This is a genomic window from Desulfomonile tiedjei DSM 6799 (assembly GCF_000266945.1).
Classification (GTDB): Bacteria; Desulfobacterota; Desulfomonilia; order Desulfomonilales; family Desulfomonilaceae; genus Desulfomonile; species Desulfomonile tiedjei.
Map to the genome: position 1 here is coordinate 6,231,241 of NC_018025.1, position 57,671 is coordinate 6,288,911.

Sequence of the window (57,671 nt, forward strand, 5' to 3'; positions counted from 1 at the left end):
CGACCTGGGAGCCGATGACATGGGATTCATAGAAATAGATAGACCGGCTCTTTCTTCCCAAAAGGCCGATCTCCTGGAACTCATGCCGGAAGTCAAAACAATTGTAAGCCTGGCGTTCCGATTGAATCGGCAGAATCTAAGGACTACCGTTCACTCAGTAGCAAACCTGGAATTTCGGCACATTTGGACGAAAGCCAACAGTACCGCCCACAGGATAACCGCCAAACTGGAAGGCATGGGGATACGGGCACTCAATGTTCCAGCCGGATTCCCTTTCGAGACGGAACGATGGCCGGGAAAGATGTGGTTCACTTCAGACAAGTTACTGGCGATCGAAGCCGGGCTGGGACAGATGGGATGGAACCGGCTCGTGCTTCATCCCAGGTTCGGCGCTTTCACTGTACTCGGGACCCTTCTCCTGGATGCCGAGCTGACGTCTTACAGCGCTCCACTCGATTACAATCCCTGTATTGAATGCAAGTTGTGCGTTGCTGTGTGCCCCACCGGCGCAGTGGGCTCCGACGGCTATTTTGCGTTTCCCTCTTGTTACACTCACAACTATAGAGAACGATTGGGAGGCTTTATAAACTGGGTTGAGACCGTTGCGCAGGCACAAAGCGCAATTGACTATCGGAAGAAGGTGACGGATTCGGAAACCATATCCATGTGGCAGAACCTCTCTATCGGAGCCCAGACAAAATGTGACCGATGTGTGGCAGTATGTCCTGCTGGTAAAGAAGTCATCGGAGAATTTCTCCAGGATCGTCCAGGCTACACGAAAGGAACTGTGAAGAAATTCCGGGAAAAGCCAGAGACAATTTATGTCCTGCGGGGTTCGGATGCAGAAGCCCACGTGAAAGAACATTTTCCCAACAAGACCATGAAATACGTTGGGAACGGGACCAGGCCGTCATCGGTTCAGGCCTTTCTGTTCGTCCTTCCAAGAGTATTTGAGAGGAACCGTTCCGAAGGTCTCAACGCCACGTTTCACTTTACCTTCACCGGTAGTGAATCGGTTCAAGCAACGGTAGTCATTCGTGACAAAACCATCGAAGTCCGTCCGAGTCATGTTGGGGAAGCGGATTTCAAGCTTAACGCCGACTCCAAAACTTGGCTTGAGTTTCTCAGAGGAGAAAAGAATCTCATGTGGGCGCTATTAACTCGAAAAATCAAAGTGAAGGGTCCGATTGGTCTGATGAAAGCCTTTGCAACCTGCTTTCCTTCATGACACGAGGTGAATCTTGAGGAATATAACCTGATTTCAGAAGCCAAGTTGTCCTCAGTTGCAAGGCCGAAGAGGACGAGCGGAAGGATGGTTGAAATGGCTACATTGGGTATCATTACCTGTCAAATTCTGGAGTTGGAATTCGCCCATCTTCTGGTGAATGACCCGGAGGTCTCGGCAGTCAACATTCTGGACGATGAGTTCTCGAAGGAATTGAGCGAAACTCTATCGCGAAGGACCAAGGTCAGATCAAAACCAATAGCCTCCATTGCCGAATACACATCCACGGCTTCAGACGGACTGGAAATAGTCATTCGTGTCATGAAAGTGGGGCTTCATAGCGTGATAAAGGATCTGCGAAGTGGAGTCAGACAGGCGGCAATAGAGATGGAACCGTACGTGGATGCTATCTTGCTTGGGTACGGTTTGTGCGGAAACGCATTGAAAGACTATGACGAACTGTTGCCTCCTTCTGTGGTTCCGGTACTCCTTCCAATGGACGGTGACCATCCAGTCGATGATTGTGTCGGCCTCTTAATCGGGGGACGAGAGAATTACTATGAGGAACAATGTAGAGTCGCCGGGACAATGTTTATCAACTCGGGATTTTCGCGACACTGGGCAACCATCCTGCATAAAGGACGTGGCGCGGAAAAACTGGACCTTGCAATGATGAAGAGGCTGATGGCAAGTTACGAAAGAAGCTTGCTTTTGCCGACCCCTGTGGCATCGGAACAAGACCTGGCATCGGGCATTCATGAATTTAATAGGATTTACGGTCTCCGCACGGAGGTCCGGCCCGGCACTTTGGACATCCTTGAGAAGGCTTGGAGTTCTGCCAAGCAATTGGTGCGACATGGGCATACCTTTCCCTGATTCGAATTTCCGATCCCGCACGACTGCTGCGTCTCCCGCGGGAGATTACCAGTTTTGAGTAAGCCCTGTCCGGTGGCTGGGCCGTGACTACTGGCTTCCGAGATTAGGCAGGTTATGGAGAATTCTGCGCCTCTTTCTGTCCCGTGGGTGGTGACCTTCGACTGAACATGGCATCCTCTGGGTGTTTCTTTGAAAGAGTTCGACAAACATCCGCGTCCCAGTACTCTCGGTGCCGATTTTTTAGTGGCCAAGCCCACTCTTACTTCTGTCTTCCGATGAGAAACCGGTCTGTTTGTCGATGAGTCTACCGATGGTGAAGCGAAAGAAGCCAAGCGGTGTGTTGCCGGATCTCAATCTCGCAGCTCACCCGCTGGAACAGGTGTCGGCGATCGTCACCGCAGCGCATAGGAGTTCCACAAGGCCCTTAACTTCGCCCATTTTGTCAAAGTTCTTCTCGTCGAAGATGATCCAGCGCAGAGCCATATGAGTAAATGCCCCGAGAAACATGTTTTTGAAGACACGAGTATTAACATCGTGGCGAAACGCGCCACAGGCCTTGCCTTCTTCCACTATATCCTCAAGAGTCTTTATATATTTTTTGAACTCGTCGAAGGCCTTAGATGCGTAGAATTTTTGGCTTAACAAGTTATCCATTACGAATATCTTCAGAAAATTCCGATTCTGCATATAAAGATCAAAGTGGTACCGGATGAACCGTCGAAGCTTTCGAATCGGCGTCTTGATGTGAAACGTCTCGGGAAGTAGAGCCATATGTCCTTGCAGTCGCATTTCCGTGATTGACAGCAGCAGAACCTCTTTGCTCTCGAAAAAATCGTAGATGGAACTCTCGGCAATACCCACCAGACTTGCGATGTCTGCCAGCTTGGCCTTAGCAAACCCAAATTCTGCAAACACCTCCTCAGCAGCCACGAGAATCCGCTCCCTTTTTCCTGGTTCTTCACATTGCCCTTTTTCTTCGATCATGTTGAGAATGAGCGACATCAAGTCTTGCCAATCAGTGCTGCTTTCGGAGATATCCCTGGTGATCGCACAATCAACTGCTTCAAAGTCTTGCGTCCCATATATGATTTCACGGACCAGTCTCATATCGACGTCATTTCTAAAAACTCCCTGATCGACACCCCGGTGCAGGATCTGGAGGGTCAACTGAGAGTGATTTCGGATGAAAGCGTACGCAGGACTTTTGTAGAAATCCTTGTTGGACCGGTATTCGAACATGAGATTTCGGACGTAGTCCTGGTGGAGTTCATTGTACCGAAGCCCGAACCATATAACCCTGCCGAGCTCGGATCGAGGGTCGATAATTCCCTGAAGCTGTTCTTGAAGCTCCTTCCAGGTATCCTCTAGCCTCTGATAGGCCACAGAAAAAACCAAATCCTCTTTGTCTTTGAAGTACTGGTAGGCCAGGGAATCAGACACGCCCGCCTTCCTTGCAATCTGGGCTATCGTGGTACGGGCAACCCCCTTTTCCGATATGAGCTCCTCGGCTGCCTGCAATATTTTGGCTTTACTGTCATTCACGTGAGTGCTGCTCCTCCCGGTCCAGTGTCATAAGCTTTCGCCATACCGTCTATGTATCACATCGGAGGAGAACGTGAAAACTGCCGCTGCCTCAGCTTGATCTGGAGGTGCGGATTCCCCACAACAATTGTTTGCTCAGTCTACCCGGTAGCCCACTCTGGCTGAAGCAGTCCCTGCGGCTCTGGGCATCGGGCTAGTCGAGAATCGAAACGATTGTGCTCCAACACGAGCTATCTTTTCAGCTCCGAGAGATTTCTGAAGTAATCAAGGGCATTCGGATTGGCTAATGCGTCTTTGTTCGTCACGGGTTTGCCTTCGATGATGTTGCGCACCGCGAGTTCCACCTTCTTGCCGTTCAGGGTACACGGAATATCATCTACAGGCAGGATGAGAGCCGGCACGTGTCGCGGGGTCGCGTTTTCACGGATGGTCTTCTTGATCCTGTTCACCAGCGCGTCGTTGAACTCGACGTTCGGAGCGGTTTTGACAAAAAGGAGCACCCGCACGTCGTTGTCCCAGTCCTGACCCACCACTATACTGTCTGAAATCTCCTCCATGGCTTCCACCTGTCGATAGATTTCAGCAGTGCCGATGCGCACCCCACCGGGATTCAACGTGGCATCCGAGCGGCCGAAGATTTTCACGCCGCCGTGAGCAGTGATTTCAATGAAGTCTCCGTGATGCCAACGGTTGGGGAAACGGCCGAAATACGCTGCACGGTACTTAGTCCCCTCCGGATCGTGCCAGAAATAGATTGGCTGCGACGGGAAGCTTGCCGAGCAGACCAGCTCACCCTGCTGCCCGACTACGGATTGCCCCTGAAAATTGTATGCCTCGACTTTCATACCCAGCCCGCGGCATTGCAGCTCTCCCTCGTACACAGGCAGGATCGGGCAACCGAGTGCGAAACAGGATATCAGGTCGGTGCCGCCCGATATAGACGCAAGGTCGATGTCCTCTTTCACGTCTCGATACACGAACCGGAAGCTCTCTTCCGAAAGCGGGGAACCGGTGGAGCATATGGTCCTGAGGGACGACAGATCGTACTGCTCCTTGGGCTTGAGCCCCACCTTCTCCACGGAAGCTATGTACCGGGCGCTGGTCCCCAAAATGGTCATCTTCTCATCCTGGGCAAGCTGAAAGATGGCACCCGGATCGGGATAGAACGGGGAGCCGTCGAAGAGGATCAATGTTGCGCCCACGGCAAGCCCGCTGACGAGCCAGTTCCACATCATCCATCCACAGGTGGTGAAATAGTAAATCTTGTCTTCGCGCTTGAGATCCACATGGAGCAGGTGTTCTTTAAGATACTGGATAAGCGTGCCGCCCGCGCCGTGAACCATACACTTGGGCAGGCCCGTGGTGCCCGACGAGTACATGATGTACAGCGGATGGTCGAAAGGAAGCCGCTCGAACGCAATCTTAAGGCCCTGTTCCTTTGCAATAAAGTCGTTGTAGTGCACCGCGTTGGTAATGGCACCTATGTCCTCCCTGGAGCGAGTGTACGGGATAACGACCACTTTCTCGATGTTGGGCAACTGTTGAAGGATTCCGCTGATGCGTTCCAGAGAATCGTGTGACTTGCCGTTGTAGAAATAGCCGTCCGCGGTGAACAGGATTTTCGGCGCTATCTGTCCGAAGCGGTCCAATACTCCCTTGATGTCAAAATCCGGCGAACAAGACGACCATACTGCTCCCATGCTCGTTGCTGCAAGCATTGCCACGACGGTCTGAATCATGTTCGGGACATATCCGGCCACACGATCTCCCGGGACAACCCCAGCTTCGCGTAGGGCCTTTGCCATACGAGCAACCTCGTCATAGAGCTGCGCATAGCTCATGCGCACGGTCTCCTGATCCTCTCCTTTGAACACCAGAGCGATCCGATCGTCCCGAAACCGGAGGAGGTTTTCCGCGAAGTTCAGCCTGGATCCGACAAACCATTTCGCTCCTATCATCGTCGGTGATTCTTCGAGCACCTTTTCATAGGGCTGGGAAGCCAGCACCTGTCCGAATTCCCACACTGCGGCCCAGAAGTCCTGTCTGTCGTCTATGGACCACTGATACAGGGACTGAAATCCTTCAAGATTCAACGAGTACTTCTTGTTCACGAACTGGATAAAAGCGGTTATATTTGCGTTTCTGATGCGCTCCTCGGACGGCATCCACAGCGGTTCCATATCTGTGCCTCCCTTACGAAACCTCTAGAACAATTGGCTAAGCAGTCTCACCAGAGTCCTGCGCACAGCCTCACGTACCATTCGATTTAGCTGGCTGCCTTTCGAGGGGGAGATACCACCGCCGAACCTTCAGCTACTGTCTCGCCTCGTTGATTGGTCCAAGCTAGTGCGACTCTGACCCATTTTTTCTTGGAGATCTTCTCTACCACTTCGCCGATGACCGTTATGGTGTCGCCGAAATAGACCGGGGCCTTGAATCTTGTTGTCAGTTCCACGGCTATGGTTCCCAGTCCCGGCAGCTTCATCCCCAAAACGGGAGCGGCCAAAGACATGGTCAATGGACCATGAGCGACGCGAGCCCCAAAAGGAGTGGTTCGCGCATACTCTTCATTGACATGCATGGGGTTAAGATCCCCACTGATTCCAGCAAAGAGATATACGTCCGTTTCGGTTATAGTTTTTGAGAAGGATGCTTTCTCTCCGATTTCCAGCTCCTCATACGATTTGCCACAGTCCAAGCTCATCGAAATCTCCTAGAGTGCATCCGACGTCTCGCCATAGCCTCTCATGGGCGATCATGGTCGAAAGCTTTGCAGTGCTTTGAGCGCAGCCTAGAAAGCCACCTTCTCAATCCCTTTGAGCTTCAAGATTGTCCTCGCTTCCTCGGAGCTGGCAGGAATTTTCCCCAAATCTTCGCAAATACGCCTCATCTTGTGCACCAACTCAGCATTGCTCTTAGCGAGCTCGCCTTTGGCAATGAGAAGGTTGTCTTCCAGTCCCACGCGGACATGGCCTCCCAGTGTTAAGGCGATGGCTCCCATACGGAACTCATGAGGCCATCCGGTTCCTATGACGGACCACGTATATCGATCACCGAACAGACGGTCAGCAGTGGTCTTGAGATGAATCAAGTCATAGCCTGTTGCCTGAGATCCACCCATAACCCCAAGCACAAACTGCATATGCAGGGGATACTCGAGATACCCTTCCTGTGCGAGATACTGTGCATTGTACAGATGGCTTGTATCGTAAATTTCTAGTTCCGGCTTCGTATTATGATGCTTCATGATCGTTGTAATGGTTTCAAGGGAGGCAAATGTATTGGGAAATATGAAATCCCGGCTGCCTTCAACAGCAGGTTTTTCCCAGTCGAACTTCCATTCCTTGATCCGCTTGAGCAAGGGATGCATGGAGAAATTCATAGAGCCCATATTCAAGGAAGCGAGTTCAGGTTCGAACGTAGAAATAGTATCTGTTCTTTGTTCAATGCTCATGCCCGCGCCTGCTCCGGTCGTTATGCCAATAATGACATCGCAGCGGCTTTTGATTGAAGTAACAATCTGTCTATACAGATCGATACTCGCCGACGGCCGACCGTCTTGGGGATCACGAGCATGGATATGCACTACCGCCGCACCCGCTCCCCAGGCTTCCACTGCTTCATCAGCTATGTGTTCCGGCGTTATCGGAATGTACGGGCTCTGGCTGGGAAATGTCGCAGAACCGGTAATAGCTGCAGTCAAAATGATCTTTCCCATCGTATTCCTCGCTCAAACTTCGTGGCACTATGTTTACGTTGATTGTGTCAACGTGCTCAGTATGAGGTCTGCACAAAGCATGGCGCTCTTGGCAGCTCCGTTGGCAGCGAGTCCTCTCCCCACATAGGTGTCGCCGGCAAAAAAGAGATTGGTGACCCCTGGAGCCCTCAGACCTGGCTTGAAATTCCCAACAAGTCCCGGTTTTCTTGCCAGGCCGTCGCAGCCGTCCACATAGTAAGGAATGCGCCACTCGAGCTTGTCTTCAATTCCCGGAAACATTTCTTTGATGTCTTCCCACATGAGCTTGAGCAGTCGCTCGCGCTTGAACTTGTCCGAGGCTTCCGCATGTTCGCATACGATGTCAGTGTGCCAGAGTTGTTTTCCTTGCGGTGCGACCCCCGGTGAATAATTGGAAGCGGGAAATGCTTGGAAAGGCAGTTTTGCGTGATTGGTCTGAAGAGCAGTGAAGAAGCACAACTTGTCCGTAGGGACGACAGGTTCCTTGAGACCGATCATATACCCGACCAGGCCAGTGATCTCGTTCTGGATGTCTTGAATGCGTTTCACCCACCAATGGGGCAGAGGTGAGCGTTTCGTGGAAAAATCGATCACTTTGCCAAGTTGATAGATCGGCAGAGCGCAGACGACTCGATCCGCATACACTGCCCGAGTTTCAGGCATGCAATATTCAGCCTGATACGGATGAGATCCGATAGGAACACGCACCCCTAGTGCCCTACCATTCTTGATCAGTATCTCCTGCACCTCGCAAGCGACTTTTATTTCACTGCCACATTCCCGTATGACTTCTTCCAGTCCGCTGGTAAGTCCTTGCATCCCCGCCAGAGGATAACTCGCGGCTAGCAGCTGCTTGGCCTTTCTCAGGTTGTCTCTTGCGATATAGAGAACTTCTCCTGCCGCCATGTCAATTGCTGCCGGGATGGTAGTCATGATCATGCCGATGTCGGTAATGAGCTCCTTGAGTGGTTTCTGAGAAACATTTTCGGAGAGCCATTCTTCCAGCGATCGGTTGTCCCATGCTTCGATCTGAGTGTCACTCATGGAGGCTATGGTCTGAAGCAACGATTTGAAAGCAGTCTTGTCTTCCCTATTCATCGGAACCAGATCGGCGAGATTTTGGAATCTATTTCCATTCCAGAATTCAACGGTTTGGCTTAAGGAAGCCCATGAAACTTCTTTTCCTGCTCGTCTGTTGAGCTCGTGCGAGGAAGAGAGAGGACCCAACTCTATGAAATGCAACCCCGTGTCGACGGTCCACCCGTGACCGGGGTAGTCCGCGAAACAACTTAACCTCCCGCCTGGTGTCGGGAAACGGTCGAGAACAAGCACATGCTGACGTGCCTCTTTGGCTAGAATCGCTGCCACGCCAAGCCCGGCAATTCCTGCGCCTACGACGATCACATCATATTTTTCCTTCATGATTTTCTTGCCTCCTTTGCCGGACAACGGCTCATTCGTTTCAGAACACATGATCTATCCGCGATGAAGTTTCGGTGACACAGACGTAGGAGTCCAACGGGTACGTGGATCGACACCGTTCCGCATATGCCTTTTCTTCATAAGCGGTTGTGCCTCCCATGATTATCCTGGCATTGACATACTGCAAGCCACGCGTAGCAAGGGCTATTACTGCTGCATCATCTCGGAATCCTTGAGCTGTGCTGTCCGTATGCATGATCCTGTCGGGTATGTCTTCCACTTCATTGCACCTGATAATTTCAGTGAGCTCTCTTTTTTGAGCAGGCTCGTCCATGCCCTGAGAGACTCCGTCGGTAGCAAAGATCAGGATGCTGTCTGGCTTGAGTGTCAGGACAGCGGTTTGAAACAATTTCACCGTCTTGCCTATCATCCAAAAATTGTTCTCCGTCAAAACTCTCGCGGTCTGCTGCAACCTGTCGTATTGGTACAAGCGGCTGTCACCAGTATGGAAGAGAAGTGCAGTCAATCCATCAGAAGTCTTGAGCAGGTTCATGCCCGTAAACGTGCAACTTGCCGTGCCTTGCGTTGCCTGCATGATCTTTTCGCACCCCAAGTTTATCTTTTCGGCGACTTTCGCAAATTCTAGAGTGCGCTTCGTGAGTGCAGATGTTTCCCTTGAAATCTCGGAAACCAGGTTATCGAAATGGAGCAGAAATGCCTTCGATTGGCCCGGATCCCGCTCGGAACTGTCAGAGACGGCAAATACACCTGTCTCAAAGTTCAGTAGTACGCAATCTCCCGTGCCCGTCGCACCCTGCCCGGGACACGAGCCGGCTCGAACACGAGCGCCGGCCACTCCAGGCCATTTGAAGGATCTCCGATCGAAGTTCAAGTACATGAGCACTGGTACCTGTTCCTACTGTTCAGCGCTTTGAACGTGGCCATGCAGTCACACCAGGATGACGAACTCGTTAGACCGACCCCTTGCGCAAAAGCTCTCTGGCTACGATGAGTTTTCTGATCTCGGTGGTTCCTGCACCGATTTCCATCAGTTTTGCGTCACGCCAAAGCCTTTGCACCGGAAACTCTAGACAGTAACCATATCCTCCGTGAATTTGTACCGCTTCACTGCATATGGTGCTGTTGGCAATGGTGGCGAACATAACTGAAGCCGCGGCCAGCCGAGTCAGCTCAGTGCCTTTGCCTCCTCGCTTGGCTTCTTCTGCCATGAGCGCCGCCCGGTAGGTCAAACCCTGTGCTGCTTCATAAAGCGTATACATGTCTGCAAGTTTGGATTGAATCATCTGGAACTCAGCTATCTTTTTCCCGAATTGCTCCCGCTCCAGAGCATACTTGATGGAATAGTCAAGAGCTTGCCGGGCTGAGCCCACGGCCATAGCCGCCCCCATGATTCGTTCTATGTCCAGGCCTCGGGTCATCACCTCAACGCCTCGGTTCAGTTCTCCCACAAGGTTTTCGGCAGGGACTCTGCAGTTGTCAAAGATGAGTTCACTGGTGGGCGAGCCCCGCATGCCGGCCTTTTTGAGTTTTCGGCCAACCGAGAAGCCCTCGAATTCCTTTTCCACTATAAAGGCGCTGATACCGAAGGGGCCCCGTTCCGGTTCGGTCTTGGCGTAGACCAGAATGACATCGGCAATGGGTCCATTGGTGATGAACATCTTGGTGCCGTTGAGGACGAAGTAATCGCCGTCCTTCTCGGCCCGAGTCCGGATGCTCATGGCGTCACTACCTGCGTTCGGTTCCGTGAGAGCCAGGGCCCCGACCTTTTCTCCCGTGACCATCGCGGGCAGATATTTCCGTTTGAGGTAGTCGTTTGCATTCCGGTGGATATTGCCTGCACACAAATTGAAATGCGCACCGCACGAAAGCGCCAGTGCAGGAGAAATACGAGTGATCTGCTCAATGGCCAGTATCTCAGACAGGACATTGAGACCCGAGCCGCCGTACTCAGGATCGATCGCCACGCCCAGGATGCCAATGTCGCCAGCCTTGCGGAAGAAGTCCTTTGGCATCCAGTCTTCGTCATCGACCTTTTCGGCTATGGGGCCGAGCTCATTCAAGGCCCATTTGTAAATAGTATCCTGAAGCAGCTTCTGTTCTTCGCTGAATTGAATGCTCATCACTCATTTCTCCCGTCACTTGGACTCGGTATGCAAGAATCCTTGCCCTGGGATCGACGAACCCGTGGCGTTTCGTCGCCTTCGAAATCTTGAAGAGGCTCTCGGGATGTTTCTGCCAGGGACGCGTAAGATCAGTCCGAAAAAGTTGCCAAAGTTGCCTGAACGGTGAACCCGTCTGCTTCCAACAGACGTCTCGAGAGTCCTTCAGACTTTGGCAACTCGTAGTGGAAGAAGAATTGCATAGTCGCATGCTTTCCTGCGTAAAAGGCGGCTTCTTCCTGGGATACCTTTCCAGCCAAGGCTTTCAGCGCCGCTACCCCTTGCTTCAACCACTGCCACGCTATGGCCACGATTCCGAACAGCTCCAGATAAAGCGTCGCGTCTGCCAGAAACCGCTCTCGGTTTCCCTGCCTTCCCAGAGTGACGAGCTGCTCAGTCACACGTGTCAAGATTTGCGTTGCCTGCTCTAACCGTTCGGCGTAAGCTCTCAAACTATCGACTCCTGACGCTGCTCGTATCGTCTCCGTAACCTCTTTCACGAACAGGGTGAAAGCAGCTCCGTCTTTGATGACTACTTTCCGGCCCAGTAGATCAATACCTTGAATACCGGTGGTACCTTCGTGAATCGGATGGATGCGCATGTCTCGGTAGAACTGTTCCAAGGGAAATTCATCGCAATATCCGTACCCTCCCAGTATTTGCAGTCCCTGACTCACGCTTATGATGCCCATCTCGGACGGATAGGATTTGGCTATAGGTGTGAGCAAGTCCAACAGCAGAGAATACCTTCCTTTCTCTTCGCCTTCGGTAACCTCCACGAGATCCGAGTACCTGCCGCATTGCAGGAGCAGAGAAACAGCGCCTTCTACGATAGCCCTCTGCAGGAGCAGCATGCGTTTGACGTCAGCATGTTCGATGATGGGGACCTGCGGTTGCGACGGCTCCTTGTCCGCGAGCCGGCGCCCTTGAGGTCTTTCCTGAGCATAGGCGAGCGATGCGTAGTACGCAGCAGACGCTATGGCCGCAGCGCCTAAGCCTACTTCAATGCGGGCGTTGTTCATCATCTGGAACATGTAGCTCAGTCCCTTGTGTGGCTCGCCCACCAGCCAGGCCCGGCAGTCCTCGTTTTCGCCAAAAGAGAGATGGGTAATGGGGCAGCCCCGGTAACCGAGCTTGTGGAACACTCCGGCAGTGTTTACGTCGTTGAATGCAAGATCTTTTCCCTCCGGCCTCATCCTGGGAACCACGAACAGACTGATACCCTTGACCCCGGCTGGAGCCCCTTTGATTTTGGCCAGCATGAGATGCACCACGTTGTCCACGCCGTCGTGATCGCCAGCAGAAATGAAGATCTTTTGACCTCTAACCTTGAAGTACCCCTCATTCGTGGGTTCGGCCGCAGTGACGATGTCCGCCAGGGAGCTGCCGGCCTGGGGCTCGGTCAACGCCATGGTGCCCTGCCACTTGCCTGCGTACATACGGGGAAGGTATTGCTCCTGGAGTTCGGCCGAACCGAAGGATTCGATCAGGTGAGCCGCTCCTGCTGTGAGCATGGGATACACGCTTGCGGAGTAGTTGGCAGCAGCCCACGTGAACACGCAGGCAGCAATGATTGACTGTGGGAGCTGCTGTCCACCCAGATCGAGCGGTGCAGCAGCACCGATCCAGCCTCCCTCTCCGCACTCGGCCATGAATTCCCGGACTACCGGATTGACTTTCACGCGACCGTCCACGTACTCGGGGGGTTGCTGATCCATTTCGCGCAGCTTTGGCCGCAAGAGTTCCCGAGCCACACGAAATGCAGTGTCCAAAACCATGTCGAACGTGTCCCGATCGTGATCCTCAAATCGAGGATATCGAACGAGCGTCTCAACATCATGCACGTTGTACAATAAGAAACGGATATTCCGGAGGCTGACAAAGGTGTCGGACATGAGTATATCTCCGCAGCGAAGATGACGATCCTGGGCTCATTGGCTTCTCAAATGGGCCTAAGCTCTTAGCGTCAGTAACTCGATCAACGCTAGGGGGGTGAATCCGGGTCGATCCACAGCGGCCTTGCTTTCAGGCTCGATGCCCCTTTGGCCTGCATGAAGCCATCCAATTCTTTCTTGGTTCAAATGCCGTTCTTTTCAAAATCTTCTTTGAGTTTTGATTTCATCACCTTGCCCGCGGGGGTCAAAGGCAATTCCCTGCAAACAACCACCTGCTTGGGTACCTTGTAATCGGCCACATGCTCTTTACAGAAACTCACTATTTCCTCCGGTAATAACTCTTCATTCGGCTTGGGCACGACATAGTATCGACCGATCTCGCCCATTACAGCATCCGGCACCCCTATTCCTGCGACCATGCCGACCTTCGGGTGAGAGGAAATCACGTTCTCCACCTCAACGGGGTAGACATTGTATCCTCCCTGAACGAACATTTCTTTCAGCCGACCTTTGAGATAGATGTATCCACGCTCGTCGAGATAACCCAGGTCACCGGTATGAACCCACCCATCTGCGTCAAAGGTTGCCCCAGTCTCTTCTGGTTGGCCGAAATAACCCGCAGCAGCCATCCTCCCCTTGAAGAGTAGCTCGCCCACCTCTCCTCCGGGGACATCGGTACCGTTGACATCTACTACCTTTACCTGAATCATCCCCATGGGTTTTCCTATGGAGTGTACCGTGGAATCAAAGTCTGAATCCCAAGGGCTCATCACTACTGCCCCCGACGTCTCGGAAAGGCCGTAAAGGTTCATCACCGTGGCGTTGCGATAGACTTCGCGCAACTTGGTCAGAAGATTCGGATCAGCATTAGAGCCCCCTGTGATTACCACACGAACCTTTTCCACCGGAGCACAACCCATTTCTTCTTTCATTAACAGGAGAGTGTGCATGGTGGGGACCCCAATGATGAGGGTTGGGGGATGAGCTTCAAACATTTCGATCATTTGGTTCGGATTGAACACGGGAACCAACTCGATAAGCCCTTTGCCCAAGAGCATGGTCAGAATGCAGCAGGTAATTCCCCCAACGTGGTTCAATGGCATGGCCATTTGAAGAATATCATGCTCGTCCACCTGAAGATGTTCGGCTTCAGCTAGGGCAGCAGCAAGCATGGACTCATGGGTCAGCACTGCTCCCTTCGGTCTACCCGTGGTGCCCGAGGTGTATATGATCATGGCAGGGTCAGAAGGCTGAACTTGGGCTTTTGCCTTGTTCAGGGCCGGAAGATCGACTTCCGTCTGCATAAGCGCCTCAAAAGAGTGGCTTCCTTGGAAGCCGCCGCCCCCGACGAAGATGAAGTCGGAAACGCGCGGGACTTTGTTCCGAAACTCGTCAAGGAAACGGACATAGTCCATCTGATCCCCTAAGGCGGCAATTGTGACCAGTCCCCGCGTGCCGGATTGGTTGAGGATGAATTGCAGCTCACTCTCGCGATAACGCACACTCAACCCGACAACGATCACTCCAATCTTTGCGGCGGCAAAATAGGCGTACAGCCACTCAGGTTGGTTGAGACCTATGACGCCCAAACGATCTCCTTTTCGGAATCCGAGCATCAGTAACCCTGCTGCCACTCGGTCCGAGATCTCGTCCATCTCCCTGAAGCTGATGTCTCGTCCCTCATAAACGTAGGCTACCCGATCGGTCATGACTCTGGCGGCTTCCCTGAGCGCCTCTCCTACGACAATCGTTCCAGAAGGTAATGTCATATCGATCTCTCCTTTCAGCGATCACTCCTAGGCCTTTATCCTATCTAGCCACGGGTTGCGGAAACTGTCTCAAAAGTCAGAGTTTATTCTGGATCGTGGCACGACTTTCTCATCATGTCCCGGCCCTATTGTAGGGGCGCCCCTCGTGGGTGCCCGGTAGTGACCGGCCTCCGTGCCGGTCATTGCAGAAGGGCAGGCACGAGACCTGCCCCTACAGGAATGATGAATCGTGGCACGATTTTTGCGCATTCGAGAATTTTGAGACACTTTCTGCGTCTCGGTTACTACCGGATAAGACATCAGGGCCTCAACTCATGAGACTATTCCACTTGATCAGCCGGGGTACGTGCGATCTGTTCAGTCCAGGATTCTGAAATGCTTGATATCTTGAATATTCCCCTGCATTTCTTCTTTGTCCCTGAATACAGCTTCTACCTTCATGCCTACAGCGATCTTTTCCACGTTCGTCTCGTTTATGACGTGGTAAAAGATATTATCGGATCCGTCTATTCTGATACATCCATAGGTATAGGGAATAGGACGTTGCACGCCCGTGGCCGGATCTGGAAACGGATAGTTCACTACGGAAAAGGCCATGATGGTCCCCATGTTCGGTAGAGCAACAAATTCCTCCATTTCGTTCCAACAAGGAGCGCATAGTCTTCGTGGTGGCACGTACACTTTTCCGCATTGCGGGCAACGAATCCCTACAAAACGCTGGTGCTCCTTGATTTCGTGAAAAAATACGCTGCCATATTTCCCAATAGACCATTCGTATGGCATGGGAGTACTAAAGGTTTGTGTTAGTAACCGACCGTAATCCCGTTCAGTTGTCATGGTCGTTTCTCCTTGATCCTCTCACGGGCGTACTGCGCCCAAGATCACCACATCGGACCAAAAACATCCACCGAAACCCGTAGCCAATGCCACTTTCACATCGGGAACCTGCCTTTGACCGGCCTTTCCCATGACCTGACCAGCAGCCTCCGCTACCCTTAAAAGAGCAGTTGCACCAATACAATTGGTACTAATGACTCCCCCGGACGGGTTGATGGGTATTTTACCGCCCATATTGGTGTGCCCGTCCGCAATGAAACCTGGTCCTTCTCCTGGGCCGCAGAACCCTAAGTCCTCAATCCATTTAAGCCCGGCATAGGAATAAGGAAGGTACAGTTCAGCCACATCGATATCGTCCGCAGGATTTCTGATTCCCGCTTGCTGATACGCGTCCCTGGAAGCTCCCTGCAGGGAAGCCAGCCCCGCGTTGTAGTCTACATCCCCGAACCAGGTGTACGTGTGGCGCACAGCACAGGCTTTTATCCAAGCAGGTTTGGGAGCGATCTTCTGGGCGACTCCGTCTGCGGCAAAGACGACAGCGGCCGCCCCGTCTGTTCTTGGGCACACGTCCAGCAACTTGATTGGATATGCGAGCATAGGTGACGTCATTACATCTTCTATGGTAATAGGTCTTCGAAGATGTGCATGAGGATTGTTCAGAGCATGAGAGCGATCTCTTACCGTTACTCTCGCGGCATCCTCCTGAGTTGCGCCATACTGTTTCATGTAAGCGCTGGCTTCCGTTGCTAGACTTGGTATTGCGCCGGAATACGAGAACCGATCCCAGATCGGATCGCTACATGTGATGATGGCAGCGGTGGTATCACTTTCGGAGTTCTTCTCCCACCCAATTGCGAGCACTTTGTCGAACAGCCCCGAGGCTACGTGATAATATGCAGCAATGGCTACCGAGGTGCCTGTGGTACCGCCGGTGGTCACCTTCATGATCGGCTTCATGATTCCGCCGGAACCCTCAACGCTCCAGGTGTCCACATAATTGATGGACTCGAAATGATCCATGTTCCCGATGACCACCGCATCAATGTCATGAATTGACAACTCACAGTCGTCCAAAGCCCTTGTTACGGCTTCATATATCATCTCACGACCGTTTACGTCCGGCCTATGGCTTCGGTGATCCGTTTGTCCTGTGCCTACGATTGCAACCCCTTGCGCCATGTTTTTGCCTCTCACTTCTCTGAACTCAAAACCCACACGCAGTGACTCTGGCCACAGGGTCCGTTGATGCCGTGCGCTAACGCAGTCTTTGCGCCTGGTACCTGACGACGTTCAGCCTCGCCTCTCAACTGGATCACAGCTTCAATAATCCTCGCTAACCCCGCTACGAGCACTGCATGGGACGAGAGTACGCCTCCAGAGGGATTTACCGGCAATGTACCCGACATGCTGGTGATGCCTTCATCGATCAGTCTGTATCCTTCACCTGGGTTGCAGACTCCCAGTCCTTCCAGCCACAAGGGTTCCATGTAGCTGAACGCGTCGTACAGTTCCACCACGTCCAGATCTTTCATGGGGTCGGTAATCCCGGCCATGGCATACGCCCTGCCGGCAGCGTCCCGAAGGGCCATGGGATCTGCTAGATCTCTGTCCCCAAGGAAATACGCATCGGCACAATGGGCAACACCCTTTATCCAAACAGGTTTAGTCTTGGTCTTTGAGGCATGGGATTCGTTGGCAATAATGATGGCAGCCGCTCCGTCGCTTATCGGACTGCAGTCTAGCAGCTTAAGAGGATCGGCTATCTTTCGCGAACCCATGACTGCTTCGACCGTCAAATTCATAGGCAGGTGAGCGTACGGGTTGTTTTGGGCATTGCCATGGTTCTTCACCGACACCTGTGCAAAGGACTCTTCTCTAATCCCATAGCGGTCCATGTATGCATTTGCCTGGAGAGCGGACGCCGTAATGGACTCTAAGCCAAGGGAACGTTGATAGATTGGGTCGAACATGCCGTTGGTGATGTACGCCATCTCACCTTCGCTTCCTTTGGAATGGGCCACCACCAATGTCGTCTTGAAACCGCCCAGCACTCGCATTGCTCCGTAAAAAGCTCCGAATGTTCCGTCCCCTTCCACTGTCGAAATGTTTTTGTTGCATGCACCGGCAGCCTCGCCAACTGCCATTGACGATATGGTCCTTCCGTCGAGGAAGTCGTTTGAAACGGTGATGACATTGTCTATGTCTTTCAAGGTAAGACCGGCATCGTCCAAGACCTCTTTGGTCATCTCGAAAACGAGATCGTAAAAAGTTTTGTCCTTCTTTCTTCGTTCATATTTGGTTTGTGCAATACCGACTACCGCTATATTGTCCATGTCCTTCTCCGTAAGGGTCAGATGATCTGAAAGGAATCGATGTCGAGGATGTGCCCTGTTCGCTCACTCGGCTCCTTGAACTTGGCTTTGACACGAACTCCATTTTTCAGTCTGCCCAAATCATCCTTGATGATATGGATCAAGCTCACATCTGCACCATCGAGACGAATCAAGGCGTATGCAAAAGGCGGTTCCACCGGCTGAAGAGGATATTTGAAACGAACGACGCTGTAAGCCGACACAGTCCCCTGATCGCTCAGTTCCACGAACCCATCGATGTCGACGAAACATCTGCCGCAGTTCTTACGTGGCGGGACATAGACGGTGTTGCATCGGTGGCATCGATTGCCTAGTATCTTCGCCTCGTCCCTGAGAGAAATGAGAAACCTGCTACCTACTTCGCCCACCCACCATGTGTATGGTACGGCAATCTGCCCTTTGAGGGTCAGAGGCTCAACTTGATCGAGATTCACGGTCATGACCTGTACTCCTGCTTTCGTGCAGCCACTAATGCCGAGAGCCTACTCATATGATTTTTGACGAATGCCGCCAGTTAAACGAAACCCGCTCTGCTCACCTCGGTTTAGACCTCGACCACGATTGCCTCTCCCTGTGAAAGGCCTCCGCATATGGCCGCCACTCCGGTTCCGCCACCGCGCCTCATCAGTTCGTACATCAGAGTCATGGTGATGCGGGCACCGCTCGCGCCCACCGGATGCCCAATGGCGATTGCCCCGCCATTTACGTTGGTCTTTTCTTTCAAGGCCTGAAACTTTTCCAGGTCGTTTCCTGCCAGCATCTTCAAAGACACCAGCGTTACCGCAGCGAAGGCCTCGTTGATTTCGATCAGATCCATTTCACCAACGGTCTTGCCTAGCTTGGTCAACATTTTCTCAATGGCCTGAGCAGGGACACATGCCATGTACTTGGGAGCGCCGGCGGCGCATTCGCAGGCATTGATGGAGGCAAGTGGTTGGAGGCCAAGACTCTCCGCCTTGGCTCGGCTCATGATCACAATGGCCGATGCTCCCGAATTTAATCCCGGAGCATTGCCGGCAGTGACGGTTGGGCTGCCGTAGACGGTACTGAGCTTTGCCATTCTTTCCGGACTCAAGTTGTCCCTTGGAGACTCGTCCCTCTCCATGCTGAGTGGATCGCCCTTCTTCTGGGGAATCTTGACGGGCATTATCTCTTCGCCGATTCTGAACTTACCTGCCTCGTAAGCCTGATGCCATTTCGCATGGCTGCGCATGGCCCACTCATCCTGCATCTCCCGGGAAATTCCATATTCGACAGCCACATGTCCGGCATCGGTTGCAACCGGTGCAAAGCCCTTACGACCATATCCCAGCTCAAACAGGACATCTTCCAGCTCAATAGGTCCCAACCGGTTGCCCCACCTGGTTTTTGCCGCACTGGCAATGAAGGGAACGTTGCCCATATTCTCAGCTCCGGATGCAATCACCACTTCCGCATTTCCGGCTTTTATCGCTCTGTACCCCAGCCTCAGTGCTGTCATGGAAGAACAGCACGCTCGATCGATGGTCAGCGATATCGTATCCTCAGGGAACCCAGCGAGCAGTGTTATTTGTCTGGCCGGGACATTGGTGTAGATTGCGTACTCGGCCGGGATGCAGGTTCCGTAGTAGACTTCGTCCACGTCCCTAGCATCCAGATCTACACGACGGAGGACCTCTTTCAGGACCATCACGCTGAGATCTATGCTATCAGTGCCCTTCAAAACGCCGTCAAATCTGCCGAATGGTGTTCTAACGGCACTGACGATGACTACATCGTTCGCGTCCATGAGTTGTCACCTCGGTTGGGTAGGATGGAAGTTACTCGTCACTGAGTTGTTGTCTCAGTATCCTCTTCTGAACTTTGCCCGTAGGAGTGAGTGGCAGGGCCTCCATGAATTTCACTGTCTTGGGAATCTTGTACCGTGCCATTTTGCCTTGGCAAAACTCGAGAACTTGTTGTTCATCTAGGCTGCAGCCAGCCTGCGGGACTACGAGAGCCATCGGAGTCTCACCCCACTTTGGGTCAGGTTGTCCTATGACTGCCACCTGACTGACCCCGGGAACACCGGCGATAATCTTCTCTATTTCAGCAGGATAAATATTCTCTCCCCCTGAAATGATCATGTCCTTCAGACGATCTACGATGTATACAAAGCCCTCTTCGTCCATCGTGGCCACGTCACCTGTGTGCAGCCAGCCTCCTCGAAGCGTGTGAGTACTTTCTTCCGGTAGATTCCAATACTCTCTCATGATGTTCTTACCCTGGATAATCAATTCGCCTGGTGTGCCAGGGGGAACTTCCTTGTCGTCCAAATCGACTACTTTAACTTCTGTGAAGAGAAAAGGTTTGCCCGCTGATCCGACCTTCCTCGCCACATCGGCGCCCATTAGCTGACATCCAGGGCCGCAAGCTTCCGTGAGGCCAAATAGCTGTTCGACGTGGAGGCCGATAGCTGTACTCGAATCCAGAAGCGAAACAGGTATGGGTGCCCCGGCCAGAGCTATCCAACGAAACGCTGAAAAATCGGAGAATCCCTTTTCGGGAACCTGAAGCATCAGATGTAGTATGGTCGGAACCATAAGCGAATTGGTAATCCGCTCGGATTCGATGACCTTCCAATACAATGACGGGTCAAAGGCCTTGGTCGTCACCGTCGCTATGCCGCAATAAACGGACATAACCGCGGGCATGAGAGCACCGACATGGAAAAGAGGCAGGGCAACCAGGAATCGATCGCTCTGGCGCATTTCCCATGTGGCCGCCATAGTGAGCGCGGCCCAGAGTACGGTATTGTGTGTTTGAACAGCGCCCTTGGGCAGCCCGGTCGTCCCTGAGGTGTACATGATAAATAGAGGATCGTCCTCGAAACCGGAACGTTCCGGCTCCGTTTCGACGGCTTTGGTTTTCAATTCTTCAAAATTGTGCCCAAACGTGTCAGTTTCGGAACCGTTTCCGGCGTGAACCCAATTCACTACGTCGGTAGCAGTCGCACCCTTTGCCCGGATTTCAGCTACCACCTTCTGAAAGTCGTTTCCGTACACCAGTGTCTGAGTTCCAGAATCCTTAATAATGTACGTGAGCTCATCAGCTACCAGTCTAATGTTGAGTGGCACACATACAGCTCCGATCTTTGCGATGGCGAAAAAGAGCTCCATGTACTCCGCACTGTTCATTAACAGGATGCCCACTCTGTCGCCTTTCTTGACACCGATACTCGCAAGCGCGTTGGCAGTTCGATTCGCGTTCTCGTTGAACTGCGAATAAGTGAGTCTCTTGTTCTGATGGACGTCAATAAAGGCCTCCTTGTCCGGATGCAAGAAAGCTCGCTTTGACAACAGATTTCCGACGTTGTTTCTCATTCTCCGCCATCCTTTCTGTCCCTGCTTTATAGGAAGGAACGCGAGACAGGATCAGGTAGCCCCGATGCGTTCCAGCTTTTCCTCGATCCGTAAAAGAAAAATGGCCAATTGATTACCACTCGTTATCATACAGATAGTGAAGAGGATTCAACCAGAGTTGTCAAGATCTTTTTTCAAAAGGCGGAGAAAAATCGCGGACGTCGCTCCAGGTTGTCCAGCTATATGCCTTTTGTGAGCGCTTTTCATGGCGCTCACTGCTCGCTTAGCAGCGTATGAGCGAAGATGCGGGGCAGCTAGAATTGTGTTGACACGCTCGCCACTGACTGATATCCTTCTGAATATGCCTCGCCTACAAAACTTCTCCGAGCGATCATAATGCGAGGCAATGGGTAAGGGGCGTTGAAAACGAACGTCGATCCAGATGGGAGAAAGCTCCTCGTAGATTTCTTCCGATTCGGATGGGAGGATACTCATGGAAATCGAGAAATTGACCGTCCTAGGGGCCGGAACGATGGGGCGTGGAATTGCTCAGACAGCAGCGGTTTCCGGCCTTGAGGTCTCGTTGTATGACATTGATCAGCAAATGCTCGACCAAGCGGCTTCATCAGTGAAAGCCAACATCGAGAAGCATTTCGTGGCGAAAGGGAAGATGTCCCGTGAGGAGGGGGATGCCGTCGTTTCGCGCATATGCACACATACAGATCTCAGCAAGGCTGCGGAGCAGGCCGATTTCGTCATCGAGGCAGTACCTGAGAAGATGGAGTTGAAAAAGAGTCTCTTCGCTCAACTAGACCAGATCTGTCCTCCCCACACTATCCTAGCCACAAACACTTCCGTCATGTCTGTCACGGCGATCGGCGGCGCAACCAAGCGCGGAGAGAAATGCATTGGGACTCATTTCTTCAATCCGGCTGCAGTCATGAAGCTCGTTGAGGTGGTTACCCCGCTTGGGGTGTCGGAAGAAACGATTGAGACTACACTAGCCCTGTGCAGAAAAATGGGGAAGACTCCGATTAAGGTTAAGGACATCCCCGGTTTCATTGTGAACCGCTTGCTTATGGGACTCTATATGGAAGCGGCTCAAATGGTTCTGGAAGGAACGGCAACGGCTGACGAGATCGACATTGCCATGAGGCTGGGAGCAGGCCACCCCATGGGTCCTTGTGAGTTGGCCGACTTCGGTGGATTTGATGTCATTCAGATGGCGAGCGATGAAGTGTTTTCCTACACCCATCGAGAGAACGATCGCCTCAACATCTTGTACAGGAAAATGCTGGAGGCAGGCCGCCTCGGCAGGAAGAACGGCAAGGGATTCTACGACTACATAGAGGACGGCACCAAAAAGCCGTTCAAGTTATTCTCGTGAGGATTACACAATGACAAACGCTTATGAGGATATCAAGCTCACGACGGACGGGATGATTGCAACCATCACTGTCGATCGTCCCCACTTGCTGAATGCCATTCGCTATCATACCATGTTGGAAATTGACGACGCACTCGATGCAATCGAGTCGGATGAGTCCGTTCGTGTCGCTGTCCTCACCGGTGCAGGTACGAAGGCTTTTGTGTCTGGGGGCGACATTTCCATCATGGCCAAAGGTCTTGAATATGTTCAAACCCTTTCAGAAGTTCCAAAGGGTCAGGAGGTATGCTCACGGATTGAAAATTTTCCGAAGCCCGTAATAGCCAGAATCAACGGGTACGCTCTTGGCGGTGGAACCGAGTTGGCACTGTGTTGCGACATCCGGATAGCTGTCGAAAGCGCCAAAATGGGACTGCCAGAGATCAAGTTGGGAATCATCCCCGGATACGGTGGGACGCAGCGTCTTCCACGCCTCATTGGGGTGGGGCGCGCCAAGGAGCTTATCCTGACAGGTGATCGCATCACAGCCCAACAGGCCCTTGAATATGGATTGGTGAACCGAGTGGTCCCGATGGCGGAGCTTAACAAAACCGTTTACGAGTTCGCACAGAAAATGGCCTCTTACGGCCCCGTGGCACTCCAGATGGCTAAGGCGGCAATCAACAATGGCTTGCAGGCCGATATGAGAACGGCTTTGCAGCTCGAAGCACGCTGTTATTCGATTTGTTTCGCAACGGAAGACCGAGTCGAAGGCATGAATGCCTTTCTCGAAAAGAGGAAACCGAACTTTCAGGGCCGTTGAGAAGCAACTGCCAGTTTTCCGGCAAACCAGTCACTGTGGAAGGCAGCAAGAAGCTTGGCGCACAGCGAAGGCCCGGCCAAAATCAAATCCGGTCATCCGGACATCTAAGGATAGGATTCTGTTCTTGTAACTATTCGATTATACAGAGGCACGCCAATCAGGACCGCCATTGCGATCCCGATTTCTTGGGCATTGTACAGCGATATGCAGGAGAACGCGTGCACCGAAACGGGGAAAAGAAAGCCGCAAATATAATAGGTGCGGCGAAACGAGTACAGGCGGGCAATCACAGGGAACGTAGGTAGTGGAGGAAATTCCGCAGAGTGAGACAGTCAAGCTGTTCCAGCGTGGCAACTCCTTCCTCTTTCAGTATTCGTTGCAAATGCTCAGGTGGAAATGCTTTGATAAGCATAAGAACTTCGAACTCGGCAAGTTCGATGCCCGAGATTCCTCTATCAGGCATTTCGTGGCGATCCAGTATGCGCTGCCCCCTCATTCTGCTGATGGTTCAGAAGCTTTTAATCCAGGTGCAGCTTAATCGCGTCCTCTTCAGCCCTCACGGCGATTTCGCAGTCATCGAACTCTACCTCTCCGCTTCAAAGGTGAGACTCAATGGGGATTGACGTTGCAGCCGAACATTCTTGCCGCTGATGGAAAAGATCAGGCCATCCCGTGAAACGGAAACGCTGCCACGATCCAGTTCCACGGCGACCTTATGCTGCACAGGCTCCACGCGGGGTTCAATCTGTACAGGTTTGGCTCTGGTAGCCATTTCGACCTCCTACCATTCCTTGCAAGGACCGACAAACGGGCATTGCCCGTACTGCCAATCCTCTTTAGGAAAGAAGACTTCCTTCTTGATACCGTGCCACACGCTCTTAACCAGTTTCAGGAAGCGGTCTCGATCAGCGTTGGTGCGGGTTGTCTCGTACCGTATCAGCTCGGGATTCTGGGGCTTCAGGAGCACGTCCAGTCGAAAGCGTGTGTCTCCATTGAAACCGAGTGTCTGTGCTCCTAACGAATAACAGGTGAGCTGCACACTACCGTGCATAGATCATGAATGGATGATCAAGATGCTCGAGGAACGCATCGATGATAAACCGTTTCTTCGCCTCATTCGCAAATGGCTTCGAGCTGGGATATTGGAGACAGACGGCACCGTCCCGCGGGCGATGGATTTGGAGTCTTAGCTCTACGAGAATGTCCACTGTTCGTTTTCGAGTGAGACAATCACGTAGATGGAGCTGCACTCCCAGGGGGCCTCGAACCGTGACGGTCGCTTCGAAGTAGCGTGATGCAATTCGTCAATCGGTTCGTGTGTTCTTTGGAAAACTTGTAGCCAAGTGACAGAAAAGGAAACGCCCGTGCGATCCGCTAGAACCAGAATTCAGGGTAACGCCTGTGGTTCCCAATATTGTTAAATGCAAGTGCGATGAGCAGGAGGAACAACGCCCCTGCTCCGACTGGCGCAAGCACATAGAAAAACCCGAGATCGTGAATTTTTTCAGGGCCAATGACTGCAAAAAGTGCTGTGGCTCCCCCCGGTGGATGGAGCGTTCTCGTCACCTGCATCAGCGCGATAGCAGTGGCAGTTCCAATTGAAGCCGCAAGCAATGGATGCCCGTGGAGGATCTTGAAGGACAAAACTCCGACAAGCGCTGAGATCACGTGCCCTCCAACAAGACTTCGCGGCTGGGCGAAGAAGTGCCGTCTGTTGCCAAACACGAGAACCGCCGAGGCACCAAAGGCACTTATGAGCGCAAATGCAGCCTCACCGTCCGGAATATTGAAGTGGGCAAAACCCAGACCAGTGATTCCGAGAAATGCGCCCAACCACAAACGCCAGATGTCACGAAGAGCGGTTTTTTCGGTATACCCGGATTGGTCTTGTCGTTCTTTCGAAGAGTGCTCCATAGTATCTGCTCCAGATAGCACGCCCAGAGCATTCGCTACCACGGAAAGCAGCATGCACTACAAAACTGAACGGCTACCACGCATTCTGTTTTTTCTGGGCAATGACTCGAGTGAAGCGATCAGCACATCCGATTCATTCTGGCTCAGTCTTTCCAAGGGCAGCATCGACCTGTGCTTGGAACGGGTTGGGCCTTGTCAGTTTGACTGCGCAACGGCAGGCATGCGTATGCCCGCAAGACTTGGCTCCTTGGGGACGGATGCGCTTTCCGTTCGCTGCTCTGGAGGATGAGACGACACTAAACATAGAAACTTCCGACGCCTTCATCACACCACCGCACTGAACACAGAGGAGTTCCAGTTCATTCTTCGTCCTTTGATCGACGAGCACGTCGCGACTTGCGGAACATTCGGCACAAAAGAACTCATAGATCGGCATGCTGTCTCTCCTTCCTCGAATCAAACTTGCTGACGCCGGTTTTTTTGAGGCGACTCTCCGGTGGTAAGCCCTTCATTTTGGAGTGACGCTGTAAGCATTGGCTATGGGACTTCGCCGAGGAGGGTGTACACACCCTCCTGTTCTTCGAGAAGGCCCAGCATCTAGTGTTTGCGTCCTGTAGGTAAGAGAGCTAATCACTCGCTACGAACGCCCATCTTGAAAAGCCTATTTGACCTCGCGAATGGCACTCCTATTTCGAGATCGTAACACTAGACTGACGATTCTTGTGCAAGTGCCGAGACATGGTCCTTCACCAAAGCCACCGCTGCGTTGGCGTCGGAGCCGTACTTCACGCCCATCTTTGCGGCAATCTGATCATTCATGGCGGCTCCTCCGACTATCACGAGGTACTTTCCAGGCTGCTCTTGCGCCTTGAGCGCATCAACGGTTTCTTGCGCGTAAACTACCGACGAGTTGGTCATCACCGACATGCCAATAGCGACTGTGTTGTGAACCTGAGCAGCTTTAACAAACTGTTCGGCTTTCACGTTCTTACCCAAATCAATCACGTTGAATCCGCTGGCTTTTAACATGAGGACTACGAGGTTCTTTCCTATATCCTGTGCGTTACCTCGAACCAGCCCCACAATCACTGTCTCCTTTTTTCTCTCTCCCGCGGCGCCAGCTTCAAGTAGCGGAGTCAGGATGACCATCGCCTTTTCCATGGTCTTGGCCGACTTTAACATGTCGGTAACGAAACGTTCGTTGCGCTCGTACAGGTCTCCAGCCATCTTCATCCCCAAGGACAGGCCGTCGAAGATGATCTGCTGAGGGGACAGGCCCCGCTCAAGGCCCTTGCTGGTCCATTCGACCACCTTTTCTCCGTCATATTCCAGAATCGCGTCTGCCAGATTGAAGAATACCTCTTCTTCCGGAGATCTCTCAGCTACCCGGGCCTTTTGAATCCCCATCCTGACTAAGGGGTCGCTCTCCGTGGAGATCTTGCGCATGCCCGGATGTTGCGGGTGGCCAGGCAGGTAGACTTTGCTGAGGTCACCCAGGGCCTCTACATCCATCGGGTATTTGATTGACGCGCACGTATCGATCAACGCTCGCAAGTTTTCGTCAGGCACCGTCCAGTCGATATCGCACCCCGGCATGACGATGAATCCGCCATTGTATCCAACCTCGGCTGCCAGTTTCTTCACCTCGTTGGCCACGTCCTGGGGGGTGCCGTGAGTAAGCGTCGAGTAAGGACTGAGAGTGCCCATCAGCGACATCTGACCGCCTATGGCTCGCTTCGCGACATCCGCTCCAGGGTAAAGGTCGCCGTTGAAATTGACGCATCCGCTAGTGACGACGTCGGACCAAATCGGTTCGGTATATGTGCAACAGTGGGAGAAGGGGAATCCTCCGATTTCCTTGATATAAGCGAACAGATCTTTCTGGTAAGGCAGTCCGAACTCGCGGAACATGTCGGGCGGAAGAATATCGCAGGAACAGAAGGGATCGGGGACATTTACCACATCGACTCCCGCTTCGACCATCATTGCCGCAATGCTCTTCGCGTTGTCGAGGCAGAGTTCGATAATTTCCTTGGCAAACTCCGGATCTTCTGCCAGGAAGGTGAAAAACTCGTCTGTGCCTGTCACCATTTGGGCTGTGGTGATAGGACCGCAGACCGGCGTGGCCAGCACATGGGTATCTTTCAGTCCTGCTTTGATATACGTACGGATTTCCTGTTGAATGGCTCTCATGCGCCCTTTTTCGGGATTGAACCCTTTCGAGAAATAAGCTTCCTTCAGGCGATAAAAGTCCTCTTTGGTTGGCGCAGGGTGTTGGACCAGGGAGGGCTGCGCATATGGGAGGTACTCCAACACCGCTCCCAGATTTTCCACCGGTACCAATATGTCGGTGCCGGCCACTATTACGTCGCCTCCAAACTTCTCAAGAGCCTTGATTTTGGCTCTGGCTTGTGCCTCGCCATCAAAGAGTACCTGGTCGACCCTGACACCTCCCTCGCGAATGCCGCGTGACAAGAACAGGGGATTTACAGGTACTTGGTCGGGCAGCGATTCCATAGTTACTGCCACAATAGCTCTTTCTCGGCTGGTCATTTTCGGTATGCTCATTCCGATCCACTCCATTGGCAAGATTATGTTGTTTCCGAATCAAGAAAAGGATTTCTTAACATCTAATCGCATGGATTAGTTTCTATGACCTCACCTCCTTTTCCCCACCAGCCGAAGTGCCTCAAGCCGGGTGCTCCTATCGACTGCAGGAAGGAAACCATTCAAACGGCCTTAAGTGTTCTCTGACGACAATTTGAACATTTTCCATAGGGCATGTTCTCTTGGCAGAGTCACTCCGTCCAATTCCTGGGCTGCAAAGCCGTAGAACACTTCCGCGGTTCCGGCAACATGAGCCGCCACTGCGGCCTTCTCGATAATGCCGTAATGCAAGAAATCCCCTCCAGCGGCTCGGCAAGCTACAAGGGCGGCAGCCAATGACAAATCGACCCATTCTCGACCAAGGTTACTTAGACCTGTCCATTGGGAAAAGCAGTTAGAGAAGGCACATCCCGCCGGATAGCCGAACCGCTCCCGAACAGCGCTTATCTGACGAAGATTCAGTCCCACAGAGGGAGGATCCATGGTTCCAACGTCGACGATCGGCACAGTGACGTCGATCTCCTTCAACATGGGACTGAAAAACGATTCAATCATTTCACAGGTTCCTTCGGGTGTTGGGTTGCCCACATCGGCGGCGAGGAGCATGACAGCGGCTGGGCGTTGGCGGCCCAAGGCCTGCAGTTCAGAGCTTTCCGTGTCCTCATTAAGCGACGCATAGATGCATTGCCCCAGAATTTGAAGCTTGGCGGCGGCTTCGAGTCCCGCAAGACGCACCTCTGCCTCGGTAGAGTTGATAAGCAATGGCAGGCTGGTACGCTTGCCGACAAATTCTAGAAACCTCTCCATTGCTTCTGCGGTCGCGGCGATGACGTCAAACCCCATCTGGACTCCGTAACGTCCACTAAGCGTGTTTACTCGGTCTACCAAAGCGGCTGCGCGGCGTGCATCAAATTCCCCCGAGAAGGAATCAGCAACAATCGAGTGCTTGTCATAGAAAATGCTGCCCACCACCAAACCGGTCGTAGATCCGTGCGGTCCTCCTATGGTTGCGTTCCCAATCCTAATGGGATGATAATCTACCAAGTCGGGTTCCTCCCTTGGAAATGGCGATCGCCACTGAGTCAGTGCCTGGATGAGACCAACTCGTCACATCCCCTCTAATCGTGTTTCACAAAAGAGAGCGATCTCAGGAAAAAAAGGTTCGGTTCAGATGATTTTTTTCGGGGGGCCGCGGGACGGAATGTCAGAGACTTACACCCCATTTCCGGACGTCGAGCTAGATGAAGTCAGACCGAACAAATCTGTCCAAATCGCAAGGTCGGTCTAAAACACCGGTATTAAGCGCCAGGCTCATCAAAGATTCAATTCGGCTTCGATCGGGCTCTATTTCATTGAAGGAGATGTCGGTTCCCGTAAGCACCTCTAGGATGATCTTGGCAGAGACACCCGTATATTGCTCCTGTATCTTGGAGCAATGTTCGGGCGCTTTCCTGATATACGCATTTGCCGCGCGAAGCAGTCTAAGATAATCCACAAAAATTTCGCATTCTTTATCAACAAACTCTTCCCTCACAACCAGAATGCAGCAAATGTGTCCAGGCAGTATATCTTTTGACCTCGCGTAGATTTGGCCCATGCCCTCGCAGGCAGCTTTGGTGTTCCAGGGTTCCGCGCATAAGAAAGCGTCGATGTCGGACGAGGCCAGAGAGCTGAGAAGATACGAAGGCCCCAGATACTTGGCTTGCATTCCGGACAAAGGTCTTTTCGGGGAGACTTCTATCAGGCTGGAAAGCATCAAACCATGTGTCGAGACAATGTGCGGCATGCCTACGCGGCGCCAGGACGAAGTCCGACGGCTCATCTCATTATTTCTCACAGTTATGGCACTCCCCTCATGGTGGGCGTCCATGACATAAAGGATTGGAAGTCCTTCATTGCGGAGGGCCATGGCCAAAGGAGCCATGATAAAGGCAGCGTCCAGCAATCCGCCTCGAAGAGAGGATGCCAGGCTCGACCAGGACAGATATTTTTTGAGATGGATTTCAAAGTTCTGGTGATCGTGAATTGAATGCGACACCATAGCCATGAGATGATCTGATACCGGCAGGTATCCAACTCGAATAACAGGCCGATGCTGATCTTTGACTTTCTGAACGATCTTGTCTCTTGCATCATTTAGGCGCCTTTTTATGGTTCCTTGGGGTACACCAAGCATGTCTGCGATTTCCTTGTAGGAACGGCCAAAGACATAACGTTGAACGCACGCCTCACGGCTCACACCTTCCAAAGACGCCAAAACGTCTGCCACCATGGATCGGGTCTGGAGACTAACCATGGCCTCCAGAGGGCTGGGCTGGCAATCGACAACCTCGCCTAGGAAATCCAGGTCGACTGGGGAGAACATCTGCCATTGTCTTTCGAGACGATTACAACAAGAAGAAAGAATCCTTCTGAACCAGGCAGGGAACGCACTCAAATCCCTGAGATCCGAAAGCTGCGCATAGACCATTAGAAAAGCCTCCTGCACAGCATCCTCCGCCAGTCCTGTGTCTCTCAGCCGTCGTTTTGCCAAGGCAACTGCCATTTCCTGAAATCGGATGACCAATTCTGAAAACGCTCCCTTGTCACCCGCTGCCGCAGACTGAACGATTTGCTGAAGATTCTTCATACTGGGCCTATTTCATTGTTAATATGGCCAAATCCATATGCCAAGCCTGACCCAGACATAGCCGTTGAGTTTGTGAAGTATCAGAAGCCATATGATTCACCATCCTCAGGCACTAATACGCGCTGCGTCATCCCATTTTCCTTGAGGAAGTCACGCAGTTCTTTTCTCGATAGAGTTGCGTGGTTCACAGACTCCATATGGCTGGCAATAATGGTTGCCCCTGCTGCTGCCTGATACACATCATAAACATCCTGTTTGCCCATGATGATGGAGCCAAGGCCAATGACCTGAGCGTCGCCGCTGTTCAGGACAATGACATCGGGTGCATATTTGTTTAGATTATCTTCGACGTACTGATTCCAGACAGTATCCCCTGCGAGATAAAGGGTTCTTTCGTCAGGATGCTTAAAGACAACACCGCATACTTCCCCCAGTACATCCCCCATTCTTCCTAGGGCCTCATCAGTGCCATGCTGGCCAGGGGTTTTGATGAGAGTTATGTCATAAAAAACAGTATGCTCGGTCAGAATCCGAGTGTTGATGAATCCTGTCGCCTGAATGTCTGCTGCATCTTTCTCGTTCTGCGCAAAGATAAGCATCTCTTTAGGCGCCAGATTTTTGGCGGCTTCGTCCCAGTGGTCCGGGTGAACATGGGTAACAATTATCGCATCGACATCAAGAACCTCGTTTACGGAAAGAGGCAAATCGACTAGCGGATTGAACTTATGGCTATTGACAGTGCCCTCGAATCCAGGATATGCCCCCTTTTCTGCCAGCATGGGGTCAACTAGAATTTTTTTGCCTGCATATTCGATTTTGATGGTCGCGTTTCGCACTTGTAAGATCTTCATGAGATATCGTTGCCTCCCTTTCTTTCGTCGGAGGGATCATGTTCCAATGTATTCGACACCACTTTATGTTCCCCGCTAAAGGGCATAACTACAGGATTGGGACTGGAGTTGAACATCAAACGAACGACATCGGGGCGTGAATAATGCCCCACCGGGTCGGCGACTGATTTGGCATAGGCGATCATACCTAGATCGATTTCCGCAACAAGCAACCCTTCAGCGTTTTCCGGCAATGGTTCTGCCAAGGGCGAGCCATCCGGACCGAAAATGCGCGCATGGCCACCGCCGGGTTTCAGGAACTCGGCCTTGTCCGGAGTGTCGCAAAGAAGATCGACCATCTCTTGCGAAATCGTCGCGCAGGCGGCCACCACAAAACACTGGCCTTCGGCGGCGTACATTTGACTGGCGGCGCTGTTCAGTTCAGGCCCCAAGGCGTAGGCAATGCCGCTGTAGAGGCTGAAGCTGGGCCAGGAGGCTATGTGAATTTGCTCATTTTGTGAATACATGGCGTACTTGGTGAGCGGCTGCAAATGCTCCCAACAACACAGGGCTCCAACCCGGCCGATTTCGGTGTCGTGAACAACCAGGTGACTGCCGTCGCTCTCGCCGAACACCGTGCGTTCAACGTGGGTTGGCTTCAATTTTCGACGACGGGAAATGACTTCACCGTCAGGCCCGTAGTGCCATTGCCCCATGTAGAGACTCCCGCCGTCCTTCTCGGAAACGCCGACAATTGCGTGCAGTCTGTTGCGACGTGCAGCCTCGCACAACGCCTCATCATGCTCGCCGCCAACAATCACGGAATTCTGGTGATAGCGTCCGACAAATTGCATTCCCCAGGCTGGCGCGCCGAGCCAGATCCACCATGGATAGCCGGGAATCCAAGTCTCGGGGAAGGCAATGAGCTTCACACCCTGGGAACCGGCGTCGTCCATAAAGGCGATCGCTTTCTCAACCGACTTGTCGAGATCCAGAAATACCGGTGCTGCCTGTACAGCAGCCACTTTCAATGGTGATTGCGCCATTGGGTCTCCCTCCCTGTTGTGTAGTGTCCTGGAAAGCGTTTCTTAATGCACGCGCACTTTACGGAACTTATTACCAGGTTGTCTTGCCCAATGCTTTGCTGTGAAGGAAAAAAAAGTTGTCTCTGCGGGCATAAAACGGCATTCTATGATGGACTCCCCAAACATGGACAGGAGCTAGCTCTAGTTGGATGAGCCGCCCTGTTGAACTAGAAACCGGGTTGAGATTGCAGGGGGTTTTGGGAATCCTGTGAACGAGATATACGGGAGCTTCAGGGCTCGGGGTGGCTCTTCAGGCGACCAAAGGGTGGTGACTATTGGTCTTGACAGAGTGGCCGAGATCGTTCTATCCATTATTTGGCGTAAAAGCGCTTTGAAGAAGACGAGTACAATATGCCCGTGAGGTTTAGTACAAAAGGGGTGAAAGAAAAAGATCGCTTTTCTTATTGGCGGGAAGTTGTGTGTGACGTTTATGTCCTGCTCGGTTGCGAATCGGAAATGGCTGACGAATTTCACGGCGGCCTTGTGTTAGAGCGGTTACCGGGCATTTCGGTTTCCTCGGTTTTTTCCGACCCGTTAACTGTCAATCGCCGCAAGAAAGATATTGCCCGCTCAAACGATGATTGCTTTTTGCTGGGTGTGCAGTTGAAGAACAAAGTATATGTTATTCAACATGATCGCATAGCCGAATTGGACCCAGGGGACTTTGCGATATATAGCAGTACCGAACCCTATCAACTACTCTGTCCTCGTTCGTACAAGCAGTTGGTCTTTCAATTTCCGAAATCCGACCTCTTGGCGCGACTTCCAAATTGTGAACTTCTGATGGCCAGAAAGGTCAGCAGAGGCAACGAGATCGGGAGGCTTGTGAGTGGAAGTCTTGTCGATTTCTCTCGAATAATCGGCAATACCGATGAAGTAGTGCAGCATTATATGAAGGATACCGTACTTGATCTCATCGCAACCGGACTGGCATCACTTGAAAACAGCACATTCGAGTTAAGCCGGCCGGAACAGCATCTGATGTTGCGAGCCAAGTCTTATATTCACGCAAATCTCGGCAATTCCGACTTGTCGAGGGAAATGGTCGCAAAAGCCATGGGTATGTCGGTTCGACGGTTGAGTGGTATTTTTTCCAAGGAAGGTACTACCATCACAGCCTACATTCGCTTCATGAGACTGGAGCGAATCGCACGGGATTTATTGAATGATCTTTTTCACCGACAATCGATCAGCGAAATCGCTTTTCGCTGGGGCTTCAACAACCTACAACATTTCTCCAAAGTTTTCCGCATTCAATACGGGATGTCTCCCCGTGACTATCGGCAGCATGCAAGACCGTTGTGGGCAGTATAGCACTTTCATTGTCGTGGTACAGAGGGTGGAACCGGGGCGGGTTCTGAGAATCGCGATCCGGTCGGTTCTTTTTGTCATTGTCAATTCTACGCAAGGGCTGCTCAGTTCTCTCTTTTTTGGAATTAACAGTCCTATCAAAACGCCTAATTTCATCATTTCTACTAATAGCGGTAATGAAGAAAACACACCATAACTGGCTGGGTTGCTCTGTGGGGCATAGTCACACCACTTAAGGGTGAAAGCTTTTGGGGGAGCTGGGGCGACTGGATTTGGTCTATCCTTGCCAGCTCATCGCCCTCGACTCACTATAGGAATAACCGTTTCAGATTTGGCGGCTATGAGCATAGTCACGTTTGATGACCTGTTTTGCGGGAAACTGGTGAGTTCCCGGCCTCCAATAGCTGTATCCTCTGATCGGACCTGTTGGTCAACTTCAGGCATGGAACTCTCCCTCTTTTGTCGAACACAGTGGCTGAGTCTACCACGACTAGGCATCGCTGGGCCAAGAAATGCGAACTCTCGTGCTCAGGCCAAGACTGTCAACTTCTCCATTTGCTACGGTGGAACCGAATGGTCGCTCAAGGACAATTTGGGGCTCGGGTTCAGAGGGTTCGAGCAAGCTCAGCAGATCTTGGCCGAAATGAAACACATCTATCCCGGCCTGTTTGCTTACCTTGAAGGCGTGAAGGAGACTTTGGAGAACTCCCCGGATGGTGAACAGTACGTACGCTCTATTCGTGGCCGCAGGAGGGGATTCGCGCACTCCGGAGAATTGACTGAGCGAGAAAGACGACAGGCGGCTAATGCCGTCGTACAAATGTTAGAAGCCGATGTATTTAAGAAAACAGTCCTGGAACTTGATAAGGCTTTTAAGCGGGAGGGTCTTCCTGTAGAGATAGCGCTGCAGCTGCATAACGGCATATGGTTCGCATGCCCTCAAGATCTTCAGGAGAGTGCTAAGACATAAACAAAACAGGTGATGGAGAATTCCGTGCCTCTGTCTGTGTCTTTGGTGCCGACTCTTGACTGAGTAAGGCATCCCTCAGGTGCCCTTTTGAAAGAATTCGTTCGATTTGAACTTCGCCGACTCCTGCCATTGATCTTTCAGTGACAGAGCCAATTTTCAATTTTTCTCACCGATTGTCGCACTGGTCTACCGGTGCCTATACCGATGGAAACCGAAAGAAATCGGTCCGTTCACGATGTCACATGCGGTCTAAGGCAATCAGAAGGTTAAATCAGTTCCCTAATAAGGAAGGAGACAGGATCAAATAATCTTTGCCGAAACGTCCATTTCTTCTGCGCGGAACAGAACCTGCCCGTGAAAATTCATCAGTCGGACCAAAGCATTCCAGTCCCCGGATGCCTTCCCCCCCAAGTGGTAGGCGCAAACTCCTTTAACCGGGAGCCCATCCAGAAAGCCGTCCAAGGCTTCCTCGAAGGTGAATAGTTCCCCACGGGAACAGCAACCTTCCAACGTAGGGGATCCGGAACCTATCATTCCTTTATAGCCTCGTTCGATGGCTCTGTGAGCCGCTGACCGCCAGGCATCGGCTGCGGCCATAGGGCCAGATCTTTCGCAGATGCTCGCCAGATCTGCAATTACCATCTCTCCCGCCGCCTCAAATTTGGCTACGGGAAACCCTCTCTCTGTCAAAACCTTTCGGACTTCTTCCGGCTTTTGCCACCAGCAGGCTTTGAAGAGGAGATATCCCTTTCGAGCATTTTCTCTGAAAAAACTAGCCTCAAAGTCCCAAACATCATTTTGTTCAGCCATCAGTGCCAGCGTGTGGCCAGGAACAAATTCGACTGACGCGGAACGACGGTGCAGTAGAGGAGAGGCCCCTGCTGTTTTCTGCATGAACTCGGCAAGCTTTTCTCTGTCGATGCGCCACTCCTTGCCAAATTTCGCGGCGGGCAGTTGGCCCAGACGGCACATTTTGTACACCGTGTTGGTGTGCGCTCTCAGAATTGATGCGACTTCTTCAACTGTCAAAAGGTCCATAACGTTACTTCCGGTCCTTATATACTCTGAGCACTAACTCTTCATTCTTAGATCTCTGCCCCTGACTGCCTGAATGGATATTGCTTAGGCGGTCAACACGGATCACGGGGGATTCGACGATCACGGGCTTCTCTCGAACACCCGCCACAAACCGCATGAGAGCGGCTCGATAAAAAATATACGTCTCCAATTCCATTTCGTCAACGCATCTTAACTTCTCGTCCAATGATCTAACATGTAATAACAATTACTATTGACACTGAGAGCCTCAAGCAACGACCAGGAAAGACGGCACCCAGTGATGATCTGGAACAAGCCAATGGACTCTAGCCGAATACGATCAGGCAAAACCAGATGACAAACTGAGGTCCTGTGAACCGTAGCGGCCATCAGCTCGGCCTCTCCTTGAAGCGCTTAGACTTGCCTTCAATCGGGTTTTCGATGAATCCAGAACTCAGGGTAACGCCTCTCGCTGGCTATGTTATTTACCAAAAGTGCGGTGAACAAGAGAAACAAAGCTCCTGCTCCTGCAGGCGCAATAACGTAAGAGAACCCCATGTTATGAATGCTGTCAGGGCCAATTACCGCGAAAAGTGCCGTACCTCCGCCCGGTGGATGCAGGGTTTTGGTCAGTTGCATAGCCGCAATAGCAGCGGCAGTTCCGATGCCCGCAGCAAGCCATGGATGTCCTGGTAAGAGCTTGAATGATAAGACGCCCGCAAGAGCTGATAGCACATGTCCTCCAACGAGGCTCCGGGGCTGTGCGAAGAAATGTTGTCTGTTGCCAAACACCAGAACCGCCGATGCGCCAAAAGCGCTTGTGAGAAGCAATGAATCTTGGCCGGAAGGGACAGTAAAATCCACAAGCCCCAGTCCTGCGATTCCGAGAAACGCCCCCAAGCACCATCGGCAAGCATCCCGAAGGGTGACTTTCTCGGCAGGTTTCGTCTCGTCCAGTAATATTTTCGAATTCTGTACCATACGGTCTGCCTCGCGTGCGGCACGTTCTGAGCCGACTAAGGAAGCGGCTACCCTCATCCTAGACGGAACAGCCGCCGTGCTCCGCATTTGTCCCGAATGATCCACCTGAGGTAAACAGCTTCTGTTTTATTCGGGCTTCACGTTTCCCAGGGCCAAATCTATCCGATCTTGGAATGGGTTGGTCTTGGTCATTTTCACTGCACATCGACACGCGTGCGTATGTCCGCAGGACTTGGCTGCATCGGCATGAACATGCCCTTTGCCTGCGCCGGCAGAGGAAGAGATAACGCTGAATCTGGAGACTTGAGCAGCTCTCATCACTCCGCCGCAGTGAACACAAATGAGTTCCATCTCGTTCTTGATCGTAGTATCCGCGAGTACATCACGACTGGCTTCACATTCGACACACACGAACTCGTAGATTGGCATGACACTATCCCTTTCTCTCGACTTCCTTCGAAAATCAACAATGTCCGTAGCAAAACTGCCGTTACTTGCAATCTGGCCTCTCTTTGTCGATTGCCATCTCATTCGTGTACTAAGTGCACACTCAGGAGTGGCAACAAGAAGGGGGGGACTGGTGGAAAGAGCAAATTCGATGAAGATATTCTCTTTCGCCCAGGTCCGATCAGACTTCATGATTCCAGATCAATCGTTTCATGCCCGGCAGCACAGGCCCTCATGAATCTATCGAAAAAGGCTTTCAGCTCTTCTTCAGACAACCCATATTTTGTCATCAATTCCTGGTCCGTCATTGTCTCAATATCGTTTCTCGCCTCTGAAACGGATACAGCCCTTCTCACTTGTGACCCCCATGAGATTCCGTCCTACCTGACGGGATGTTCATAGAGATAGCGTGTTCAGCCACCATCAGATCAGCTTTAAACTTCGACAATGTGCCGAGGAGAGTGCCAAAGACGCCCTCCTCAGCTTTGACAAAAAAAACAGGTTATTATTATGCGGCGGCTCCAAGGTGCTCCTTTACGAGCATGACCGCTGCGTTGGCGTCAGAGCCGTACTTCACACCCATCTGTTTAGCAATCTTCTCGTTCATGGCTGCTCCACCGGCCATGACCAGGTACTTGTCACCTAGACCTCCGGTCTTGAGCGCCTCAACCGTCTCTTCTGCGTAGGTGACGGATGAGTTGGTCATGACTGACATGCCGATGGCTACAGCGTTGTGGAATTGGGCCGCTTCCACGAACTGTTCGGGTTTCACGTTCTTTCCAAGGTCGATAACATTGTACCCATTGGCCTTGAGCATGAGGACCACAAGATTCTTTCCGATGTCCTGAGTATTTCCACGTACAAGCCCCATGATCACAGTCTCTTTCTTGCTCACTCCTGCACCCGCCGCCTCCAGAAGCGGAGTGAGGATGGGCATTGCCTTTTCCATAGCTTTGGCGGCCTTTAACATGTCAGTGATGAAGCGTTCATTACGTTCATACAGGTCGCCTATCATCTTCATTCCGAGGGAGAGGCCATCGAAAATGATCTGCTGGGGGGGCAAACCTCGCTCCAACCCCTTATTTGTCCATTCCACTACCTTGTCCCCGTCATATTCCATGATGGCATTGGCCAAACCGAAAAATACTTCCTGTTCAGGAGTCCGCACTGCAGCCTGGGTCTTGTCAATGCCCATTCTGACTATTTGATCGTTTTCCGTGGAGATCTTGCGCATACCGGGATGTTTCGGATGGCCGGCCAAGTAGACATTGCTCAGGTCGCCGAGAGCCTCCACATCCATGGGATACTTGATGGCCGCGCATGTGTCGATCAGGGCGCGCATATTTTCTTCGGGCACTGTCCAGTCAATGTCGCAACCCGGCATACAGATAAAGCCTCCGTTATATCCGACCTCAGCGGCGAGTTTCTTCACCTCGTTGGCCACATCTTGAGGTGTACCATGAGTAAGTGTTGAATAAGGACTAAGAGTGCCCATCAGCGAAATTTCAGCGCCGATGGTCCGTTTCGCAATGTCCATGCCAGGGTACATATCGCCGTTGAAGTTGAAGCAGCCATTCTTGGCGATATCCGGCCAGATTGGCTGAGTATAGGTGCAGGTGTGAGTGAATCCGATCCCTCCGATTCCCTTGATGTACGCAAACAACTCCTTTTGATAGGGCAATCCGAACTCATGGTAGAGGTCAGGTGGGAGAATGTCGCAGGAGCAGAAGGGATCGAGGATGTTGCATACGTCGATGCCGGCTTCGAACATCATTTTGCAGATGTTCTTCACGCAATCGAGCGATAGTTCGATAATTTCCTTTGCATAGTCCGGCTCGTCGGCCAGGTAGGTGAAAAATTCGCTTGTTCCAGTCACCATCTGGGCAGTGGTGATGGGACCGCCAACTGGAGTGGCTAGCGCATGGGTGTCCTTCCAACCCTCTTTGACGAATGTACGGATTTCCTCCTGGATGGCACGCAAGCGCCCCTTTTCGGGGTTGAACCCTTTTGAGGTATAGGTCTCTTTCAAGCGATAGAAATCCTCTTTGGTGGGAGCAGGATGCGAGATTAAGGAAGGCTGGGCGTAGGGGAGATATTCCAAGACCGCACCCAGATTTTCCACTGGAGTGAACAGGTCGGTACCGGCGATCACTACATCCCCACCGAATTTCTGGTGAGCCTTTATCTTGGCTCTTGCTTGTGCTTCGCCGTCAAGGAGAACTTCGTTGACCCTAACGCCCCCTTCTCGAATACCCCGTGTCATCAATAGTGGGCATACGGGCACCTGATCGGGCAATGACTCCATGGTGACTGCCGCAAAAACTCTTTCTCGACTGGTCATCTTTGAAACGCTCATTTTGCTTCACTCCGTTGGTTGGTAGTTGTTGTTTTCGGTGTGCTCAAAGCACCTTCTGCCCTCTCATTGAATGAATTCGTGCCCTTCGGCCCACCTCCTTCCTAACTGTCTGGATTGGCAGCGGGGCGTAGTGACTGATCGCATCGGTGTGGATAAGTTGCGAATCAAATTTCGGAAGCCGAGCCGACATGGTTTTTCTTGATGCCTCTTCAATGATGCTCCGAATCGGCCCGACATTCCTGAAAGAATCAAAATCGTCATGACTCAGATTCCGTATCAAGGTGGCCCCACGTACAGCGTCGAGCACTTCCTCCATGGAAGACAGACTGTCCAAGGGGGCTGCAATTACTGGAACACTGTGAGCCAACTCTGTTATCAGTGAAGCAATGCTGGCCTTGTCTTGATCTTCAAGAGCAGCGCCCAGAGCGCACAGATCATTGGCCACATGCAGCACCACGGATGCCGGTAGTCCTTGGCGAATTTGTCTGACCCCCATATCTGTGGCTCTGGTATCCAAGTTGACTATTTCGATCCCGAGATCGGCAATATCTGAGAGAATAGGTCTGATGGCCCCACAACTGTGAAAGCAGATCGCTGCTGAGGTCAAACTCCGCAGTCTCGTCAGCAAATCTCTCAGCCTAGGACGTATGTAGGTTCGAAAATCCGAAGGGGAAAAAAACATGCTGTTTCCAAAGCCGAGATCATCGCAGTAAACTATAACATCGGGCTTTCGGGCGAGTTTCCCTAACATGTAGGCATAGGATTCCACGATGGTTTCGAGGGACCAATCGAGTAAAGCCGAAGCCATCTGCCAGTTGGTGGTGCAGTCCTCCATGAATTTCCAAGAGTTTCGCAGTAAAAAACACAGATCCAAAAGGCCCGGACACGGCGCATCGGCTATCACGATGTTGCGATCTGCGATTTCGGGTTCAATGTGTTGTACGGGCTGTAGCCACAGGGGCCTGGGGTGCCGTGTTACTTCCAGCAGTTCTGCGGTTTCCAGAGGATGCCCGAGCGGAGAGAAGGTTTTTCCGGCACACAACCACTGCACCCCGAATGGGTCGGCCCATTGCCCGTCCGCGATTTCCGGTTCGTCGAACAACAGACCGGTGCAGAGGAAATCGGATCCCAACCGGAGGCAATCAGTGGCTTCCAATGCCAGAGTCGCGTGAATCGGATTAGCCGTACCCCGACCTGCAGGAACTCCATGAACGACACCGGTCCGGATACCTGTAAGAGAGGTTGTGCCGAGGTCGATCAGTGGCCTTCCCGATGTTGATCCCGCGAGCAACTGAGCGAGCCGTAACCGGCTACCTGTCACTTCCTGTCTGGGGACAATTTGAACATCTTCCATAGTGCGTGTCCTTGTGACAAATTCTGGCCGTCCAGCTCCTGGGCCGCAAAGCCATAGAAGACTTCCGCTGTGGCGGCCACATGGGCAGCCATGGTGGCTTTCTCAATGATGCCGTAATGCAAAAAATCCCCTCCCGCCGCACGGCACGCCACAAGTGCGGTTGCCAAGGACAAATCGATCCACTCCCGACCTAGTTGGTACAAGGCTGTCCATTGCGAAAAGGCATTGGAGAACGCACAGCCAGCCGGATAACCGAACCGTTCGCGTACTGACTGGATTTCCCGCAAGTTCAGTCCGATGGATGGGGGGTCCATCGTGCCCACATCGACAATCGGGACCGAACAGCCAATCTCTTTCAACATCGGATGAAAAAGAGTCTCGATCATTTCGCAACAACCCTCAGGTGTGGGGTTGTCGATGTTGCTGGCAAGGATCAAGACCGTTGCAGGCAAATGGCGTCCCAGTGCCTCAATTTCTGCTCCTTCCGTGTCTTCGTTGAGCGACGCATAGATGCACCGATCCAGAATCCCGAGTTTGGTAGCGGCTTCCAGTCCGGCGAGACGTACCTCAGCCTCGGTGGAGTTGATCAACAAGGGAAGCCTTGTGCGTGCGCCGACGAATTCCAAGAATCTCCCCATGGCTTCCGAAGACGCGGCGATGACGTCAAAAGCCATCTGCACGCCGTAGCGTTCTGAAAGCGTGTTCACCCGATCCACCAATCTTGCCGCACGCTTTTCGTCAAATTCGCCTGCAAAGACGTCAGAAACAATCGAGTGCTTGTCGTAGAAAATACTTCCTACAACAAGGCCCGATGTAGCCCCCAGTGACCCTCCTATGGTTAGGTCTCCGATCTTAACTGGGCGATAGTCTGCCAATTCCTTTTCCTCCTCCCCAGGGAGCGCTTTTCATAAGAGATCTCTCTTTATGACAGAAGTGTGTCACATGGTACTAAGTGGTGTCAAGAGGTTTTAAATGTTATCAACTGTTAATAACGGGAATGCCATTCTAGACCAGGGACAGATTCACTGGAGTCGATTCACCAGAGTACGCAACAAGAGGATGTCCGAGAATTGCAACGGCGTGCGAGAGGCCATTCGGGAAAGTCCACCCATCAAGAGAACGAGAGAAAAAGCATAGTTACCTTTCACAGCTCCAGATCATCTACATTCCGACAGCCAGAATTTATATGACGCGCAAAAAGTCGGGGAAATAGACTGGGAACGGCGGCTCCAATGAGCGTTTTGCCCACGCCCATTTCCCCAATACACATTACGTGATTATGCGTGCGTAAGGTCTCGACAGTTCCCTGTATTGCATCGGCCTGCGCCTGAAAGGGCTTTCGCTTGAGCTGATGCATTACAGGTGAACTTAGCACCGCCATCTTGGTCTTTCCGGAGCCTTCCAAAGGAAAGCGGGTCATTTCCATTGGCGGACCCAATCCAAAAATAGAAATACCTCTCTTACACGACAAGCTCCTAAGAGCTGCAGTCCTGGATAGGGCCAGGAAAACCATAGCAAGATTTGGCGCAAGCTCGGTCATGATGCTTGACTGGGTCGACGTGCGCTTGTCCGACGACGAGGACGCAGCCACCACGAAGGCTGTCCTATAGCGGTTATCGAAAGTCTTGACGGAATCCAATGCCTGCAATGAGAAGAATCAGTAGCGCCGGCGTCCCTGCCGGCGAGAACTTATTGATTTGTTTGGTGAATTGTTCGCCGGCACGGAGGCCGGCGCTACCAATTGCTGGGAACTGCTCTTCACAATCCGTGATTACTTTCGAGAATCGGTATAGTCGTAGCTCGTGATGCAAAGAGCTATTTGGAAGGGCTACAGCCAGCACGGCAGGTCGATGGAAAATACTTCTTTGACGAACCCATTGTGAGGGTTGCCAAAAACGACTGGTTCTCTGAATTCACGTTTCCTGTTCAGCGTGGGGGAAACCTCGACGGATGAAAGGGGAGAAACCCAAGAAGAAGGTCAGGATGAGGAAATAGGAATTGTGCGTTCGCGCCTTCAAATGGGTCTTCATTCTTGGCTTTTTCGGGAACTCCTATCCCCCGAATGCGAGATTACACCCCAATTCGGCAGGGAGCGTCCGCTCCTTGCCACCACCGTACAAAGGAGTGGAAACATGGCTAAAACATTCGAGAGCAAAAGGACTCCAGCCGGAATGGCAGTGATGATGGACGCTATCGTCCTGATTTGTCATGACACGAGGCAACGGGTGTCTAAAGGGAAGTTCTTGTTTTTATGAAATAGAGGACCTGGAGATTTATGGGAAGCCCCTCAAAGTCACCGAGATCTCGGAAATCTGTGCGAAGACCGTAGCATCTTTTGCCCAGGCCCGCGGCGAATCCGATTTCACATGCCGTACCCGAATCAATCTCCGTTCCGTCAAGCACTCCGAGAATAGCATTGCTGCAGCGTATGCCCTGCTCATTCATGCGGCCGATATCTGTGGCCACCTTGGCGAGTACCGCGATACGGCAGTCCAGTTCGTAATGGACTTGGCCTCGGTGACCATCGCCCCGAAAGCCTGTTCCCATGGATCGAAGATCACGCAACCGATTTCTTTGAGGCGGGCTTTTATTCTGTCACGATAGCTCTTCAGCTCAGGAGAAAATCCAAGGGGAGATGCAAGGTAAACGGTGGTCATGTTGAACCTCGGAACAGCATTGGAGCGACGCTCGCTTGGAAGGAACCACAGGATCGTGTTTTCGTCAAGGTGGCCAGTGGCCTCCCTTGGATGTTCCTTTCGCGAGTCGCGTTCCTTGTCATCGGTTATCACCTCCAGTTTTTCCAAAATCTCAAACATGGAGATGATGCCGCGGCCGGCACACCCTATGCCGGGTTCTGGCCCGCCCGCCTCAATGGTCAGGACACCTCCGTATCCGGTTCTTACGATGTCATCACGGTTGATACCGGCCGGTCCGCTTTCCCTCAAAGTATCGAGCACGGTCGGCTGGAGACTCCCGTGATTGAGCATTCGAGTGGAGTCATGCTTGGGATCACAGCCGATCTGGAGCACCTTGTGGCCGGATGCGGCCAGACACACCGACAAATTAGTCGTGATCGTTGACTTGCCGATACCACCTTTTCCATATACTGCGATTTGTTTCATGCGTACGCTTCCACCTTCATTGTGATTCTGAGGATATGCCCTCCCGCTTTGTCTGAGCCGTCAACCTCCGGCTAATGAGCCAAAGGGATCATTCCAGTTCCTCTCTTTCCTCAGTGCGGCCGAGTGCTATTCAGTAGCGAGTGGCCTTGCTTTCTTAAGACGTGATTTGCTCATCTGCCTCAATGACTCCGTCCCGGATGACGATTGTCCTGTCGGTGACCGCGCCTATCTCTCGATCATGCGTGACGAGAATGAAGGTAATTCCTTGGTCGCGATTGAGGGTCCTGAACACTTCGATAAGGTCCGCGCCTGTGCGCGTGTCCAGGTTTCCTGTGGGCTCGTCCGCCAAGATGATGTCCGGTTTGTTCACCAAAGCTCGTGCAATCGCCACCCTCTGCTGCTGACCACCGGAAAGTTGAGACGGAAGGTGATGCGCACGATCCTCCAATCCCACCAGAGTCAGAGCTTCCTGCGCAGCCTTATGGCGTCCTGCGGCTGACACGTGTCCGTAAACAAGCGGCAGCTCGACATTTCGCAAAGCATTGATACGGGGAAGGAGGTTGAATCCCTGAAAAACGAAACCGATCTTCTTGTTTCGCAGTTCGGCGCGTTGATCGCGGGCGAGGTTGGAGACATCTTCACCATCCAGAAGATACCTCCCGGACGTGGGAACGTCGAGGCAGCCCAGAATATTCATCATCGTAGATTTCCCCGAACCCGAAGGCCCCATGATGGACAGAAACTCGCCGCAATCTATGTTGAGGTTGATCTCCTTGAGCGCAGTGACTTCTCCAGCGCCGGTGCTGTAAGACTTCGTAAGATTCTGAATGACAATCAGTGACACTCTTGTCGCGGCTCCTCATGGAGATTTCCGTCGCCTTCCGTCAGAATTGTGGCTTTCTGGAAGGCCAACGCAGTGCTCTTCTCGGTCAGCATAAATTCCGCTGATGGCTGGTCTCCGCGTGAAAAAAGACTTGACAAGTCTCCCACCATAATACTACGGTTCTGAAAAACGTGCCACAAAATAAGTCGAAGCGGAAGATTCGTAGCAACGAGTTCGTCTCGTTGTTCACGTCGCTGTGTCACTGGGTGAACTAATGGGTGAATCTTCCCAGGGAAACTGAAGCAGAAAACCCCGGACCCCGCTGCAACGGAGTCCAGGGTCGGCGGGAATGGTGTTGAGCTTCCCGTGTCCCGCCATTATCCCCTGCTCCAGACCTCCGGTCAAGAATTAGCAACGAGCTGATCAACAGTTGTTCTCAGCCGCAGAGTTCCGTCTGCGGAATGGAGACGAATACCTTCTCACATTGGATTTCATTCGCCGGGCTTCCCGGCTTGGAGAGTCGTGCCATGGTGCGCATTTTCTTGGTTTTCACTCTGTTCATTATGGTGTGTGTTTCGAGTGGTCCCGTTCTTTGTCAGAGCTTTCCGACTGCTTACCCGGGCTCTCTTCCGGGGGTACGGCCTTGCACTCCCCAGCGGCAGATGCAACCGGTGGCGAGAAGCGTAAACGTGACTGTTCCAGTTCCACAACCCCCAAAACCCTATATGCCGCCGACGTGTGCACCGGCGCCCTATTGCCCGCCTCCAGCGGCAGCGGCTCCCTCCCGGCCCATGCCTGTCAGAGTCGACATTGCTGTTCGCCCGGAAGCATGCGATCGGGCACGGCCGGTACCTGTCGTGTATCGCGATCCCGGTTTTCTCGGACCTATCATCAGCCATTCTATCGGGCTCATAGGCGCAACCATAGCTGCCCCTTTTCGTGTAGCAGAGATGCTTTGCCCGCTGGACGCCCCCGCGTGTCCTCCCAAAAGACCGTGCGGTCCGCCTCCATATCCGGCGAACTGCGGCTATCCACCGCCTGCGGCCCCCCAATTCGCTCCCAAGTGCCCGGTGCCGATTACGCAACCAGTGGCTCCGTGCCCGCCCGCTCTTACCTGTGCTCCGTGCGGACCTTCAGTGGCTCCGCTTCCTCCCTGCGCTTCCCCGCCGCCGTGTGCTCCTTTTATACCGCCGGCGGTGGTGGAGCGCGACCAAGAGCCGCCTTGCGCTCCTCAAAGCCTTCTCGGAGGACTGATGCAACTGCCGTTCACCTTGGCTGAACGAGGACGTTTCATCGGTGACATGGGCCGCTCGACTGCAACAGCAGGTCCTGCGGTCTGCCGGTGACGCAGCTTCACCAGTCCGAAGTGTTTCAACGGCATCGGGCGACTACTCGCTCCATGTCGTATGGAAGAGGAGTCATGAACGCTATGCGTTTTCATCATACACGATTACTTTGTCTGCTTTTTGTCTTCGCAGTCCTTCTTGCGATCGAAGCCCCTCTAACGATTGCTCAGGAAGTGACTCCCTCACAGCAATTGGAACGCGTCGAGGTGGAGCCTCCAGAGCGCCGCCCAACGTCTGGCAGTGCGGGGACCGGCCAAGGCTTCGGTTACGATCAACCTATACCCGGAGGCCAGGAGCGTTCCGACTTCCCGCTTACGTCGAGTCAGGTGGTTTCTCCCACCGGACGGGTCGCCAATCTGGCCACTGTGCCATCGGCCATCACCGTGGTGGAAAATCAGGGTATCACTGCTCAAGGGAGAACGGGAATCGTAGACATGGCCACAACAGCTCCAGGCACATACGCCGGGGGCTACAGTACTGCAAACATGTTTAATGCCCAGATCGGCATGCGAGGATTTGCCGCAACCCCGGCGTCGATAAACCGCACGGCCATCATTCTTGAAGGCCGGAACATGGAAATCCCCAGAAGTGAAGCAAACACAGGGTTCCTTTTTCCCGAGATCATCGACAGGGCTGAAGTGATGCGAGGTGACGGAACTGTCCAGTTCGGCAACAAGGCAATCGGTGGCTCCATAAATATCTTGCTCAAGAAGCCGCGCCAGAATCCGGGGACTTACTTCGGTGTCGAGGGACGCTCGTGGTACGGCCAGCGCGAGTGGGCCGCTACGAACCTCGTTCGAGGTCCGGTTGCAGCAGGGATTTTCTGCGGTATGTACTCGGAGCAGGGATTCAGAGTGTACGGGGGCGACGGTCAGAGCGAAGAATTCGTCGGACGACCAGGCCCGTGGGAACTGTACAATGTAATTCCGAGCCTTAATTGGAAGATCACACCTCGACTCACATTCGACGTAACGTACGTGTATTCCAAGGAACGAATGGCAGCGCCTGATGACGTCCGGTTGGATCGATGGGACAGGCGCGACACGAGGGACGTAAGTAAAGGGCGAGCTGATGGCGGCGCTGACGAACGTGTGGACAAAAACGTGCTTCTCAACCTGTATTACGATGGGGGGAGGCTCGGCAGTTTCGAGGTGAAAGGCTTTCAGCGGTACTACGATACTGCCAGTTACAGCTATCTATTTGCATCCGATTTCGGCAGAGAAGCCCAGTTTATCAGATGGGCCGATTCAGGGCTATCCCTGAAGTACACCCGTACGGACCAGTACAGGTTTGTACGGAACGACTTGACGTTAGGATCAGATCTGTACGACGGGTTTTACGGCAGAGGAGCCAAAGAAATATCGGGAAGCGGCACAACTGCCTCGCCTTATTCTCTCATCTTTAAGAACGAAACCTCCACGTATCGAGAAAGCCTCGGATACTACGTCATCAATCAGATGCGATTCTGGGACAGATTGATCTTCGGCCTCGGTTACAGGATAGAGAATTACGAATTCAAGGACCTCTATTTTCAGAACCGACAAGGGACCGGCCGCGTCGGACAACGCTATCCCATGAACAAAAGCGCGGCCTTTTACAGTCTGGGACTGGTGTACGATCGTGAACTCGGTTCCAACATTTATTGTAAACACTCCCGGACCTACCGATTTCCTACTATCTCTGAAATGATCAACACCGGTCGCACATCAACATCCCATCCGAATTCCATCTATTTCCTGCAACCTGAAGAGGGTACTTTGGAAGAAGCGGGAATTCGCCACTGGTTCACTCCGAACATCTATGCGAGCCTCATATACTACGAACTGGAAATGGACAATGAGATTCTCGGAGACTGGGACGTGAGGCTTTCTCCGCCAAGGCGTTGGAATGCCAATGTCCCGCTTGTTGCTCACGACGGAATAGAATTCGAAGGACTGGTACGCTTGACCCCTCGGTGGACCCTCAACGGCAATTACACCAGACAGAGAGTTTATTACCGCACGGACAGCATAAATCCAAGAGACTTTAGCCAGGGCCGCTTAACAGACAAGTGGGTTCCCCCGAATCCAGGCGAAATGTGCAACCTGTGGCTCAGTTATGACAACACAGACTGGGGATTTTCCGCATCAATACATTACCGTTACGTGGGAAAGCGATACTTCCAGGGTGACGACTTTAACGTGGCGCGAGACCTTGACGAGGTTAAGACCGCCGATCTTGCGGTTTCTCAGACGTTTTTTGATGGGCTAACCACTCTGTACTTCGGCATCCAAAACATCAACGATCTCCAGTATTCATTGGCGTCGTACTACTACCTCTCGTCGGGAGTGCCGGTTTACCAGTTCTACCCGAATGCAGGGCGCACGTACTATCTCGGTCTAAAGACCTCCTTGGATTTCGACAAGATGAAAGTCCCGAGCGGCGCGGACCTGCAGCGGATGCAAGAGCGGCTGTACGGGGCCGTGGGGAGTGGAGTAGACAGTCTGACAGGCGTTTCGGCCCGAATACGGGGATTAATGAGCTTGTGACACGCTTTGGAGTGCCGATTCGAATCCAACGAGGGGTGAAGCGTCATCATCACCCCATAGCTTCTGTCCGCCGGAGAGAAATGATTCTTGCTGTATCGAATAGGAGTATGGGCCGCAATGCGTTTTCGTAATGTAGTCATTCTAAATGCCATCGCTTTCGTGATCGCTTCGACCGTGATGGCCGTTCCTGACTGCAAGGCCCAGTCGTCAGGTGCCTCACAGCAATTGGAGCGCGTCGAGGTGGAGCCTCCTGAGCGCCGCGTGACATCAAGCACCACCGGATCTGGGCAAGGCTTCGGTTATGATCAACCAATACCCGGAGGCCAGGAGCGCTCCGATTTCCCTCTGACTTCGAGTCAAGTGGTTTCCCCTGGTGGCAGAGTGCAGAATCTAGCTACGGTTCCTTCTGCCATCAGTGTGGTGGAGAATGAAGGCATCACCGCTGATGGCCGAGCCAGTCTGCGTGACATCGTTCGAGGGACGGTGGGCACTTATGTGGGGAGCACTAATTCTACCGCTCTGAATGCACAGTTCGGCATTCGAGGGTTCACTTCGGGGGTTACTTCGGCCGATCGGACTGCGATAATTTTAGAGGGCCGGAACCTTGAGCTTCCCAGAAGCGAGAGCAACGTTGGATTCATCTTTCCGGAAATGGTGGAAAGGGTTGAGGTCATGCGTGGTGACGGGACCATTCAGTTTGGCAATAAGGCCATTGGTGGTTCGCTGAATATACTTCTGAAGAAACCCAGGCAGAAGCCCGGATTGTACATGGGATCTGAAAGGACATCCTATTACGGTCAGCGCCACTGGATTTCAGGTAATCTCGTCCGAGGACCCCTGGCCGCAGGCATCTTCGGCGGCTTTTATTCAGATGAAGGATACCGACTTTACGACGGTGAAGTGGAGACGACGGGAGGAAGATATCAACCCAAAGAGTTCGTCAATCGACCCGGCCCGTGGGAGCTTTTTAGCGTTATGGCAAGTTTGAACTGGAAGATTACGCCAAGGTTGACGCTGGACGGCACTTACTTGTTCACAAAGCAGAGAAACCCTACTGCTTCAAATGTATCCAAAGATATTTTTGACAGAGGCGACATACGGTACGTGGCGAAAGGTTACGCCGACGGACCGGCCAACGATGTGTGGGACACGTTTACGATTCTTAGGTTGTTGTACGACGGAGGAAGTCTCGGAACTTTGGAACTCCTTGCCCATCAGAGATATTACGACATCCGGAACTTCAATTACGTCTTCAATTCGTCATTGAGCAATAGGGCGAATCTCTTGAGATGGGCTGACAATGGCCTCTCGTTAAAGTACTCGCGCACTGACACATACTCTTTTGTTCGAAACGATCTCACGCTCGGCCTGGACCGTTACGACGGCCATTTCGGAAATGAAACTAAGAAGCCAACGGGAACCACGCCAACCATCTCTTTACGACATGACCAAGAGCAGTCGGCCTATCGAGACAGCCTCGCGTACTACGTGATGAATCAGACACGTTTTGGGGACCGAGTGATACTCGGTTTGGCGTACCGAGTCGAGACGTACGACATAAAGGATCTCTATTTCAACGAACGTTCAAGTAGCTCTCCTTTTTCTGTAAACATTCGAGCCGCTCGAGAATACTACCCTCAGTTCAAGAGTGATTCCCAGATCAGCCTCGGCGTGGTGTACGACAAGGAACTTGGATCGAGCATCTATTATAAGCATACCCTCCCTTATCGCTTCGCCACCGTCGGCAACATAATCAATACCGGTGGGTTGGCAGTAATTGGTACCCATCCGGACCCCATTTATTGGTTGGGTCCGGAAGAGGGCATTCTCAATGAAGTCGGGATTCGTCACTGGTTCACGCCGGACATTTATGCGAGCCTTGTCGGCTACGAACTCTATATGAAGAACGAAATACTGCAAGAATGGGACATGAGGCTTGCAACCCCTGCACGGTGGACAACCAACGTACCGTTGGTTTCTCATAGAGGAATTGAGTTTGAGGGGTTGATAAGGCTTACTCCCAGATGGACGCTCAACGGCAATTACACCCTGCAAGAAGTGAGGTATCTCACCTCAAACATCAATCCGGCAAACCTCAGACAAGGGCGACTGGGGGGAAACTGGGTACCGCCCAATCCTGCGCAGATGTACAATTTGTGGCTGACTTACGAGAACAAAGACTGGGGGTTCGCAGCCTCACTCAGTTATAATTACGCATCTAAGCGCTACTTCCTGGGTGACGATTTGAACATCGGCATTGATCTGGACGAGATCAAAGTCTTGAACTTTGCGTTGTCTCAGGACTTTTTTGACGGTCTCGCCAACGTTTACTTCGGCATCAAGAACGTAGCCGACTACCGTTACGCGTACAGCACCATCTTTTCGATAGTGTCAAATCAACCCACGTATTCATTCTATCCTGAGCCGGGTCGCACCTTTTTTGGGGGCATAAAATGTAATCTGGATTTCAATAAGATGAAAGTCCCGACTGGTGCGGATCTCCAACGGATGCAGGAGAGACTGTATGGTTCTTTGGAAGGTGGGCTGAACGGTCTGGCTGGGGTACCCGGAAGGATCAGAGGCGCTCTATCCTTCTGAGAGGGCATCAAACAACAGAATGCAAGCACAACACGACCAACTTTTTGGGAGAACAAAAATGCGGAGCATTAAGCTCTTTCGTTTGGCGATCACACTAATTCTGACCGTATGGATAGTCCCCTCGGGAGTTGCAGGAGAGCCCCTGCAAAAGTGCTCCATTCAAGGCATTCGGCCTGACTGCGCAAGAGAGCCCCAGTCTCGCCGAGGGCCGAGTTGCGGAATCGAACTCACCTGCACTGATAAGCCGATGCAATTGGGATATTCCGATGGAGTCTGTTTTCGGGCCACCTGCCCGGGAATATGGGGTCTGATGCACAAGAGAGCCGACCAGGCCTCTTTCAGACGCCGATATTTCTCGTATCGGCACTACGCGTTCAACGGAACGTGGGAACTCAAGGGTCAAGGAATCATCGAATCCGGGCCAGCGGCTTTTCGTGAGCTCTTTCTAGTGCTTCCCGAAGATTTGATTGAATTCAAGCTGCGCGATCCGGATTGCAACGCAGCCATTGAGGTCACGAATCTGGGGTACGTCAAGAAAGGGAGCGTTGAGGAACTCAAGAAATGGGTGGCCTACAACACGTATTTGGAGAGACCGGTTTATCAGACTGCAGAATCGCAATTGCAGCGGGACCAGGCCGCGGGGCCTTGGTATCCGGGGTCACCTTACGGCTACGCGGACATCATTATAAGCCCCATGACCTACATGGGCCGTTTGTTGGGGCTGCCGTGGTTCTAGAGTGTTACGATAGTCTTCCCAGCGATTTTTTGGCCCTTTCTTGTGGGGCCATGGAGACCTTGGCTTGAAAAGAACCTTTCTCGTCGTAGCGTTGGTGGCGGTACCGCTTGCCTTGTACGCCACCCATGTCCATTACGCGGACAAGCCCGCTGAAACCAAATATCTTACCGCCCCAGTCGAGAAAGGAACTGTACGCTCCGAAATCAACTCAACCGGCACCATTAAGCCTCTTGTCGAAGTCCTGGTGGGAAGTCAGTTGTCAGGTACAATCAAGGAGCTTTATGCAGATTTCGAATCTACGGTAAAGCAGGGACAACTCATCGCCCTTATTGACCCGGCCACGTTCAAAGCCGAGGTTGACCAGGCTCAAGCCGACCTGGTTGCTGCTAGAGCTGCCCTGAATCAGGCCCAAGTAACTCATGAAGACGAACGACGCACACTTAACCGTAAGGTAAGCCTCATCTCCAATCAGTCCATATCTCAGAGTGATTACGATGCCGCCAAGACACGTGCCGACCGTGCAGAAGCTCAAGTGCTTTTGGAACAGGCCCGAATCGAACAACTGGAGGCAAAACTGCGAAAAGCTCAGGTTCAACTTGATTACACAAGGATAGTAGCTCCAGTGAATGGTGTGGTCACTTCGCGCAATGTAGATGTCGGCCAGACGGTTGCTGCAAGCCTGCAAGCCCCCGTTCTGTTCAAGATTGCCGAAGATCTGTCACGGATGCAGGTCCATGCAAGTGTGGATGAAGCAGACATTGGTCGAATTGAGGCCGGAAAGGGCGCAGTCTTTACGGTTCCCGCATTTCCGGATGAATCATTCTTCGCCAGGGTCAAGCAGGTGCGAAACGAACCCAAAGTGGAACAGAACGTTGTTACCTACACAGTCGTCCTTGATGTGGACAACAGTTCCCTGAAACTGAGGCCGGGGATGACGGCAAATGTGACTATTCTAGTGAATGAGGTTCGTGATGTCTTGTTGGTGCCTGAGGCGGCCCTTCGATTCAAGCCGGCTTCTTCCATGAAAGAACGCAAAGATCACAAGCCTGCATCTTCTACGAAGAAACCTCCGTCTGCTAAAGTTGAGCCTACTGTTTGGAAGCTGGATAATGGTCAGCAACTCGTACCGGTTAAGGTGCGAATCGGCCTCCAAGGTAGTGAGAAGGTCCAGGTTTTGTCAGAGGAACTCAAGGTCGGAGACCGTGTGGTCGTTCAGGCAGCGAGTAAGAAAGCCGCGGAGAAGCACCTCAAGGGCCTCCGCTTTTGAATTCGAGGCTAGCAGCAAAGCGGCTTAAGAGTCTCCCCTCTTCCTTCAAAGCGTCTCAACAGAAACGAGAAGGAAAGATCGTGAAAGAAGAATCGGAATCTCTGTATTTCGATGAAATCTATCGTGACTATCTTGACAAGATTGCCCGGATCGACCTCAACAAAGTCAGCGAGGGTCTGGGCATAGTGGTGATAGGCGAAGATGCGATCATGCCGCTTTTCGGTATGGAGCATCGAGTTTCTGCTCGTGGCATCGTCAATCAGGATGGTCGCCGGCCCAGTCATTCAGTGAGTGTGGTCCTGTGCAAGTACTTGCTCATGTGTCCTGAAACAGAGCCTTTGGACAGCAATTTGGTCTCTTATCGAGACTTCAAAGACTCCGCTCCTTTCGCTGAAGGCTTCCGCGCCAATGCAGAAGCAAACATCAGCCGGGCCTTTTCCGGACGCATTGGGAAGCTGGAACAAGCATGCCAACAACTTATGGCGCGTCCTGTTCAAGAGGATTTCCCCGGACAATTAAAGATGCGGCTCGACGCCTTGCCAAAGGTGCCCATTCTGTTGTTATTTAACGACGAAGACGAGGAATTCCCTGCACAGTGCTCCCTGTTGTTTGAGCGCCGGGCCGAGAAATATTTGGATATGGAGTGCCTGGCCATTTCAGGATGGATACTTGCTGAATGGCTCAAGCAAAGGTTGTAGAAGCAGCTTGCCCACCTGAGCGGTCTCCGGAGCCTCGGTTATTGCTCTATTCAGCCAAAGCAAACCTACCCTTTTTCTTGCTTCACTAAATCAACCAGATAGTCGGCCTTAAGGTCATCTATCGTATAGTAACTCGCGTTAAGCCGGTCGGCCAATGGAACAGCGAAATCAGCCTTCATGAACTTGCTCTTGTCCTCTGTATCCACGACGATGTAATCCGTTCCGGGGATTTCGCTGAGGAGTTGCGAAATTCTCATGACTTCTTCTTGAACCGGAAGACCGGATAGCGAATGGTTCGCCCTTCCGTCAGTGATGATCACAAGCAAGAAGCGAGTTTCCGGAGCTTTCTTCGCGTACCTCTTGATCAGGTTATAGGCCTCCATCAGGCCCGAACCCAAAGGCGTCTTTCCTCCAGTGGGTATTTCTTTGAGTCTTCGCGAGGCATGCTCGACACTTGAAGTCGGCGGCAGCACGATCTCGGCCTTTTCCTTCCTAAAGACGAGCATGGCCACTTTGTCTCGTTTCTGATAGCAATCCATGAGTAAGGACTGGATTGCGCCTTTGGTCTCGACCATCCTCTTCTGCGCACCCATCGAACCGGAGCCGTCAACGGCAAAAATGACTAAATGGCCAGTCTTCTTCTCTCGCTGCTTGTACCGGAGATCGCGATCGTGGATAACAAGCATATTATCCCGGTTCCGGAGGCTTTGATAGGGTGCCGCTGCACGTATAGTTGCATCTATAGCGACATCGTCTTCTGCTCTGAGGATGCTGCGTACATATCTTCCACCTTTGTCCTTGGAACGTGTCTTCGTCCTGCGTCCTGCGGACATACGTTTCAATCTGTCTTTTCTGAAAGAAAGACGTTTTGTACGGAAGGTTTCTCCAGTATCGAACACTTCTTCCCTCAGAGCGGTCTCACGTGGAGAAGTATCGGGGGTGAATTCATCATTGTCATCAGGGGCAGAGGACTCAGCATTATCTGTCTGCGGCATCTCATCACAGCCTTGCTGTTGCTCGCTTTGCGTATCGTTGGATTCGGGCTGCTGTTCGTTCTCTTTGTCCTCATGGTTATGCTCGTGAGTGGTCTCTTCTTCGGGCGGCAATACGTTTCTTCTACGATGCACTAGAACCAACGGTGCAACGGCATCCACGTGGCTTGTATTAGCTTTTTTGTCCCCGCGGTACGCTGCATAGGCCTTGGTCGCGTAGTACAGAAAGAGTTCCGCACGGTGCCCGGAAACGGCATTTTCGAGACACCTTTGTGCGATGTACTCCCACACACCTTCGGAAACGGTAACCTGTTTGAGAAATCTTCTGGAGTTCTGAATCCTGTTTCGCAAGGCCTCGTCCGCCAGAGTATTTGGGCCATCAAGATTGAACCGATTTGCCACGGCCCTCTTGACGACCGAGGTTCGGTCTTTCTTATCCCAAAGACTTTCCCACAGCACGCACATGCCGAACCGATCAATGAAATGTGGAGAGAGAAATGCCTCCTGCGGGTCCATAGTGGCAATGAGCATGAAGTCTGCGTCATGTCGCTCAGACAATCCTTCCCTCTCCACGAAATTAGCTCCTCTGCCACTAACCTCTAGGACTAGCGAGACCGATTCGGGCGAAAGAAGGTTGACATCATCGACGAAAAGGATACCGCCATGTGCTCTACTGAGGAGACCCCGTTGGATCACCTTTTTCCCTGTGCGTATGGTCGTTTCAATATCTATGGTGCCAACGAGGGCGTCTTCAGTAACATTGAGGGGGAGCGTAACGAAAGGCGTTCGTTCCGGAAGAAGTCTCTTGAACAAACGAGCGAGTGTTGTCTTTCCGCTCCCCTTTTCTCCTGCGAAAAGAACACCGCCACAGAGCGGCTCAATGGCATTGAGGGTAAGCGCAAGCCGAGCGTCTTCATGACCGACAAAATCGCTGAATCCCATGGTTACAAGCCTGCTAGAGCTGTTCGAAGCTTCTCGGTCCCTTGTCCTATTTCTTCGAACGGAAGCCTCTTCATCCTGTGTCCAAGAGCCAACTGCGCAGCATCTCGTAGGTCTTCGGCCGTTATAGATGTGTTGTCTCTCAGGGCTGCAAGTGCCTGGGCGGTCCTCATGATGACAATGTCCCCCCGATGGCCGTCAAGACCGAGCGCTGCCGTGATTTCTACGATCTTGTCAAGCGATTCGTCCTGAAACTGGATGTCCCGAACCTTTTGCTGAGCATTTGTAATGTCTTGAGCGAGAGCTTTTTGCTCGTCTTCCCACTGATCAAGGAATGCATCGGGATTTGCATCAAAGGCGGCTCTCCTCTTCAGGATCTCTTTTCGGGCAGCCTTGTCCTGGAGAGATGTGATCCTGACGCACAGCCCGAAGCGGTCCAGGAACTGTGGACGCAAGTCACCTTCTTCCGGGTTCATGGTGCCCACGAGGATGAAACGGGCTGGATGGACAAAGGAGACACCTTCTCGCTCTACCGTATTAACTCCCATCGCAGCAGCGTCCAGGAGGAGGTCTACGATGTGGTCTTCCAAGAGATTGACTTCATCAACATAAAGAAAATTCCTGTTTGCCTCGGCAAGAATTCCCGGCTCGAACTTTTTCTCACCATGCTTGATGGCATGTTCAATGTCCAAGCTTCCCACAAGCCGGTCTTCAGTGATGCCAAGAGGTAGCTCCACGACCCGCATCCTTCGTTTTTCCTCGTGTAGCTGGCCATCGTCAGAGAGCGTGTCTCGGCATGAGGTGCAGAGGAAGCCATTAGGATCGCAGTTGAAGGAGCAGCCTTTGGCAATGCTCATCTGGGGCAGGAGTTCGGCCAGTGCTCTCACCGCTGTGCTCTTTGCCGTTCCCTTTTCACCCATTATCAATACACCACCAATGGTCGGGTTGATGACGTTCAGCACTAGCGCTAATTTCATTTGTTCCTGCCCGACTATGGCGGTAAACGGGAATATACTCATAACACTTGCTCCATTTTCCTTTTCCAGTTCTCGACTTCTTCCGACGTGATAATGTCGATGCTTCCCCCCTGGAAATCTCCCTTCACGTCTCCCATTCTCTCTTCGATCCATCCTTCTATTTCGACGTAGAGTTCTTTAAGTGCTTCTTTCACATCGGGCGCAGGGTTCCAAAGTTCCCGCTCTGCGGCTTCTATCAGCCTCCGGGCGATCTCTTCCAGAGCCCAGGGATTATTTTCCTCGAAGAATTTCCGGTTTTCTTCATTCATCATGAAGGTTCGCGCAATATCATCGAACACCGAGTCATCCACGGCTTTGGCAGTTGCCTGCCAGCCATATACGCGGCCCACACGCTTGCTGATCTCGCCGGCACCTTTGTAACCGTGCTCCTTCATCCCCTCGATCCATTTCGGATTCAGGATCTTGCCTCGGGCTATGCGACGCATTTCTTCTGTCAGTGTCCGGACAGATACCCGATCCTGCTCTCGGGTATCGCCGTAATAGTTCTGGATGTTCTTTCCAGAGAGCACCCGAGCAGCGTTGATCATGCCTCCGTGGGTCCCGAAGTAACAGCAGCATCCGGTGAGATCATATTCATCAGTCACAGTTTTGTTGAAGGTCACATCGACAGTTTTGAGGTTGTCGGCAAGGCTCCTATGGGCAGCCTCGCCGAACACGTCCTTCCCGTACGCATAGCCGTTCCAGTAAAGAAATACGTCGG

Annotated in this window: 50 protein-coding genes (2 of these 50 only partly in view); 13 read left to right on the top strand and 37 right to left on the bottom strand. The window is 52.3% G+C overall.

The genetic code is table 11. The annotated features are described in order from the left end of the window. A protein-coding gene (locus tag DESTI_RS26825; protein ID WP_014813098.1) for an SCP2 sterol-binding domain-containing protein crosses the window boundary here: on the top strand, positions 1-1,228 show its 3' portion. It extends 107 nt beyond the left edge of the window; the window shows 1,228 of its 1,335 coding nt (coding positions 108-1,335); its start codon lies off the left edge, out of view; its stop codon occupies positions 1,226-1,228. Between the two features lie 93 nt (positions 1,229-1,321). Next, positions 1,322-2,101 carry a DUF1638 domain-containing protein gene (locus tag DESTI_RS26830; RefSeq protein ID WP_014813099.1) on the top strand — a complete coding sequence of 260 codons (780 nt, stop codon included), beginning with the start codon at positions 1,322-1,324 and terminating at the stop codon, positions 2,099-2,101. Positions 2,102-2,464: 363 nt separating this feature from the next. On the opposite strand, the gene DESTI_RS26835 is transcribed toward DESTI_RS26830, so the two are convergent. From DESTI_RS26835 to DESTI_RS26905, 15 genes are all read right to left on the bottom strand, one after another. Continuing rightward, positions 2,465-3,643, bottom strand: coding sequence for a TetR/AcrR family transcriptional regulator (locus tag DESTI_RS26835; protein ID WP_014813100.1), 1,179 nt, complete (start codon positions 3,641-3,643; stop codon positions 2,465-2,467). A 230-nt stretch (positions 3,644-3,873) separates the two neighbouring features. After that, positions 3,874-5,823 (bottom strand): acetoacetate--CoA ligase, encoded by a 1,950-nt coding sequence (locus DESTI_RS26840; RefSeq protein WP_014813101.1) that lies wholly within the window; start codon positions 5,821-5,823, stop codon positions 3,874-3,876. An 86-nt stretch (positions 5,824-5,909) separates the two neighbouring features. After that, positions 5,910-6,347, bottom strand: a complete 438-nt coding sequence (locus DESTI_RS26845) for a MaoC family dehydratase (RefSeq protein ID WP_014813102.1) — start codon at positions 6,345-6,347, stop codon at positions 5,910-5,912. Positions 6,348-6,434: 87 nt separating this feature from the next. Further along, positions 6,435-7,361, bottom strand: coding sequence for a beta-keto acid cleavage family enzyme (locus DESTI_RS26850; RefSeq protein WP_014813103.1), 927 nt, complete (start codon positions 7,359-7,361; stop codon positions 6,435-6,437). Between the two features lie 33 nt (positions 7,362-7,394). After that, positions 7,395-8,801 carry a phytoene desaturase family protein gene (locus DESTI_RS26855; protein ID WP_014813104.1) on the bottom strand — a complete coding sequence of 469 codons (1,407 nt, stop codon included), beginning with the start codon at positions 8,799-8,801 and terminating at the stop codon, positions 7,395-7,397. Between the two features lie 40 nt (positions 8,802-8,841). Beyond that, complete coding sequence (locus DESTI_RS26860) at positions 8,842-9,699, bottom strand: SpoIIE family protein phosphatase (protein WP_157212288.1); 858 nt, start codon at positions 9,697-9,699, stop codon at positions 8,842-8,844. Between the two features lie 73 nt (positions 9,700-9,772). After that, positions 9,773-10,942, bottom strand: coding sequence for an acyl-CoA dehydrogenase family protein (locus DESTI_RS26865; RefSeq protein WP_014813106.1), 1,170 nt, complete (start codon positions 10,940-10,942; stop codon positions 9,773-9,775). A 131-nt stretch (positions 10,943-11,073) separates the two neighbouring features. Then, positions 11,074-12,876: an acyl-CoA dehydrogenase gene (locus DESTI_RS26870; RefSeq protein WP_014813107.1), complete on the bottom strand. Its 1,803-nt coding sequence runs from the start codon at positions 12,874-12,876 to the stop codon at positions 11,074-11,076. Positions 12,877-13,058: 182 nt separating this feature from the next. Continuing rightward, positions 13,059-14,645, bottom strand: coding sequence for a class I adenylate-forming enzyme family protein (locus DESTI_RS26875; RefSeq protein WP_014813108.1), 1,587 nt, complete (start codon positions 14,643-14,645; stop codon positions 13,059-13,061). A 357-nt stretch (positions 14,646-15,002) separates the two neighbouring features. Next, positions 15,003-15,482 (bottom strand): Zn-ribbon domain-containing OB-fold protein, encoded by a 480-nt coding sequence (locus DESTI_RS26880; RefSeq protein ID WP_014813110.1) that lies wholly within the window; start codon positions 15,480-15,482, stop codon positions 15,003-15,005. A gap of 21 nt (positions 15,483-15,503) precedes the next feature. Next, positions 15,504-16,661, bottom strand: coding sequence for a thiolase family protein (locus DESTI_RS26885; RefSeq protein WP_014813111.1), 1,158 nt, complete (start codon positions 16,659-16,661; stop codon positions 15,504-15,506). 11 nt (positions 16,662-16,672) lie between these two features. After that, positions 16,673-17,815, bottom strand: a complete 1,143-nt coding sequence (locus DESTI_RS26890) for a thiolase family protein (protein ID WP_014813112.1) — start codon at positions 17,813-17,815, stop codon at positions 16,673-16,675. A 17-nt stretch (positions 17,816-17,832) separates the two neighbouring features. Beyond that, a complete protein-coding gene (locus DESTI_RS26895; protein WP_014813113.1) occupies positions 17,833-18,294 on the bottom strand; it encodes a Zn-ribbon domain-containing OB-fold protein in 462 nt (153 codons plus the stop codon). 104 nt (positions 18,295-18,398) lie between these two features. Then, positions 18,399-19,622 (bottom strand): thiolase family protein, encoded by a 1,224-nt coding sequence (locus DESTI_RS26900; protein WP_014813114.1) that lies wholly within the window; start codon positions 19,620-19,622, stop codon positions 18,399-18,401. 31 nt (positions 19,623-19,653) lie between these two features. Further along, positions 19,654-21,195 (bottom strand): long-chain-fatty-acid--CoA ligase, encoded by a 1,542-nt coding sequence (locus DESTI_RS26905; protein ID WP_014813115.1) that lies wholly within the window; start codon positions 21,193-21,195, stop codon positions 19,654-19,656. Positions 21,196-21,667: 472 nt separating this feature from the next. Here DESTI_RS26905 and DESTI_RS26910 point away from each other — a divergent pair, with 472 nt between their 5' ends. After that, on the top strand, positions 21,668-22,561 hold the full coding sequence (locus DESTI_RS26910) for a 3-hydroxyacyl-CoA dehydrogenase family protein (protein WP_014813116.1): 894 nt from the start codon (positions 21,668-21,670) through the stop codon (positions 22,559-22,561). A 10-nt stretch (positions 22,562-22,571) separates the two neighbouring features. Then, positions 22,572-23,363 (top strand): enoyl-CoA hydratase/isomerase family protein, encoded by a 792-nt coding sequence (locus tag DESTI_RS26915; protein WP_014813117.1) that lies wholly within the window; start codon positions 22,572-22,574, stop codon positions 23,361-23,363. A gap of 583 nt (positions 23,364-23,946) precedes the next feature. Here DESTI_RS26915 and DESTI_RS26930 read toward each other — a convergent pair. From DESTI_RS26930 to DESTI_RS26970, 9 genes are all read right to left on the bottom strand, one after another. Further along, positions 23,947-24,135, bottom strand: a complete 189-nt coding sequence (locus DESTI_RS26930; RefSeq protein ID WP_014813119.1) for a hypothetical protein — start codon at positions 24,133-24,135, stop codon at positions 23,947-23,949. A gap of 9 nt (positions 24,136-24,144) precedes the next feature. After that, positions 24,145-24,414, bottom strand: a complete 270-nt coding sequence (locus DESTI_RS26935; protein WP_014813120.1) for a hypothetical protein — start codon at positions 24,412-24,414, stop codon at positions 24,145-24,147. Between the two features lie 323 nt (positions 24,415-24,737). Then, complete coding sequence (locus DESTI_RS26940; RefSeq protein ID WP_014813121.1) at positions 24,738-25,277, bottom strand: HPP family protein; 540 nt, start codon at positions 25,275-25,277, stop codon at positions 24,738-24,740. Positions 25,278-25,410: 133 nt separating this feature from the next. Continuing rightward, entirely contained in the window at positions 25,411-25,713 is a 303-nt protein-coding gene (locus tag DESTI_RS26945; RefSeq protein ID WP_014813122.1) for a zinc ribbon domain-containing protein, read from the bottom strand. A 269-nt stretch (positions 25,714-25,982) separates the two neighbouring features. After that, a complete protein-coding gene (locus tag DESTI_RS26950) occupies positions 25,983-27,845 on the bottom strand; it encodes an MtaA/CmuA family methyltransferase (protein ID WP_014813123.1) in 1,863 nt (620 codons plus the stop codon). A 171-nt stretch (positions 27,846-28,016) separates the two neighbouring features. Further along, complete coding sequence (locus DESTI_RS26955) at positions 28,017-28,928, bottom strand: tetrahydromethanopterin S-methyltransferase subunit H family protein (protein WP_014813124.1); 912 nt, start codon at positions 28,926-28,928, stop codon at positions 28,017-28,019. Between the two features lie 193 nt (positions 28,929-29,121). After that, positions 29,122-30,513 carry a sigma-70 family RNA polymerase sigma factor gene (locus DESTI_RS26960; protein ID WP_014813125.1) on the bottom strand — a complete coding sequence of 464 codons (1,392 nt, stop codon included), beginning with the start codon at positions 30,511-30,513 and terminating at the stop codon, positions 29,122-29,124. Between the two features lie 80 nt (positions 30,514-30,593). Next, positions 30,594-31,364, bottom strand: a complete 771-nt coding sequence (locus tag DESTI_RS26965) for an MBL fold metallo-hydrolase (protein WP_014813126.1) — start codon at positions 31,362-31,364, stop codon at positions 30,594-30,596. Next, entirely contained in the window at positions 31,361-32,389 is a 1,029-nt protein-coding gene (locus DESTI_RS26970; RefSeq protein ID WP_014813127.1) for a carbon-nitrogen hydrolase family protein, read from the bottom strand. The genes DESTI_RS26965 and DESTI_RS26970 overlap by 4 nt, the downstream gene beginning before the upstream one ends. A gap of 390 nt (positions 32,390-32,779) precedes the next feature. Here DESTI_RS26970 and DESTI_RS26975 point away from each other — a divergent pair, with 390 nt between their 5' ends. Both DESTI_RS26975 and DESTI_RS26980 read left to right on the top strand, forming a co-directional pair. After that, complete coding sequence (locus DESTI_RS26975) at positions 32,780-33,742, top strand: helix-turn-helix domain-containing protein (RefSeq protein ID WP_014813128.1); 963 nt, start codon at positions 32,780-32,782, stop codon at positions 33,740-33,742. Between the two features lie 280 nt (positions 33,743-34,022). Beyond that, a complete protein-coding gene (locus DESTI_RS26980) occupies positions 34,023-34,709 on the top strand; it encodes a DNA polymerase (RefSeq protein WP_157212289.1) in 687 nt (228 codons plus the stop codon). Between the two features lie 300 nt (positions 34,710-35,009). Here DESTI_RS26980 and DESTI_RS26985 read toward each other — a convergent pair whose 3' ends face one another. The 7 genes from DESTI_RS26985 to DESTI_RS27015 all read right to left on the bottom strand — a co-directional run bounded on the left by DESTI_RS26985 (position 35,010) and on the right by DESTI_RS27015 (position 41,760). Next, positions 35,010-35,747 carry a helix-turn-helix domain-containing protein gene (locus tag DESTI_RS26985; protein ID WP_014813129.1) on the bottom strand — a complete coding sequence of 246 codons (738 nt, stop codon included), beginning with the start codon at positions 35,745-35,747 and terminating at the stop codon, positions 35,010-35,012. 426 nt (positions 35,748-36,173) lie between these two features. Next, positions 36,174-36,728 carry an HPP family protein gene (locus DESTI_RS26995; protein WP_014813130.1) on the bottom strand — a complete coding sequence of 185 codons (555 nt, stop codon included), beginning with the start codon at positions 36,726-36,728 and terminating at the stop codon, positions 36,174-36,176. Positions 36,729-36,854: 126 nt separating this feature from the next. Further along, the gene (locus DESTI_RS27000) at positions 36,855-37,157 is read right to left on the bottom strand and encodes an FmdB family zinc ribbon protein (RefSeq protein ID WP_041287695.1); all 303 of its coding nucleotides are present in this window, start codon (positions 37,155-37,157) and stop codon (positions 36,855-36,857) included. A 206-nt stretch (positions 37,158-37,363) separates the two neighbouring features. Next, positions 37,364-37,531 (bottom strand): hypothetical protein, encoded by a 168-nt coding sequence (locus DESTI_RS31035; RefSeq protein ID WP_157212290.1) that lies wholly within the window; start codon positions 37,529-37,531, stop codon positions 37,364-37,366. Between the two features lie 152 nt (positions 37,532-37,683). Next, positions 37,684-39,531, bottom strand: coding sequence for an MtaA/CmuA family methyltransferase (locus DESTI_RS27005; RefSeq protein ID WP_014813132.1), 1,848 nt, complete (start codon positions 39,529-39,531; stop codon positions 37,684-37,686). Positions 39,532-39,574: 43 nt separating this feature from the next. Beyond that, positions 39,575-40,885: a uroporphyrinogen decarboxylase family protein gene (locus DESTI_RS27010; protein ID WP_014813133.1), complete on the bottom strand. Its 1,311-nt coding sequence runs from the start codon at positions 40,883-40,885 to the stop codon at positions 39,575-39,577. After that, positions 40,849-41,760 (bottom strand): tetrahydromethanopterin S-methyltransferase subunit H family protein, encoded by a 912-nt coding sequence (locus DESTI_RS27015; protein ID WP_014813134.1) that lies wholly within the window; start codon positions 41,758-41,760, stop codon positions 40,849-40,851. Before DESTI_RS27015 ends, DESTI_RS27010 begins: the two co-directional genes overlap by 37 nt. Before the next feature lie 1,257 nt (positions 41,761-43,017). On the opposite strand from DESTI_RS27015, the gene DESTI_RS31660 reads away from it, so the two are divergent. Continuing rightward, entirely contained in the window at positions 43,018-43,140 is a 123-nt protein-coding gene (locus DESTI_RS31660) for a hypothetical protein (protein ID WP_272913423.1), read from the top strand. Here DESTI_RS31660 and DESTI_RS31510 read toward each other — a convergent pair. The 3 genes from DESTI_RS31510 to DESTI_RS27045 all read right to left on the bottom strand — a co-directional run bounded on the left by DESTI_RS31510 (position 43,115) and on the right by DESTI_RS27045 (position 44,851). Then, positions 43,115-43,432 carry a nucleoside 2-deoxyribosyltransferase gene (locus DESTI_RS31510; RefSeq protein ID WP_336884481.1) on the bottom strand — a complete coding sequence of 106 codons (318 nt, stop codon included), beginning with the start codon at positions 43,430-43,432 and terminating at the stop codon, positions 43,115-43,117. The two genes, DESTI_RS31660 and DESTI_RS31510, sit on opposite strands and share 26 nt — an antisense overlap. Further along, the gene (locus DESTI_RS31515; protein ID WP_237671457.1) at positions 43,327-44,007 is read right to left on the bottom strand and encodes an AAA family ATPase; all 681 of its coding nucleotides are present in this window, start codon (positions 44,005-44,007) and stop codon (positions 43,327-43,329) included. The genes DESTI_RS31510 and DESTI_RS31515 overlap by 106 nt, the downstream gene beginning before the upstream one ends. A 154-nt stretch (positions 44,008-44,161) precedes the next feature. Beyond that, on the bottom strand, positions 44,162-44,851 hold the full coding sequence (locus DESTI_RS27045; RefSeq protein WP_014813137.1) for an ABC transporter ATP-binding protein: 690 nt from the start codon (positions 44,849-44,851) through the stop codon (positions 44,162-44,164). Positions 44,852-45,357: 506 nt separating this feature from the next. On the opposite strand from DESTI_RS27045, the gene DESTI_RS27055 reads away from it, so the two are divergent. The 6 genes from DESTI_RS27055 to DESTI_RS27080 all read left to right on the top strand — a co-directional run bounded on the left by DESTI_RS27055 (position 45,358) and on the right by DESTI_RS27080 (position 54,003). Continuing rightward, a complete protein-coding gene (locus DESTI_RS27055; protein ID WP_014813138.1) occupies positions 45,358-46,176 on the top strand; it encodes a hypothetical protein in 819 nt (272 codons plus the stop codon). Positions 46,177-46,250: 74 nt separating this feature from the next. After that, on the top strand, positions 46,251-48,704 hold the full coding sequence (locus DESTI_RS27060) for a TonB-dependent receptor (protein ID WP_237671458.1): 2,454 nt from the start codon (positions 46,251-46,253) through the stop codon (positions 48,702-48,704). 117 nt (positions 48,705-48,821) lie between these two features. Next, positions 48,822-51,302 (top strand): TonB-dependent receptor, encoded by a 2,481-nt coding sequence (locus DESTI_RS27065; protein WP_014813140.1) that lies wholly within the window; start codon positions 48,822-48,824, stop codon positions 51,300-51,302. 58 nt (positions 51,303-51,360) lie between these two features. Further along, entirely contained in the window at positions 51,361-52,038 is a 678-nt protein-coding gene (locus tag DESTI_RS27070) for a hypothetical protein (RefSeq protein WP_014813141.1), read from the top strand. A gap of 64 nt (positions 52,039-52,102) precedes the next feature. Further along, positions 52,103-53,305, top strand: a complete 1,203-nt coding sequence (locus DESTI_RS27075) for an efflux RND transporter periplasmic adaptor subunit (RefSeq protein WP_014813142.1) — start codon at positions 52,103-52,105, stop codon at positions 53,303-53,305. 80 nt (positions 53,306-53,385) lie between these two features. Beyond that, positions 53,386-54,003 (top strand): DUF3786 domain-containing protein, encoded by a 618-nt coding sequence (locus DESTI_RS27080; protein ID WP_014813143.1) that lies wholly within the window; start codon positions 53,386-53,388, stop codon positions 54,001-54,003. Between the two features lie 65 nt (positions 54,004-54,068). Here DESTI_RS27080 and DESTI_RS27085 read toward each other — a convergent pair whose 3' ends face one another. The 3 genes in view from DESTI_RS27085 to cobN are tightly spaced (at most 2 nt apart) and all read right to left on the bottom strand, a layout consistent with a single transcriptional unit that may run on beyond the window. After that, positions 54,069-55,937 carry a VWA domain-containing protein gene (locus DESTI_RS27085; RefSeq protein WP_014813144.1) on the bottom strand — a complete coding sequence of 623 codons (1,869 nt, stop codon included), beginning with the start codon at positions 55,935-55,937 and terminating at the stop codon, positions 54,069-54,071. 2 nt (positions 55,938-55,939) lie between these two features. Next, on the bottom strand, positions 55,940-56,953 hold the full coding sequence (locus tag DESTI_RS27090) for a magnesium chelatase ATPase subunit I (RefSeq protein WP_014813145.1): 1,014 nt from the start codon (positions 56,951-56,953) through the stop codon (positions 55,940-55,942). Further along, positions 56,950-57,671: the 3' portion of a cobaltochelatase subunit CobN gene (gene cobN, locus DESTI_RS27095; RefSeq protein WP_014813146.1), read on the bottom strand. It continues 3,067 nt past the right edge of the window; the window shows 722 of its 3,789 coding nt (coding positions 3,068-3,789); its start codon lies off the right edge, out of view; the stop codon is at positions 56,950-56,952. Before cobN ends, DESTI_RS27090 begins: the two co-directional genes overlap by 4 nt.

What these genes read in the sequence shown, in the direction of transcription:
- DESTI_RS26830 (WP_014813099.1), top strand. Translation starts at nt 1,322, where the DNA reads ATGGCTACATTGGGTATCATTACCTGTCAAATTCTGGAGTTGGAATTC.
- DESTI_RS26840 (WP_014813101.1), bottom strand. Translation starts at nt 5,823, where the DNA reads ATGGAACCGCTGTGGATGCCGTCCGAGGAGCGCATCAGAAACGCAAAT.
- DESTI_RS26845 (WP_014813102.1), bottom strand. Translation starts at nt 6,347, where the DNA reads ATGAGCTTGGACTGTGGCAAATCGTATGAGGAGCTGGAAATCGGAGAG.
- DESTI_RS26850 (WP_014813103.1), bottom strand. Translation starts at nt 7,361, where the DNA reads ATGGGAAAGATCATTTTGACTGCAGCTATTACCGGTTCTGCGACATTT.
- DESTI_RS26855 (WP_014813104.1), bottom strand. Translation starts at nt 8,801, where the DNA reads ATGAAGGAAAAATATGATGTGATCGTCGTAGGCGCAGGAATTGCCGGG.
- DESTI_RS26860 (WP_157212288.1), bottom strand. Translation starts at nt 9,699, where the DNA reads ATGTACTTGAACTTCGATCGGAGATCCTTCAAATGGCCTGGAGTGGCC.
- DESTI_RS26865 (WP_014813106.1), bottom strand. Translation starts at nt 10,942, where the DNA reads ATGAGCATTCAATTCAGCGAAGAACAGAAGCTGCTTCAGGATACTATT.
- DESTI_RS26870 (WP_014813107.1), bottom strand. Translation starts at nt 12,876, where the DNA reads ATGTCCGACACCTTTGTCAGCCTCCGGAATATCCGTTTCTTATTGTAC.
- DESTI_RS26875 (WP_014813108.1), bottom strand. Translation starts at nt 14,645, where the DNA reads ATGACATTACCTTCTGGAACGATTGTCGTAGGAGAGGCGCTCAGGGAA.
- DESTI_RS26880 (WP_014813110.1), bottom strand. Translation starts at nt 15,482, where the DNA reads ATGACAACTGAACGGGATTACGGTCGGTTACTAACACAAACCTTTAGT.
- DESTI_RS26885 (WP_014813111.1), bottom strand. Translation starts at nt 16,661, where the DNA reads ATGGCGCAAGGGGTTGCAATCGTAGGCACAGGACAAACGGATCACCGA.
- DESTI_RS26890 (WP_014813112.1), bottom strand. Translation starts at nt 17,815, where the DNA reads ATGGACAATATAGCGGTAGTCGGTATTGCACAAACCAAATATGAACGA.
- DESTI_RS26895 (WP_014813113.1), bottom strand. Translation starts at nt 18,294, where the DNA reads ATGACCGTGAATCTCGATCAAGTTGAGCCTCTGACCCTCAAAGGGCAG.
- DESTI_RS26900 (WP_014813114.1), bottom strand. Translation starts at nt 19,622, where the DNA reads ATGGACGCGAACGATGTAGTCATCGTCAGTGCCGTTAGAACACCATTC.
- DESTI_RS26905 (WP_014813115.1), bottom strand. Translation starts at nt 21,195, where the DNA reads ATGAGAAACAACGTCGGAAATCTGTTGTCAAAGCGAGCTTTCTTGCAT.
- DESTI_RS26910 (WP_014813116.1), top strand. Translation starts at nt 21,668, where the DNA reads ATGGAAATCGAGAAATTGACCGTCCTAGGGGCCGGAACGATGGGGCGT.
- DESTI_RS26915 (WP_014813117.1), top strand. Translation starts at nt 22,572, where the DNA reads ATGACAAACGCTTATGAGGATATCAAGCTCACGACGGACGGGATGATT.
- DESTI_RS26930 (WP_014813119.1), bottom strand. Translation starts at nt 24,135, where the DNA reads ATGGCTACCAGAGCCAAACCTGTACAGATTGAACCCCGCGTGGAGCCT.
- DESTI_RS26935 (WP_014813120.1), bottom strand. Translation starts at nt 24,414, where the DNA reads ATGCACGGTAGTGTGCAGCTCACCTGTTATTCGTTAGGAGCACAGACA.
- DESTI_RS26940 (WP_014813121.1), bottom strand. Translation starts at nt 25,277, where the DNA reads ATGGAGCACTCTTCGAAAGAACGACAAGACCAATCCGGGTATACCGAA.
- DESTI_RS26945 (WP_014813122.1), bottom strand. Translation starts at nt 25,713, where the DNA reads ATGCCGATCTATGAGTTCTTTTGTGCCGAATGTTCCGCAAGTCGCGAC.
- DESTI_RS26950 (WP_014813123.1), bottom strand. Translation starts at nt 27,845, where the DNA reads ATGAGCATACCGAAAATGACCAGCCGAGAAAGAGCTATTGTGGCAGTA.
- DESTI_RS26960 (WP_014813125.1), bottom strand. Translation starts at nt 30,513, where the DNA reads ATGAAGAATCTTCAGCAAATCGTTCAGTCTGCGGCAGCGGGTGACAAG.
- DESTI_RS26965 (WP_014813126.1), bottom strand. Translation starts at nt 31,364, where the DNA reads ATGAAGATCTTACAAGTGCGAAACGCGACCATCAAAATCGAATATGCA.
- DESTI_RS26970 (WP_014813127.1), bottom strand. Translation starts at nt 32,389, where the DNA reads ATGGCGCAATCACCATTGAAAGTGGCTGCTGTACAGGCAGCACCGGTA.
- DESTI_RS26975 (WP_014813128.1), top strand. Translation starts at nt 32,780, where the DNA reads ATGCCCGTGAGGTTTAGTACAAAAGGGGTGAAAGAAAAAGATCGCTTT.
- DESTI_RS26985 (WP_014813129.1), bottom strand. Translation starts at nt 35,747, where the DNA reads ATGGACCTTTTGACAGTTGAAGAAGTCGCATCAATTCTGAGAGCGCAC.
- DESTI_RS26995 (WP_014813130.1), bottom strand. Translation starts at nt 36,728, where the DNA reads ATGGTACAGAATTCGAAAATATTACTGGACGAGACGAAACCTGCCGAG.
- DESTI_RS27000 (WP_041287695.1), bottom strand. Translation starts at nt 37,157, where the DNA reads ATGCCAATCTACGAGTTCGTGTGTGTCGAATGTGAAGCCAGTCGTGAT.
- DESTI_RS27005 (WP_014813132.1), bottom strand. Translation starts at nt 39,531, where the DNA reads ATGAGCGTTTCAAAGATGACCAGTCGAGAAAGAGTTTTTGCGGCAGTC.
- DESTI_RS27010 (WP_014813133.1), bottom strand. Translation starts at nt 40,885, where the DNA reads ATGGAAGATGTTCAAATTGTCCCCAGACAGGAAGTGACAGGTAGCCGG.
- DESTI_RS31660 (WP_272913423.1), top strand. Translation starts at nt 43,018, where the DNA reads ATGGCTAAAACATTCGAGAGCAAAAGGACTCCAGCCGGAATGGCAGTG.
- DESTI_RS31510 (WP_336884481.1), bottom strand. Translation starts at nt 43,432, where the DNA reads ATGGGAACAGGCTTTCGGGGCGATGGTCACCGAGGCCAAGTCCATTAC.
- DESTI_RS31515 (WP_237671457.1), bottom strand. Translation starts at nt 44,007, where the DNA reads ATGAAACAAATCGCAGTATATGGAAAAGGTGGTATCGGCAAGTCAACG.
- DESTI_RS27055 (WP_014813138.1), top strand. Translation starts at nt 45,358, where the DNA reads ATGGTGCGCATTTTCTTGGTTTTCACTCTGTTCATTATGGTGTGTGTT.
- DESTI_RS27060 (WP_237671458.1), top strand. Translation starts at nt 46,251, where the DNA reads ATGAACGCTATGCGTTTTCATCATACACGATTACTTTGTCTGCTTTTT.
- DESTI_RS27065 (WP_014813140.1), top strand. Translation starts at nt 48,822, where the DNA reads ATGCGTTTTCGTAATGTAGTCATTCTAAATGCCATCGCTTTCGTGATC.
- DESTI_RS27070 (WP_014813141.1), top strand. Translation starts at nt 51,361, where the DNA reads ATGCGGAGCATTAAGCTCTTTCGTTTGGCGATCACACTAATTCTGACC.
- DESTI_RS27085 (WP_014813144.1), bottom strand. Translation starts at nt 55,937, where the DNA reads ATGGGATTCAGCGATTTTGTCGGTCATGAAGACGCTCGGCTTGCGCTT.
- DESTI_RS27090 (WP_014813145.1), bottom strand. Translation starts at nt 56,953, where the DNA reads ATGAGTATATTCCCGTTTACCGCCATAGTCGGGCAGGAACAAATGAAA.